Here is a 56,708-nt window from a genome sequence, read left to right on the forward strand (position 1 = left end):
TGAAGGCCGGCGAGGAGCGCGCCGCCAACGAGACGCCGACCAAGAAAGAGAAAGCGGTGGCCGAGATTGGCCCCGCCTATGGCCGCCTGTGCAATGTCACGGATATCGGTGTGACCACCGCCGATAAGATCACCGTGTTCTTCCGAGAGGGCCACAACGTCGACATCATCCGCCAACTGTTGACCGAGGTCGACGTGCAGGCGTTCCGTACCGCGCGCGTGGCTGCCGACTCGGTCTTTTCGGGCAAGGTCATGGTGTTCACTGGCTCGTTGTCGGCGATGAGCCGCGACGAGGCCGAGGCCAAGGCCGAGTCGCTGGGCGCCAAGGTCACCGGCTCGGTGTCGAAGAAAACCGACTACGTCGTGGTGGGCGCCGATGCCGGCTCCAAGGCCAAGAAGGCCGCCGAGCTTGGCGTCAAGACGCTGACCGAGGAAGAATGGGTGCAGATGAGTTCTTAACCTCTCCCGCGGGAGAGGTCGACGCGCGCGCAGCGCGCGGTCAGGCATATCGGCCTTCGGCCGATATGCCGAGGTGAGGGCCTCAGGACTCGGCACCGCGTCCTTAATCCCTCACCCTCCCATCGTGCTACGCACGATGGGCCCCTCCCTCTCCCGCTTGCGGGAGAGGGGCTAAAATCCTAAGCCTCGCCCTCGCGGTACCAGTCGGGCAGCCGCCACATGGCGTTATCCCAGCCGCTCAGTGTCGCCTTGAGCCGGTGCTGCATGGCCGCCACGCCACGGCGGTAGACGACCGGGATCACGGCGTGGTCGGTGACCACCATCTCGTTCATGCGGATATAGAGCGCGGCGCGCTTGATGGGATCGAGTTCACCTTCGGCGGCATGGAAGAGCTGGTCGTAGGTCTCGTTACGCCAGCGCGTGATGTTGCGGCCCTGCCACTTGTTGTCCTTGCAGGAAACCTCCCGGGAGATGAACTGGTTCATGAACTGCCCCGGATCGGGCTGGCCCATGTTGGTGGTGTACATTTGCAGGTCGGCATAGAACTTGGTGTAGGTATCGGGGTTGGCGACGTCGGAGGAGAAGTACACCGATCCGGTCACCGCCTTGATCTCGATCTCGATGCCGGCCTTCTGGCAGGCCTGCTTGACGATCGCCTGGGTCTTCTGGCGCGGCGCGTTGATCGAGCTCTGGAACACGAATTTCAGCTTGCGGCCGTCCTTGGCGCGGATGCCGTCAGACCCGCGTTTCCAGCCGGCGGCCTCGAGGATCTGGCTGGCCTTCTCGATGTTGAATTCGAAGCGCGTCGTGCGCGAGCGGAAGCGTTCGGGGTTGTTCAGGAAGTTGGGCGTGGCGGCGCCGGTGCGGCCATAGACATGGTCCTGCACCGACTGCCGGTCGACCAGCAGCGCCAGGGCCTGGCGCACGGCCGGGTCGCTCAGGATCGGGTGCTTGGTCTTGATGCTGGAGCGCTCGCCGTCGACCTCGGTCCACGGATCGGTCGGGTTGACCTGGATGTGCTCGATACTGCCGCTCTCGACGATCACGATACGACCCTTGCCGCCTTTCTCCAGTCGCAGCAGGATCTCGTCCTCGACCTGCATGTTCCAGGCGTAGTCATACTCGCCGGTCTGCAGCACGGCACGCGCCGCCGACACGGCGTCGCCACCACCCTTCAGTTCGATGAAGTCGAAATGCGGCCGGTTGGGCATGTGGTAGTCGGGATTGAGCTCGCCCTTCAACATGTCGCCCGGCTTGAAGTCGACGAACCGGTACGGGCCGGTGCCGACCGGCTTGAGGTTGGTGGGGGCATCGCGTGACTTGGCGCCCTTGTAGTCGGCGAACAGGTGCTTGGGAATGAGTGGGCCGCGCGTGCTGCAGAAAACTTCGGCCCAGAACGGCGTCGGCTTGGTGAAGTGCACGCGCACGGTGAAATCGTCGAGCTTCTCGACCGTGACGTCCTTGTAGGTGCTGACGGTCACGGCGGCGGTCGCCGGGTCGGTGGCGTATTGCCAGTTGAAGACGCAGTCGTCGGCGGTGAAGGGGTGGCCATCGTGCCAGCGCACATCGCGCTTGAGCTTCCAGGTCACCGACCTGCCGTCGGCCGCCACCCCGCCGTTCTCGCGGCTGGGGATTTCGGCGGCCAGCACCGGCACCAGGTTGCCGTCGGGATCCCACGACGCCAGTGGCTCGTAGAAGACGCGCGAGCCTTCCTGGTCCTTGGTGCCCGTGGCGAAATGCGGATTGAGCAGGGTGGGGCCCTGCCAGAACAGCAGCTTCAGGATGCCGCCGCCGCCGCGCTTGGTGGGCTTGTAAGTGGACGCCGGCTGCGCCTGCGCCACACCGGACCACGCCAGCATCTGGCCCGCCATCGGCGCGGTCAGGCCCAGCGTCACCATCTGCTGCACAAAGGCACGGCGCGATAGCGCACCGGCTTTTACCTTGGCGATCAGACCGCGCAATTCCTGCTCGTTCATTGCCGTCACTCCCTGATGTTCGTTGGTTCGCACGGGAATCGATGCAATGCCCGTGCCTGGGTGGTACGCTGGCCACGGTACAGGCGGCATCACAACCGCGCCGTCCGGTGCCGTCAAATGGATGTGGGACAAGAGTGCTGACGCTTGTTTCGACGGAAAATGGTAATGACTGCTGCGCTGAAATAAGGGTCGGAACGGCAGCTGCATGAGTATCGATATCGCCGCCGAGCTGCGCCGGGCGCGGCAGTCATTGCTCGATCTCAGTACGTCCAATCGGCTGTTGAGCCTGCCCAAGCCGGGTGGTGCCGCCCGCGTTGTTGCCGTGCATGATGAAAAGGCGGCCGAGGTTTTCCGCCTGCTGGTCGTCGAGAAACGCACGCTGAGCTTCCTGCATGACCCGGCGCAGACGGCGGCCGAGTCCGCGCGTCGCCGCCGCGGTACGGGCGGCGACGTGCTGGCGCTGCCCGCGCCGGCGGATGGCGGCGATGTCGATCCCGACGGCAGTGCGCTGGCACAGCCCGACGAAAATGGCGACGGGGAGGAGGGCACGGCGCGCCATCGCGATACGCGCCTGCATACGGCGTTGTCATCGGAACGACTGCAGAAGCGGCTGTTCGATCTTGCCTATGATGCCCGTCTGCTGATCGAGGAGCAGGGTGTCAACATTCTCTATTTCGCCATCGGTACGGTGCGTTGGCGCGAGAGTGATGCACCCGATGTCGAGCGCCGCGCGCCGCTGCTGCTGATCCCGGTGCGATTGGAGCGCAAGGGTGCCGGCAGCCGGTTCGGCATGGCATGGACCGAGGACGAGATCGTCGAGAACATCTCGCTGCGCGCCCGGCTGAAGAATGACTACGGCATCGCTTTGCCCGAACTGCCTGCCGTCGAGGAGCTCGATATCGAGGCCTATGTCGATGCGGTCGCGCGCGCCATCGACGGCCAGACGGGCTGGTCGGTGGTGGCCGACGACATGGTGCTGGGCCTGTTTTCCTTCGCCAAGTACCTGATGTACCGCGACCTCGATGCGGATACCTGGCCGCAGGCGGCACCGCTCGATCGGCATCCCTTCATTGCGGCTCTGCTGGGGGAAGGTTTCCCCGGCGCCGAGCCGAGTTTTGCCGGCGAGGAGCGCATCGATGTCGATCTGCCGCCCGAGCGGCTGGCCCATGTCGTCGACGCCGACGGCTCGCAGACCATCGCCATCGAGCGCGCGCGGCGCGGCGAGAGCCTGGTCGTGCAAGGCCCGCCCGGCACCGGCAAGTCGCAGACCATCGCCAACATGATCGCTGCTGCCGTGCGCGACGGCCGCAGCGTGCTGTTCGTCGCCGAGAAGATGGCGGCGCTCGACGTCGTGAAGCGGCGGCTCGACGCCGTCCATGTCGGCGATGCCTGCCTGGAACTGCACAGCCACAAGGCCAACAAGCGATCGCTGCTGGCCGAGCTGAAGCGCACGCTGGAACTGGGACGCCCCGTCGGGGCGCCGGATCAGGGTTTCTTCGACCGGCTGCAGGCCGACCGCGCGGCACTCAATGCCGTGCCGACGGCGTTGAACGAGCCGATCGCACCGTCGGATCTGACGCCGCATGCGGTGATGGGGCATCTGCTGCGGCTGCGCGAGACGGCATCCGCCTGCCGCGGGCTTGCGCTGCCCGGCGCCGAGACGTGGACGCAGCAGCAGAAAGCCGACGCCGACGGCATCGTCGCCGATCTTGCGGCACGGATCGCGCGCATGGGTGTGCCGCAGCAGCATGCCTGGCGCGGCGTCGAGCGCAGCGATCTCATCGCCAGCGACCGGGCGCACCTTGCCGACGACATCAGCGAGGCCCGGACGACATTGACCGGGTTACAAGACACTGCCGCGGGCCTGGCCCTGGCACTGTCCCAACCCGCGCCCGCCACGCTGTCCGATATCCAGCGGCTGGTGTCGATCGCCGTGGCGATCGGGGCGGCGCCGGATCTGGACTGGGCCGCCATTGCATCGCCGGTCTGGCAAGCCAGCAGGGCCGAACTTGACGCGGTGCTGGATGCCGGTCGCGTGCAGGGCGATGCCGTGCGGTCGGTGGGGGATCGGGTTGTCGACGCGGCGTGGTCGGCGGACCTGTCCAGTGCGCGACAGGCGATCGCGCGCGCGGGCCATCCGCTGATCGCCTTCCTGTTCGATGGCGCATATCGGCGCGGCGTGCGCGAGCTGGCATCTGTCACGAAGGAAAAGCCGCCGCGGGACCGGGCCGAGCGTTTGTCATTGCTGGACGCGCTGATCGCGGCACGGCAGGCACAGGCTGTCATTGCGCGGGGTGAAGCCATCGCCGCCGCTGCATTCGGCACCCGGTGGGCTGCTCTTCGCAGCGACTGGCCGCGACTCGTGGCCATCCGCGACTGGGTCTCGAGCCACGCCACGCTCGGTTTGCCGGAGAACATCCGCGCCCTCTATGCCGGACTGCCCGACCGACAGGCGATTGTGGCGCAGGGTGACGCGGTCCAGGCTGCGCTCACCGCCGTGATGCGCCAGCTCGACGACGTGGTGGCGCGCCTGCAGCTCGATCTTGCCCGCGCTTTCGGGGAGTCGTCAGTGATGGCCGTGCCGTTGACCGGTCTCGCGGAACGGCTGGCCGCCTGGCACGGCGATCCTGAAGGCCTCGACGTATGGCGCGGCTATCGCGTGCAGGAACGCCGTGCGATCGAAACCGGGCTCGGCGATCTCGTCGGCCGCCTGGGTTCCGGGGCAGCAGCGCCGTCGATGGCGCGGGATGTCCTCGACCACCTCTACTACGATCAGCTCATCCGCGATTTCCGTCGTCGCCTGCCGGTGCTGGCGTCATTCGACGGCGACGTGCACGACGCACGCATCGGTACGTTCCGTGAAGCCGACGTCAAGCGCATCGCGTTGGCGCAGCTCGAGGCCGCACTTGCCCATTACCGCGATGTGCCCAGGGAACCGGGTGGCATCGGGCCGCTGGGCATCGTGCGCCGGGAGATCGAAAAGAAGTCGCGTCACCTGCCGATCCGCCGGCTGATGCAGGAGGCGGGTGCCGCGGTCCAGGCGATCAAGCCGGTGTTCATGATGAGCCCGCTGTCGGTGGCGCAGTTCCTGCCGCCGGGCGCGTTGGCGTTCGACGTGCTGGTGGTGGACGAAGCCTCGCAGGTCGAGCCCGTCGATGCCCTGGGCGCGATCGCGCGCTGTCGCCAGATCGTCGTGGTCGGTGATCAGCGACAGCTGCCGCCGACCCGCTTCTTTTCGCGCGCGCTGGACAGCCATGCGGCCGACGAGGATGGCGCCAGCAGCACCGCCGACGTCGAAAGCGTGCTGGGCCTGTGCGCCGCCAAGGGGCTGCCCGCCACCATGCTGCGCTGGCACTATCGCAGCCGGCACCAGTCGCTGATTGCGGTGTCGAACAAGCAGTTCTACGACAGCCGCCTGTTCATCGTGCCCAGCCCGCATACCCAGGCCGTCGGTCGCGGCCTGGTGTTTCACCATCTGCCGCACGGCATCTACGACCGCGGCGGTGCGCGCGACAACAAGGTCGAAGCCAGGGCCGTGGCCGAGGCGGTGATCGCGCATGTCAGGACCACGCCGGACAAGTCGCTGGGAGTCGGTACCTTTTCGATCGCGCAGCGCCGCGCCGTGCTCGATGCGCTGGAGGTGCTGCGGCGACAGAACCCGGCGCTCGAGCCGTTCTTCACCCGCGCCGGTGCCGAGCCGTTCTTCGTCAAGAACCTGGAGAACATCCAGGGTGATGAACGCGATGTGATCATGCTCTCGGTCGGCTACGGCCGCGACAAGGACGGCTATCTCGCCATGGCCTTCGGCCCGCTCAACGCCGAGGGCGGCGAGCGCCGCCTCAACGTGCTGATCACGCGCGCCAAGGAGCGCCTCGATCTGTTCAGCGCCTTGCGCGCCGACGATATCGATCTCGCGCGCGCGCACAGTGCCGGCGTCGTCGCCTTCAAGGTCTTCCTGCAGTATGCCGAGCGCGGCGTGCTGGATGTCGCGCAGCCCACGGCGCGGGACGTCGCCTCGCCGTTCGAGCAGGAGGTGTTGGAAGCGGTACGACGCGAAGGATACGAGGTCCACCCGCAAGTCGGCATCGCCGGTTTCTTCATCGATCTGGCCGTCGTCGATCCGCATCAGCCCAGCCGCTATCTGCTGGGCATCGAGTGCGACGGCGCTGCCTACCATGCGGCCCGTTCGGCGCGCGATCGGGACCGGCTACGCCAACTCGTTCTGGAACGCCATGGCTGGGTTCTGCACCGCATCTGGAGCACGGATTGGTGGCAACGGCCCGACGAGCAGCTGCGCCGGCTTGTCGCGCGCCTGCAGGAACTGAAAGCGGCATCGGCCGCAGCCGTGGCCGAGCAGCGCGCTGCGCGCGTCGTGGACCTGGCCCGTGTGATCGATGTCGTGGCGGAAGGCGTCGACGCTCCTGTACCGCCGCGCTTGCAGCGCATGGACGAGGCGCCGGCGGATGAAGCCTCGGCGGCATATGTCGAAACCGTCTTTGCCGTGCCGGCCGTTGAACTCGTCGATGCGCCGGTGTCCCAGCTGGCGACCTGCGTCGCCCGCGTGATCACGACGGAAGGGCCGATCGCGCGCGACGAGATCGTGACCCGCCTGCGTACGCTCTGGGGCTATCAGCGCGCCGGCGCGGCGATCCGCGGCGCTGTCGAGGCCGCGATCGCTGCCGTGCTGCGCGCCGGCGGCTGCGCCACCGAAGGCGCCTTCATCTGGCGGGCCGACCAGCCGGTGCGCGTGCGCGATCGCAGCGACGTGCAGCAGGAATCGTTGCGCCGCCTCGAGAACCTGCCGCCGCCGGAACTGCGCGCCGCCATCCTGGAGACGATCGACCGCAGCCTGGGCGCGGGCGATGCCGAACTGCCGCGCGCTGTGGCCGGCCTGTTGGGCGTGTCTTCATCGTCCGCGGCCTTCAAGGACGCCGTGGCCGTGGCAACCCAACACCTCGCCGCGGAAGGCCACATCGCGCGACACGGCGAGTTCTGGCGCGTCGCGATGGCGGACGCCGCGAAGTGAACCCTCTCCCCACCGGGGCTGTCGGATTCACATTGTCGCTGCGATTGAACCGCGAGAAACACGATCATTCCTGGGAGCGCGGGCGTCCCGCCCGCTCATGTCGGGCGAAAGCAAAGCTTTCGCCTTGATGCGGGCGGGACGCCCGCGCTCCCAGGGCTCGCTTCGCTCGCAATGACAGCGAAACCGAGACGAGATGTGTGAATACAGCGGCCCGAGCGGAGAGAGGTCTAAGAGGTGCCTACCGCTTGCCCTCAATCGCCATGTAGATCGCCGGACCATCGGGCGTGGTGATCTCGCCGCGGTTCTCGAAGCCGGCTTTCGCGAAGGCACGCAGCGAGGCCTTGTTGTCGGGGCTGGGATCGCCCTGGACACGCGCGACGCCGGGGATGTCGAGCAGATGGGCGGCGGCCAGGGACAGGCTGGCGCTGCCATAGCCTTGGCGCAGGGCATCGGCGGCACCGATGAACAGGTCGAGGCCGAACGTTTCGTGCGGCAGGTCGTGGCCGGTCCAGAAGGCGGTGTTGGTCGCGGCGTAGATCTGCAGGAAGCCGACCGCGCGGCCGCGCGCGATGATGATGAACGGCGACATGTCGGCGTCGTCGATGTCGCGTACCATCGCCGGTAGCGCCACGTGCGGCGGATCCCAGCGCGCCGCGACGTGCGGCGTTGCCAGCCAGCGCGCGATCTGCGGCAGGTCGCCCAGCGCCAGCGCGCGCAGTGCGACATCGGGAAAGGCGGCGCGGGCGATGCGCCGATCTCTGAGTTTGCGGGGGACAACAGGCGCGCTCTTGCGGGCCATGGTTCACACCGGGCGTGTCGCCTCATCGAGCCAGGCGCGGGCCTGAGCATCGACCTGCTGCCCAACCTCTTCACGCACGCGCGCGTGGTAGGTGTTGAGCCAGGCCCGCTCCGGTTCGCTCAGCAACGATGGCTCGATGCAGGTCACGTCGATGGGTGCCAGCGTCACCGTCTCGAACTCGAGGTAGGCGCGGTCGGCACCGTCGATCACCGCCTCGCGCACCACGACCAGGTTCTCGATTCGGATGCCGTACGCGCCGGCCTTGTAGTAGCCGGGCTCGTTGCTGACGATCATGCCCGGCCGCAGCGCCACGCTGTTGGCCATCTTCGAAATCCGGTGCGGGCCTTCGTGCACCGACAGATAGGCGCCGACGCCGTGGCCGGTACCGTGGTCGTAGTCCAGCCCGACCTGCCACAGATGGTAGCGCGCCAGCGCATCGAGCTGGCTGCCCGTGGTGCCGACCGGGAAGCGCGCCATGGCGATCGCGATGTGACCCTTCAGCACCCGCGTGAAGCGGTCGCGTGCCTCGGCGCTGGGGGTGCCGATGGCGACCGTGCGCGTGATGTCGGTGGTGCCGTCGCGGTATTGGGCGCCCGAATCGACAAGATAGAGTTCGCCAGCCGTCAGTTTGCGCGCCGTGCGCGGTGTGGGGTGATAGTGCACGATGGCGCCGTTGGCGCCGGCACCGCTGATGGTATCGAAGCTGAGATCACGCAGCGCGCCGGTATCGGCACGGAATTGCTGCAGCTGCGTGGCGGCGGCGATTTCGTCGACGGTGCCGCCGGCAGCCGTCTGGGCGAGCCAGGCGAGGTAGCGCGTCACGGCGGCACCGTCGCGCTTATGGGCGGCGCGAACACCCTGCAGCTCGACATCGTTCTTGCAGGCCTTGGGCAGGGCGACGGGATCCATGTCGCGCACGACCTTGGCATGGGCTCCCAGCCGATCGAGCGCCCAGCGCGGGGCCGTGGCGGGATCGAGCCACAGCGTCGCGCCTTCGGCACCCAGCGTGGTGAGCGCGCCGCCCAGTGCTTCCGGCGGGCGCACGGCAACGCCGTTGCCCAGATGCGCGCGCGCCATCGGCGTGAGCTTGCGCTGGTCGATGAACAGGTCGACGGCGCCATCCTTGCGCAGCAACGCGAAGCTCAGGGCAAACGGTGTGCGGGGCACGTCGCCGCCGCGGATGTTGAGCAACCACGCAATCGAGTCGGGCTGCGTCAGCAACACGGCATCGGCACCCTTGTCGGCCAGCAGCTTGGCAATGCGGGTCCGCTTGGTCTCGGCAGCCTCACCGGCCAGGTCGAGCGGTTGAGGCAATACCGGCGCCAGCGGTGGCGGCGGGCGATCGGGCCATACGGCATCGATGGGATTGCCGTCGACGGCGACCAGCGTCGCGCCGGCCTTGGTGCAGGCTTGCGCCAGGCGGTCGGCATCGGCCAACCCGTGAAGCCAGGGATCGAAGCCGAAGCGAGCGCCCGGGGTGAGGTTGGAGGCCAGCCAGTCTGCGGGCGTGGTTTCCGGATAGGCCTGCGGCTGGAACAGGGTCGTGTCGACCTGATCGCGCACCTGCAGCGTATAGCGACCATCGACGAAGATCGCGCCCTTGTCGGCCAGTACGATAGCCCAGCCTGCCGAACCCGAGAAACCGGTGAGCCAGGCCAGCCGCAGTGCCGCCCGCGGCACATACTCACCCTGATGCTCGTCAGCGCGCGGCACGATGAAGCCGTCCAGCCCGCGACGCTGCAGTTCGGCCCGCAGCGCATCCAGGCGCGCTCGGGGCGGGATGGCGTCCGCGATGCCGTCGGGCTGTGCCGCCAGACGGGCGCGCAGGGCCAGGAGATCGTCAGCGCCTTGTTCGCCGACATAGGGCGCCACCAACTCCAGCCATTCCGGCCCGGACAGGCTCTCGGGTGCGGCGGCGATGCCTTCCATCAACTGTTCGAAGTCGGCCGGAGAGGTTTTGGCCGCGCCGGGGGCCGCCAGCCGTTCCAGCAGGGCACGTGCGCCGTCATCGGGTGTGGTCATGAGCGGGTTCCGCTTGGAGTGACAATAATCATGTCTCGGCTTTGCTGCAGTGCGTCGTCAACTGGACATGGTTTCGGTCCCAGCATGTCCGAATTTTGCGTTGCGGACCATTGATTCAAGCATAAACGTACATTCTATCGAATATTCTTAGCACTTTAATGCATCGTGAAGAAATTGCGTCCCGAAAATGGTTCTTCCATGCTGTCAGTGCATGGCTGAGCCGGGAATTTCGAACTAATCAGCAACGCCTCCGCTACCATATTGTGCGGTGCGGCATAAGTCGCACATCGGCGAAAGGAAATCGCCGGTGATAATCGCAGAAACAGGAGTACCTCGTCATGCACCCCCAGAAGCACACCGCGAACCAGGCAGCGGGTACCGCGCCGGCCGATGCGGGCTTCGGGTCGACCCGCACCGATCGGGCGATGATCGAACGTCAGGCGCGATTTGACCGCGCCGCGGTCATCGGTGGCTGGATCGGTGGCGGCATTGCCAAACTCGTCGCTTCCATCCGTACGGCCAACCGTCGCCGTCAGGCGATGGCGGAACTGGCCGCGCTCGACAACCGCATGCTGGCCGACATCGGCATCAGCCGCAGCGAAATCCGCGCAGCGGTGTCGGGTGCCAGCGGCTTCCTGCCGCGCGCGCTCAGCACCTCGGCCATGACGCCGTCACTGAACGACGACAGCCTGAACCGCGCTGCCTGAGCAGCGTCAGTCTTTCTCCCTCGACTCGACGGCCGGCGGCACCACCGCCGGCCGTTTTTTATTGTCCCTCTCCCCACTGCGTGGGGAGGATTGTCCGAGCGTGGCTTCAGAGTGGCCGCCGCAACGCCAATGTCGGCCACTGCGCGCCGCCGGTCTCGTGCACGACCCGATCGACGACGGCGAAGCCGTACGGCGCATAGCCGGCAACGACCTCATCCTCCTGCTCGGCCAGCAGGCCGGCCAGCACCAGGGTTGCGCCGGGTGCCGCCGCGGCGGCGAACGACGGCGCCAGGTCGATCAGCGGTTGCGCCAGGATGTTGGCGACGATCAGGTCATAGGGTGCCGCGGCTGCGAGCACCGGCGCGGCGAGTCCCTCGGCAACGTGGAACGTGCACAGATCGGCGGCGCCGTTGAGCGCCGCGTTGTCGCGCGCCACCGCCACGGCCTCGGGGTCGTTGTCGCTGCCCAGCAGCGGACGGCGCCACAGCTTGCCCATGGCGATGGCAAGGATGCCGCTGCCGCAGCCGACATCGATGGCGCGCCGGGTTTTCCGTGGATCCAGCCGCCCGATGACCTCCAGGCAGCCGCGTGTCGTGGCATGCGTGCCGGTACCGAATGCCAATCCGGCATCGATGCACAGCGTCACCGCGTCGGCCGCCGGCTGGCCGCGATCGTGCGAGGGATGCACCCAGAAGGGTCCCACGGCAAACGGCTGGAACGAGCGCTGATTCTCCGCCACCCAGTCGGTGTCGGGCAGCAGTTCGAACGTCGGCGTCAGTGTCGCGATGCCGGCGATCCGCGCCGCCGCGACGAAGGCGGCGGTGATCCGTGCGCGCAGGTCGGCATCGGGACCCTCGCCACCGTCGCTAGAACCGAACACGTCACTGCGCCACGGGCCGTCGCGCGACACTTCGACGGTGGAGACGATCAGCGTGTCGTCGACCAGCGCCTCGGCCAGCGCTGCATCGAAGCGCGCGGCGGCCGCGGCGGGCACGGTGGCGGAAACTTTCCAGGCACTCATGCGCCGGATCCGTCAAATGAAGTGCATGCCACCGTTCACCTGAATTGTCTGTCCGGTCATGTAGGCGTTGCTGATCACCATCAGTGTGGCCTGCGCCACCTCTTCGGGCGTGCCCAGGCGGCCCAGCGGCACGCGCGCGGCACGCTCCTGGCGATTGTCGCCGATCATGTCGGTCTCGATCAAGGATGGCGCCACGGCATTGACGGTGATGCCCTCCTTGGCGACGCGCGTGCTGTAACCACGCGTCAGGCCTTCCATGCCGGCCTTCGAGGCGTTGTAGTGCACGCCAACGATGCCGCTGCCGCGCGCCGCGCCCGATGTGATGTTGACGATGCGGCCCCAGCGCCGGGCGCGCATGCCCGGTAGCACCGCCTGGGTGCACAGGAACGCCGACTTCAGGTTCACCGCGATGGTGCGATCGAAGTCGGCTTCGCTGAGGTCGTCCAGCCCGCGCGCGATGCCGATGCCGGCGTTGTTGACCAGCACATCGATGGGCCCGAACTCGGCCTCGACCTGGCGTACCATCGCGGCGACGGCGCCGCTGTCGGCGACATCGGCCGCGCAGGCGATGGCGCGCCCGCCGCTGCCGCGGATGGCGTCGACGACCGCCTGCGCCTGGGTGGTGCGGCTGTGGTAGTTCACGACCACGGCAGCGCCGGCCTCGGCCAGTACAAGCGCGATGGCCTTGCCAATGCCGCGCGAGGCGCCGGTGACCAGCGCCACGCGGCCGGTGAGGTCAGGATGCAGGCTCATCGTGTCTCCGCTCTTGGGGCAAGGCGATCGCATATGAGATGCGGCGCTGCTTTTCTCCTCTCCCCGCTCTCACGGGGAGAGGGGTGAACAGTGCCATATCCGACCGGATTCTCAGCGTGGTGGCACCGGCAAGCGTCCGATCTCCCGTGGTGCGCCGTCGGCCTGCGGTGCCACGACGACGATCTCGCCGGCGGCCGGATTGTAGCCGATCAGTGCCTGGATATTGGCGCCGTGGGTGACGACCAGCAGTGTGCCTGGTCCTTTCCAGTCCCGTATGATGGCGCGGGCGCCAGGGGCCAGCGCATCGCGGCGGTCGCTCAGCACGACGGCGTTGCTGAAGGTCGGTTCGATCTCGACGCGGCCCACGTCCATCAAGGTCGCGGTATCGATGCAGCGACACCAGGGCGAACTCACGACGCGACCCAGGCGCGCACCCTGTGTCTTGAGCCGGGCACCGACCGCCGCCGCATCGGCGCGGCCCTGGGCGCTGAGGTTGCGCTGCGTCGAGCAGTCGTCGAGCCGCCAGTCCGGCGGGTCGCCAAAACCGGGCGCGTCGGCATGCCGCATCAGCGCGACGTGACCATCCCCGCGCAGCGCCACCCAGGCTGCCTCCTCGCTGGCGGCAGCCGGCAGGATGTACAGCAGCAACGACAGCAGGACGGCGAACGTGCGCGTCACGGGCCGAGACCTCACGGGATGGGCAGCGGGTTGCGTTCAGCGTAGGTGCTCTGCTGGTGCCAGTAGGGATAGACCATCGGTCGTGCACTGGCGTCATCGAGCCGCTTCACCTGTTCGGGCGACAGCGCGAAATCGACGGCGCCGAGATTATCGCGCAACTGTTCCTCGTTGCGGGCGCCGACCACGACCGTGGCGACCGTGGGCCGCCGCAGCACCCAGTTCAGCGCCACCTGCGAGACGGTGCGGCCGACCTCGCCCGCAATCGCCTCCAGGGTCTCGACGATGGTGTAGAGCTGGTCCTGCGGATAGGCAGGCCCCATGCCGCCCAGCGCGGCGGTGCGGCTGCCGGCCGGTGCCGGGCGATTGCGCCCGATCTTGCCGGTGAGGCGGCCGCCGGCGAGCGGGCTCCACACCACGGCGCCGACCTTCTGGTCGAGCGCCAGCGGCATCAGCTCCCACTCGTACTCGCGGCTGAGCAGAGAATAGTAGAGCTGGTGCGCCACGTAGCGCGGCCAGCCGTAGCGGTCGGCTACCGCCAATGACTTCATCAGGTGCCAGCCGGAGAAATTGGAACAGCCGACATAGCGCACCTTGCCGGCGCGCATCAGGTCATCGAACGCGCGCAACGGCTCCTCGACCGGCGTCAGCGCATCAAAGCCGTGCATCTGCCAGAGGTCGATATGATCGGTGCCCAGGCGGCGCAGGCTTGCCTCGCAGGCGGCAATCAGGTGATGGCGCGACGAGCCGATGTCGTTGGGTCCCGGCGCCGTGCGGAAGCTCGCCTTGGTCGAGATCAGCACCTTGTCGCGCCGGCCCTTGATCGCCTGGCCCAGGATCTCCTCGGCGAGACCGGTCGAATAGGAGTCGGCGCTGTCGAACAGGGTGAGCCCGGCATCGAGCGCAACGTCAATCAGCCGCGTCGCCTCGGCAACGTCCGTCGCGCCCCAGGCGCGGAAGAATTCGTTGCCGCCGCCAAATGTCGCCGTCCCCAATGCCAGCGCCGGCACCTTGAAGCCCGAGCCGCCCAGCAATCTGTACTCCATGAGCCAACGCCTCCGGATGAAGGTCTTTGTGGTGGTTTGGTCAAACTGTCATCCCGAGCGTAGCGAGGGATCTCCCGCGAGGGTAGACTCCATTTCAAGGAGATCCCTCGCTACGCTCGGGATGACGTGCCTGAGCCACCGCAAGGTCGTTCGCGGTGTTGCTACCGCGGCGCCGGTCGCGCTTTCGTGAGCACGTCGGGGTTCACCACGTTGGTCGGGGTTCCGGCGGCGTAGGCGACGATCTGGTCGAAGATGTCGGCGAATTGCAGTTCGTACTCCTCGCGCGAGACGTAGCCGATGTGCGGCGTGGCGATGACATTGTCGAGCGCCAGCAGGGGATGCGCCGGATCGCGCACCGGCTCCTGCTCAAAGACATCGACCGCGGCCATGCCCGGGCGTCCGGCGCGCAGGGCTGCGGCCAAAGCGCCGGGTGCGATCAGCGGCGCCCGGCTGGTGTTCACCAGCAGCGCCGTCGGCTTCATGCGCGCCAGGTCATCGGCGCCGACGATGCCGCGCGTCGCGTCGACCAGGCGCATGTGCAGCGAAATCACGTCGCAGCGCTCGAAGAAGTCCGCCTTGCCGGCGGCCACGGGCCATCCGTCGGCCTGGGCTCGGGCCAGCGACTCTGGTCGCGCCCACACCAGCACGTCCATGCCGAACGCCCTGCCGTATTCGGCGACCACCTTGCCGATGCGGCCGTAACCATAGATGCCGAGCGTCTTGCCGCGCACCGTGCTGCCGACACCGATCTGCCAGTTACCGGCCTTCAGCGCCGCCATCTGCTGCGGGATCTGCCGCATGGCCGCCAGCACCAGTCCCCAGGTCAACTCGGCGGTGGCGTAGGACGGCGTGCCGGCATGCAGGTTCGACGACACGATGATGCCCAGCCGCGTGCAGGCGTCGATGTCGATGTGCGGATAGACGCTGCGTTGGCTGATCAGCCGCAGATTCGGCAGGCGTTCCAGCAGCGGCGCGCGGATCTGCGTGCGTTCGCGGATCAGCACCAGCGCTTCCGTCTCGCGCAGTCGTTCCGCCAAGGGTTCGACGTCCTGCAGGTGGTCGTTCCAGATCGTGACGTCATGGCCGTCAAGCGCGGCGAAGCAGGCCAGCGTGCGCAGCGTGTCGTGGTAGTCGTCCAGGATCGTGACCTTCATGGCGTCCCATCCTTACCTTCCCCCGCTTGCGGGGGAAGGTGGCGCGTAGCGCCGGATGGGGGTGTTGCAACGGCAACGGCGCCACATTCATACAGTGAGTCCATGCGGGCATCCCCCATCCGCCCCTTCGGGGCACCTTCCCCCGCAGGCGGGGGAAGGTAAACTCACCCCGCGGCGAAGCTGTCGGCGCGGGCGGCGCGCCAAGCGTCGGCGAAGCGCGGATCGTCGGTGCCGGCCAGCAGCTCGCCCGGCTTCAGGAAGCGGTAGATCTGGTCGAAGCGCTGGACCAGGTTGGGTGCCACGCGCTGGGAAAAGTGGCGCGGCTGCAGGTCCTGCGGATGCTCCAGGCCGGCAGCGGCCACCACTTCGGCCAGCGCCTTCAAGGTCGAGCGATGGAAGCGGTAGACGCGCTCGGCCTTGTCGGGCACGACCAGGGCGCGCATGCGCAGCGGATCCTGCGTGGCGACGCCGACCGGGCAGCGGTCGGTGTGGCAGCTGGTCGACTGGATGCAGCCCAGCGCGAACATGAAGCCGCGGGCCGCGTTGCCCCAGTCGGCGCCCAGCGCCAGGACGCGCGCGATGTCGAAGGCCGAGGTGATCTTGCCGCTGGCGCCGATGCGGATGCGGTCGCGGATGTTGAGGCCGACCAGCGCGTTGTGCACGAACATCAGCCCGTCACGCAATGGCATGCCGATATGGTCGATGAATTCCAGCGGCGCGGCGCCGGTGCCGCCCTCGGTGCCGTCGACCACGATGAAGTCCGGATAGATGTTGCTCTCCAGCATCGCCTTGCAGATGCCGAGGAATTCCCAGGGATGGCCGACGCAGAGCTTGAAGCCGACCGGCCGGCCGCCGCTGAGATCGCGCAGGCGGGCGATGAACTGCATCAGCTCCATCGGCGTGGAGAACGCCGAATGGCTCGGCGGCGAGATGCAGTCGACGCCCTGCACGACGCCGCGCGTGGCGGCGATCTCGGCCGACACCTTGGCGCCGGGCAGCACGCCGCCGTGGCCCGGCTTGGCGCCCTGCGACAGCTTGATCTCGACCATCTTGATCTGCGGGCTGGCCACGGTCTCGGCGAAGCGCTCGGCGCTGAACGTGCCGTCGGGATTGCGGCAGCCGAAATAGCCGCTGCCGATCTCCCAGATGATGTCGCCGCCGTATTCACGATGATAGGGGCTGAAGCCGCCCTCGCCGGTGTCGTGCGCGAAGCCGCCCTTCTTGGCACCCTTGTTCAGCGCCCGTACGGCATTGGGCGACAGCGCACCGAAGCTCATCGCCGATATGTTGAATACCGACGCCGAGTAGGGCTGTTTGCAGTCCGGCCCGCCGATCATGACCCGGAACGGATCCTTCGAGGGGCTGCGCGCGGCGATCGAGTGGTTCAGCCATTCGAATGGCGTGCCGTAGACGTCGAGCTGGGTGCCGAACGGCTTCTTGTCGAGCTGGCCCTTGGCGCGCTGGTAGACGATCGAGCGTTTGTCGCGGCTGAACGGCGCGCCGTCGGTGTCGCTCTCCAGGAAGTACTGGCGGATCTCGGGCCGGATCTCTTCGAGCAGGAAGCGGATGTGGGCAGCGATCGGATAGTTGCGCAGGATGCTGTGCTTTTTCTGCAGCACGTCGTGCACGCCCAGGCCCGCCAGCGCCGCCGCGATCAGGAAGGGGATCAGGAATCCGGCATAGACGAACGACAGGAGCAGGCAGGCGATCGCCACCAGCACCGACAGCGTGAAGACGACATAGCGCGGCGTGAAGGCAAGGCTGATCGTGTCCATGATGCTTCCCCATGAATCACCACGGAGGCAGGAAGGACCCCGAGGTCACAGAGGACGATATGGCGTGCCAGCGGCGTGCAGCGCCTCTCTGTGCTCTCGGTGTCCTCGGTGCCTCCGTGGTTCCATCTTTTGTCTCTCGGTCACCTGACAGCGCGATTGACGCACTGCCCAGTGACAGCCCGGTGACGCGTCTATTCCCGGCGATCAACCTTTGCTCGGGTCGATCAGGAACTTCTCGCCGGTGGCGCGCTTGGCGTAGGCAGCGATGGCATCCAGCTGCAGCGCCTCGGGCAGCGACACGACCCTGGTATAGTGGCTGGCGAACGTGGTCTTCAGATTGCTGACGACACGCTGACGCAGCCGCTGCTGGTCGGCGCGGCCGATCTTCTGCAGGAACGGTGTCAGCAGCCAGCCGCCGACCGACCATGCCATGCCGTAGCTGCGCACCAGCTCGGTCGGCCCGGTGTTCAGCGCACCGTAGATGTAGACCTGCTTGTGCACGGTCGAGCCGTAGCGGCTGTAGCCCGCCGCGGTCTTGTTGGCGGCCATCTCCATGGCCGCCAGGATCTGGCTGGCCAGCTTGCCGCCACCGATGGCATCGAAGGCGATCGTGGCGCCGGTGTCGACCAGGGCCTGTGTCAGATCATCGGTGAACGACGATGCCGTCGAATCAACGACATGCCTGGCGCCGATGTCGCGCAAGGTCTTGGCCTGCGCCGCGCTGCGCACGATGTTGACCAGGCCGATACCGTCCTCCAGGCAGATCTTGTTCAGCATCTGGCCCAGGTTCGACGCCGCCGCGGTGTGCACCAGCGCCTTGTGCCCTTCGCGCTTCATCGTCTCGGTCATGCCCAGCGCCGTCAGCGGGTTGACGAACCATGACGCGCCTTCCGTCGCCGTGGTGCCGGCCGGCAGTTCCTGGCAATCGCTCGCCTTGATCAGGCGGTACTGTGCGTACATCGCGCCGCCGATCATCGACACCGTCTTGCCCTTCAGTGCTTGCGCCGCTTCCGACGTGCCGGCGGCGATCACGGTGCCGGCACCCTCGTTGCCCACCGGCATCGACTGGTCCAGCCGCGCCGCCAGGAAGGGCAGCGACGCCGCCGGCACCTTGGCCGTGACGACGATTTCCGCGCCGCGGCCGGCGGCTTTCGCCGTCGACATGTCGGCCGGGCCCAGCAGCAGGCCGAGGTCGGAGGGATTGATCGGCGTCGCCGCCACCTTCACCACGACCTGGTCGGGGCCCGGCTCGGGCACGCTGACCGTGGCCAGCGACAGTTCGAGCTCACCGCTCTTGCGGATGAGGGAGCGCAGCTCCAGGCCTGTCGCGTTCTTTCCATCGCTCATGATCAATCTCCAAGGACGGGCAGGGCTGCCCGGTTCGTTCGCGCCATCTTTGCGTGAATGACTGGCGCTCACAAGCGCGGGTCATCATCATGGGCCGCCATCCATCGCGATCGTTGAGGGGAAACCATGAGGCAGGCTTTCTGGCACGCCATCCAGGCGCTCGCTGTTGCACTGGCGCTGTCGCCTGCCGGCGGTGGCGCGTTCGCCCAGAGCCATCTGCGCATCGGGCTGGGCGATGATCCCGACGTGCTCGACCCGACCCTGTCGCGCACCTACACCGCGCGCATCGTCTTCGCCGCCGTTTGCGACAAGCTGTTCGACATCGACGCCCGGCTCAACATCGTCCCGCAGCTCGCGCTTGGTCACGAAACGTCAGCCGATGGCAAGACCGTGACCATCAAGCTGCGCCCCGATGTGACGTTCCATGACGGCACGCCCTTCGATGCCGCCGCCGCCAAATACAGTCTCGAGCGCCACATCAACTTCAGGGGCTCGTTTCGCAAGCCGGAGCTGGCCTCGATCGACAGCGTCGAGGCGGCCGATCCGCTCACCATCAAGCTGCATCTGAAGGCGCCGTTCTCGCCGCTGCTGGCACAGCTGGCCGATCGCGCCGGCATGATGGTGTCGCCGGCAGCGGCCGAGGCCGCCGGCGACCGGTTCGGCCTCAAGCCGGTGTGCGCCGGACCCTACCGGTTCGTCGAGCGCGTGCAGCAGGACCGTATCGTGGTCGAGAAGTTCGCCGGCTACTGGAACAAGGACAAGGTCTTCATCGACAGGATCACCTACCTGCCGATCGTGAACGCGACGGTGCGGCTGCAGACGTTGCGGGCCGGCGGGCTGGATCTGATCGAACGCGTGCTGGCGACCGATATCAAGACGGTGCGCGACGATCCGCGGCTCAAGCTCAGCAAGACGGTGTCGCTGGGCTGGTTCGGCCTGCTGGTCAACGTCGCCAACGGACCCAAGGCCGACAACCCGCTGGGCAAGGACCCGCGTGTGCGCCAGGCCTTTGCGGCGAGCCTCGATCGCGAGGCCATCAACCAGGTCGTCTTCAACGGCGAGTTCGTGCCCGGCAACCAGTGGGTCAACCCGCAGAATCCCTACTACCAGGCCGCGTTCCCGGTGCCCAAGCGCGACATCGCCAAGGCCAAGGCGCTGTTGAAGGAAGCCGGCGTGACCGGACGCCTGGCGATCGACTTCATGGTCAGCAACACGCCCGAGGAGCGGGCGGTGGCCGAACTGGTGCAGACCATGGCGGAGGAGGCGGGCTTCGATCTGAAGATCCGCGTGACCGAAGTCGCCACCGCCTTGAAGCTGGCCGAGTCGGGCGACTTCCAGCTCTACATGAACAACTGGAGCGGTCGCGCCGATCCCGACGGCAATTCGGTGATCTACCAGACCTGCGGTGCGCCGCAGAACATGGGGCATTACTGCGACAAGCAGATCGACGCCTGGCACCAGGAAGCGCGCGCTTCGAGCGATCCCGCGGTGCGCAAGGCAGCCTACGGCAAGATCGCCGCCAAGTTCCTGGCCGAAGGGTGGATCGTGTACGTCTACCACCCGCAAATCCTGATCGCGCACAGCGACAAGCTCGAGGGCTTCACCCCGATCCCCGACGGCCTGCTGCGCGTCATCGGCCTGCGGCTGAAATGAACCTCATGTGACGTGAGGGCCGATGTTTTGTCGTCCTGAGCGAAGCGAAGGACCCTGCGGTGGTGGTCAACAAAGAATGACGGCGCTGGTGATCCCCAGCGCCGTCGGTGTGTGACGCCACGACCGCAGGATCCTTCGCTTCGCTCAGGATGACGGAAACCCCGCTGCCGATGGCATGGTCCCACCCCTACAGCTTGTTGGCCGCCGACTGGCGCGCCATGAAGCTGTCGAAGGTGAACTCGCAGACGCGGAACCACAGGATCGCCTCGTTGCGGAACGGCCGCCACGAGTCGTAGATTTTCTTGAACTTGGGGTTCTTGGCCGAGATCTCGGCGTAGAGCTCGTTGGCGGCGTTGAAGCAGGCCTCCATCACCGGCACCGGGAATGCCGTCAGCTTGGTACCGGCGGCCACCAGCTCGCGCAGCGCCTTGGGGTTCTGGGTGTCGTACTTGGAGACCATCAGGGTGTGCGCCTTGGCCGCCGCCGCTTCCACCACCGCCTTGTAGTGCTTGGGCAGTTCGTTCCACTTGTCGAGATTGACGTAGGTCGAGGTCTGCGGTCCGCCCTCCCACCAGCCCGGGTAATAGTAGTACGGCGCGATCTTGTAGAAGCCGAGCTTCTGATCGTCATACGGCCCGACCCATTCGGCGGCATCGATCGTGCCTTTTTCCAGCGCCGGGTAGATCTCGCCGCCGGCGATCTGCTGCGACACCGCGCCGACCCGGTTGCACACCTCGCCGGCCAGCCCGGCGATGCGGAACTTCAGCCCCTTCATGTCCTCGACGGTCTTGATCTCCTTGCGGAACCAGCCGCCCATCTGCGCCCCGGTGTTGCCGCAGGCCATGCCGTGGATGTTGTAGCCCTTGTAGAACTCGGTCATCAGCTCGCGGCCGCCGCCCCAGTTGTACCAGGCATCCTGCTGGCGCGCGTTCATGCCGAACGGCAGGGCGGTATCGAACGCCCAGGCCGGATCCTTGCCGACGTAGTAGACGCCGGCGGTATGGCCGCATTCGACGGTGCCGTTCTGCACTGCGTCGGCGACCTGCAGTCCGGGCACGATTTCGCCCGAGGCAAAGACGCGGATCTGAAAGCGGTTGTCCGTCGCTTCGGCGACGTATTTGGCGAACACCTCGCCGGCGCCATAGAGCGTATCGAGCGCTTTGGGGAAGCTCGAGGCCAGGCGCCATTTCAGCTCCGGCATCGACTGGGCGATCGCCGGCGCGGCGAGCGTGCCGGCGGCAACCATGGCGCCCCCGCCCAGGCCGGCGGAGCGCACGAATTTGCGACGCTGCATGAAATTCCTCCCATATTTTTTGTTCGCCCAGTGATTCCGCTGAGCGGAATCAGATTGGCACGGTCCGGCAGGCTTGGCAAAGGCGCGAGCGCCGCGCGGGATCTTCCGCGAAATGGAGCTTCATTTTCAGGAGATGTCTCGCTGCGCTCGACATGACGGGCTGGCCAAACCACCGCAAGGTCCTGCGCGGTGTTTGGATGACAGAGCGCTTATGCGCCGTGAGCGTGGTCCCATCGCGTGCGCCCTGCTAGCGTCGGCTCTCATCAGAACGCATCAACACCACAAGGCATGCCCATGACTGCTTCCCTCGACGACGCCATGACCACCCTGCGCCCCTGGATCGGGCGCGTGCGCGTGATCGAGGACGATATCGGCCTGCCCATGGTCAAGCGCATCGCCGCGATGCTCGACCGCGATCCCGACTCGTTCAAGGCCGGCACGGAACTGCCGTCGCACTGGTTCTCGATGTTCTTCGTCGACATCGCGCGCCAGTCCGACCTGCGCGAGGACGGCCATGCCAAGGGCGGTGTGGTGCTGCCGCCGATCCCCATGCCGCGCCGCATGGGCGCCGGGAGGCGGCTGAAGCTGATGGGCGGCTTGCGCGTGGGCCAGCCGGCAGTGCGAAAGTGCGAGGTCGTCGACATCGTGCCCAAGAGCGGCCGTTCGGGGAACATCTTCGTGCTCACCCTGCGCAACACCATCGAGCAGGCCGGCCAGGTGCTGGCGGTCGACGAATTCGACGCCATCTACCGCGAGGCGACGCCGCCGGGCCAGAAGACCACCGCCACCGTGCCGGCCGCGGCGCCGTCGGATCACGCCTGGCAGGACACCGTGCTGCTGTCGGAGACCTTGGTGTTCCGCTACTCGGCCGTCACCTGGAACGCGCACCGCATCCATTACGATGCCGACTACGCGCGCACCGTCGAGGGTTACGAGCATACCGTGCACAACGGCGGGCTCACCATGCAGCTGATGATCGACGCGGCGCTCAAGCGCGCGCCGTCAGCGCTGCGCGGGCTCAGCGCGCGCCTGATGTATCCGCTGTGGGTCGGCGAGCCGCTCACCGTGCGCGGTTCCGAGGCGAAGGATGGCCGCATGAAGGTCTGGTCCGCCGACAAGACCGGCCACCTGTGCGGCGAGATGACGTTGGAGTTCGCGTGATGGGGGACAGTGCGCTTTCTCCCCCTCCCCCCTTGTGGGGGAGGGTCGGGGAGGGGGGTCAACAGACGCGGCGCCTCGTAGGGTGGACCCCCCTCCCCAGCCCTCCCCCACAAGGGGGGAGGGGGCATGAAGGAGGCCTCCCGTGAGCGGCGGTCCGCTGGAGGGTGTGCGGGTGGTCGACCTCACCACGGTGGTGGTCGGTCCGATCTGCACGCGGACGCTCGCCGACCAGGGTGCCGACGTGATCAAGGTCGAAGCGCCCGGCGGTGATCTGCTGCGCACCATGGCGCAGGGCAGCCGGCATGCCGGCATGTCCGGCAAGTTCATCAACTTCAACCGCAACAAGCGCTCGGTCTGTCTCGACCTCAAGCAGGAAGGCGGCATGGAGGCGATGCATCGCCTGATCGCGGGCGCCGACGTTTTCGTCAGCAACATCCGCCCCGAGGCGCTGGCGCGCGCCGGCCTTGACTACAAGAGCCTGGCACCCGCTCACCCGCGCCTGATCCATTGTTCGATCCTCGCCTTCGGCCGCGGCGGGCGCTACTTCAACCGCCCGGCCTACGATCCCATCGTGCAGAGCCTGTCCGGCGTTGCCGGCACCTTCGCGCGCGCCACCGGCGAGCCGCGTTTCGTGCCCATGGTGATGACCGACCACACCACCGGCCTGATCGCCGCCCAATGCATCGGCTTCGCGCTCTATCGCCGCGAGAAGACGGGCCGCGGCGAGGCCATCGACGTGCCGATGTTCGAGAACATGGCCTCGTTCGTGATGAGCGAGCATCTGGGCGCCGCCACCTTCGATCCGCCCGTGGGTCCCACCGGCGACAACCGCCTGCTGAGCCCCGACTACCGGCCGCTGCCGACGCAGGATGGCTACATCACCGTCGGCCCCAACACCAACGCGCAGGCCTTCGCCTTCTTCGACGCCATCGGCCGGCCCGAGCTGAAGACCGATCCGCGCTTCGCCAGCGCCGCCGCGCGCACCGCCAACGCCGCCGACTATTTCGAGGTGCGCCGCACCGGCCTGGCACAGAAGACCACCGCCCAGTGGCTGGCGATCTTCGAGCAGCTTGACGTGCCCGCCGCGCGCTACAATTCGATCGACGATCTGCTGGAGGACCCGCACCTCGCCGATATCGGCTTCTTCCGCCCCGAGGATCATCCCAGCCAGGGCCGCATCCGCCGCACCAAGGTGCCCAACACCTTCTCGGGCGGCGCCCGCGAGGCGGAGACACATGCGCCCATGCTGGGCGAACACACCCGCGCCGTGCTCGCCGAGCTCGGCTACGGCGAGGCCGACATCGACAGCCTGCTGGCGTCAGGCGCCGCGCACGCCGGTTGACGGATCGCCCCGGAGGAACGCCAGCAGCGCGTCGGCCGTCTCGCGCGGGCGCTCCTCGGGCAGCCAGTGGTTGCAATCCACGATGCTGCCGCCGCGCACGTCCTCGGCGAACTCCTGCAGGATTGCCACGATCTGCGGACCCCAGCGGCCGTCGCCGCCCAGGCCCAGCACCGGCATCGTGAGCCGCTCGCGCTTCCACGCCAGGGCATCGGCGTGGTCCTTGCGGAAGGCGCGGTACCATTCCAGGCCGCCGCGCGTGCGGCCCGGCTGCGCGAATGCGCGGGCGAAGACCTCAATGTCCTCGAGCGCATGCGCGCCATGGTCGAAGGCGCGGTCGAAGATGAAGGTCGAGACGTAGTCGTACTCGCGGCCGTACAGCAGGCGCTCCGGCAGGTTCTCCTTCATGTGGAACGAGAAGTGCCAGACGCGCGGATCGCCGAACAGGGTTTCCCACCGGCTCCAGCCCGGCAGCGGCACGTCGAGGATCGCCAGGTGCGTCACCGCCTGGCGCCGCGTCATCGCCAGCGCCATGCCCACCATGCCGCCGATGTCGTGGCCGCAGACGGCATAGCGCGGATGGCCCAGCGCGTGCATCAGGCCGGCGATGTCGGCGGCCAGGCTCGCCTTGTCGTAGCCGCCCTGCGGACAGTCCGACTGGCCGGCGCCGCGCAGGTCGGGCATGACGATCGTGTGGTGCGGCGCCAGCAGCGGGATCATCTTGCGCCATTCCCACCATGTCTGCGGAAAGCCGTGCAGCAGCACCAGCGGCGCGCCCTGTCCGGCGATGACGGTGTGCAGGTTCACCTCGCCGACCCGCACCATGGCGTGCCTGAGATCGGGTGACGTCATGGCGATACCTCCTTGGCTTGTCTGCACCCGTCATCGAATATTTTTGACCGATCTGTCAAAATACATTTATTGACTCATCTGTCAAAAAATGGAGGCCATTTCCTGGGAGTGCGGGCGTCCCGCCCGCTCATGTCTTTGGCGCGACGCGAAGATGCGAGCGAGACGCCCGCGCGCCCAGGATGCGGGGCGGCAGCAGGGCGTCGACCAGGCTCGATACCGACCGGTTCACCTGGTCCTTCGTCTGGCCGCCTTTGCCCAGCACGCGCAGGCCTTCGAGGCCGGCCAACAGGGCGCGGGCGCAGCCGACCGGGTCGGCGACGGCGATGTCGGGTGCGCCGCACAAGGCCCGTTCGAGCCGGTCGAGCATGCCGTCGAAGATGCGCCGGGCGCGGCGCGCGATCTCGGCGTCGTGCGGTCCCATCTCGACCACGGTCTCGACCAGCAGGCAGCCGCGCGCGCCGGCGCGGCCGTGGGCGCGGCTGGCATGATCCAGCAGCCAGGCCACGATATCCGCGCGTCGCGCCTCAGGCGGCATCAGCTGGTCCATCGCCGCCCAGCTGTCATCGCCGTAGAGCGCCAGCGCCTCCAGGAACAGCGTGCGCTTGTCGGTGAACAGCGCATAGAGGCTGCCGCGCTGCAGGCCGGTGGCCGCTTCGAGCGTCGGCAGCGATGCGCGTTGGTAGCCCAGCGACCAGAACAGCTCCTTGGCGCGCGCCAGCGCCTCGGCGCGTTCGACGAGGCGCGGCCGTCCCTGGGTGCGCGCGGCAGCAGGTCTGCTCATGAGCCGTTTATTGACCGACTCGTCAAAAACAGCAAGGCGCTGCTTCAGCCCGTCTTGCTGCGGATGAAGGCGCCGATCTCGATGCAGCCTTCGCGGCCTTCGGACAGGATCGGCGCGAACAGCGGGAACACGTGCAGCATGTTGGGCCACACCGCCAGGCGCACGTCACCGCCGGCGGCGTGCAGTTTCTCGGCGACGCGCGTGGCATCGTCCAGCAGGGTCTCCGCCGTGCCGACCTGGACCAGGACCGGCGGCAGGCCCTTGAGGTCGGCGTGCAGGGGCGCTGCCAGCGGCGTCTTGGCATCCTTGCCGTTGAGATACATGCCCGCCATCCACAGCAGGCCGGCCTTCTGCACCATGGGATCCTGCGCCGATCGCGTGATGATGCTGGTGCCGGCGCCCTCGAGATCGACCCACGGCGAGATCGCCACGGCGCAGGCCGGCAGGCCGAGCTTGCGGTCGCGCAGGTTGACCAGGGTGGCGATCGTCAGCCCGCCGCCCGCCGAGTCGCCGGCGATCGCCAGCCGGTTGGCGGCCAGGCCCTGCTGCAGCAGCCAGCGCCACGCCGTCGTGGCGTCGTCCACCGCCGCCGGGAAGGGATGCTCCGGCGCCAGGCGATAGTCGATCACCAGCACGCGGGCGCCCGACGCGGCCGAGATGTCGTAGGCCAGACGCCGGTGCGTGTTGATCGAGCCGATGGCATAGCCGCCGCCGTGCAGGTAGAGCACCGCGCGCTGCGTGTCGTGGCCGGGCGCTGCCACCCATTCCGCCGGCACGCCGCCGGCGTCGACCTTTTCGCATTGCGCATCGGGCGCGCCGCCCAGGACCTGCGCCATCTTCTCGAACCCGGCGCGCGCCTCGCCGACGTCAGGCTTTTCCGGCGCCGGGCGCGAGCGCAGCAGGGTGACGAGGCTGTCGAGCTGGGCAGTGGTCATGGGTTTCCTCCAAGGATTGGTTGCTGCCGCAACTGTGCGAACAACCCGCCCGCCCGTTCAAGCGCAGAAAGCCGCCCGTCCCGGTGCCGATCCGCGCTGTGGAATTGACCCGACCGTCGCCTGCACGTAGCGAAGGCGGTGCGCCGACCGTAGGGGATGGTACAGTTGAGGCAAGTAGACTTCACCACAGAGGCACAGAGGCACAGAGGAACACAGAGAGAAGAAGAAGATCGATGGCGCGCTTCAGGCGCGCGACGGGTCCTTCTCTGTGCGCCTCTGTGTCCTCTGTGCCTCTGTGGTGAAGTCTTCTTGCGATGGTTCAACCACGACGCTGCTGCGCTCAGGGAGACTGACACCATGCCCCCACGTTCCGATCTGCCGACCTGGCGTTCGCTGATGTTCGTGCCGGCGACCAAGGACAACTTCATCGCCAAGGCGCACACCCGCGGTGCCGATGCCATCATCCTCGACCTCGAGGACTCCGTGGCGCCGGCCGAGAAGGACGCCGCGCGCCGCGCGCTGGGGTCGGCGGCGAAGACCGTGGCGCAGGCCGGCGCCGACGTGGTGGTGCGCATCAACCGGCCGCTGGAGCTGTCGGTGCCCGACATCGCCGCCGCCGTGATCCCCGGCGTGTCGGCGCTGATGCTGCCCAAGGTGATGGGGCCCGAGCACGTCAAGCTGTTGTCCGAAGTCGTGGCCGCGCGCGAGGCGGCGGCGGGCGTAGCGGCCGGTACCGTGCGCTTCATCGCCATCGTCGAGACGCCCGAGGCGCTGCCGGCGCTCACCGCCATCGCCGCCGCCGACCCGCGCGTGGTGGCGCTGGGCATCGGCGCCGAGGACCTGTCGACCGAGCTGGGCAGCGCGCCCACCGGCGATGCGCTCTATGTCTATGCGATGCTGGTGGTGGCGGCGGCGCGCGGCGCCGGCATCCTGCCGCTGGGCTCGGTCGGCCGCTTCGCCGACTTCTCCGACCTCGCGGGCTACCGCGAGAGCCTGAAGCGCTCGCGCGGCCTGGGCTTCGCCTGCACCGCCTGCATCCACCCCGCGCACGTGCCGATCATCAACGAGGAGTACGGCGTCAGCGCCGCCGACGCCGACCGCGCCCGCCGCCTGATCGCGGCCTTCGAGCAGGCCGTGGCGGCCGGGCAGGGCGCCGTCGCCTTCGAGGGCGCCATGATCGACCTGCCCGTCGTCGAGCGCGCCCGCCGGCTGCTGGCGCGGGTGCGCTGAGCGCGCGACGCTACGACAGGATCGCGCGGTCGGCCCAGTCGGGCAGGTCGACCGCGTAGTAACCGTAGTTGTCGGCGTTGCGGGTGGCGCGCATGCGCCAGCGCGTCAGCGTATGGGCCCCCGAGCGGCCATAGAAGTTGGCCTCGGCGAGGCCCGAGGTGCGGCCGCAGATGTGCGCCGCTTCGTGCACGAACGTCTGGACCCGTTCGCCGTCAGGATCGACGCCGGTCTCGGGCGTGCGCCAGCTGCGGCCCAGCGTGATGCGCTGGATACCCGGCAGGGCCCGGGCGTAGGAGCTGAGCCCGTCGTCGCACACGATCTTCAGGCTGGGATTCGACAGGTGCCGCGCGATGCCCTGGAACGTGCGCCGCACCTTGTCGGCCTTCAGCCGGCCGAACGCACCGAACCAGTAGCGCTCGGGCGACATCGGATCGTTCCACCGCCCCTCGAGGTCGCGGGCGAAGAGATCGTCGAACCGCCGGTTGACGTGATCCGTCACGACATACAGCGCCGTGGCGGCATACCGGCGCACCCGGCCCTCGGAAAACTCCGGCCAGGTGGTGCAGCACGTGATGCTGGCGGGGACTTTGCTCTCTGGATGGGGCCGGCCCATCACCTGCAGAATATCGAACATGTCCCAGTCCTCCGGATGACCATGTTCTACGCAAACGCACTGCAAATAAGTGAGTGATTGCTAATATACAGACTGTTGAGACAGCCGGCCAGTCATCCGGAAGTATGGCGACTCATACCTTTGTCCTGGGAGGCTGGATTTAGGAGAGCGCCGCTGTCATCCCGAGCGCAGCGAGGGATCTTTCCCGCCATGGACGGTCCAGAAATCGCCGAAAATTCCTCGCTGCGCTCGGAATGACAGCGAGCGGCGATAGGATCTCAGCCTCTGAGATGATGATGATCCTGCCGCGGCGCGGGGATCAGCGGCCGCCGTTGGCCCAGAAGCGCTGCAGCGCCGCGACGTCGCCGGCGAACAGGTTGCGGTCGACGTGGCTCACGCCCTGCACCGTGGTCGCCTCGCTGCCGTAGGCGACGTCGGACACGGTCTGGTCGCCGACATACTGCCACAGCCGCCAGCCGCGATCGGCCCAGCCCATGGGCAGCTCGGGCTCCTCGCGATAGTCGGCCAGCCACAATTCACAGCGTGCCAGGATCGAGCCCGGCATGATCGGATCGATGCGCTGGCTGCGGCCGGGCGGCGAGATGCCGTTGGCCCAGTTGGGATGGACATAGACCATCGGCAGCCGGCCGGTGGCCTGGCGGATCGCCACCACGAACGCCTCGGCCTGCGCCAGCTCCATGGTGTTGCGCGGATTGGCGTCGTTGAACTCGACATCCAGCGCCATCACGGTCGACGGCCCGGGCTGGGCCGCGGCGAGGAAGGCCGCCGCCTGGTCGGCGCCGGAATATTGGCGCGTGCCGAAATGGTAGGCGCCCCACAGCAGGCCCGCCGCCTGGGCCTGCGTGCGCCGCGTCGCGTACGCCGGATCGACCCAGTCGCCGCCTTCGCTCGACTTGTGAATGATGGCCAGGATGTTGCTGCTGCGGATCAGCCCGAAGTCGGTCACCTCGACCCCGTGGCTGATGTCGATCACGGCATCGAGCCCGGTGCGGACGGCCGGATGCGGCGGCGTCGGCCCCGGCGCATAGGCGAGGCGCTGGTAGGTATTCTGCCGCGCGCCGCAACCCGTGACGGCCGGCACCGCCAGGCCGACTCCCAAACCACCCAACACGGAACGACGCGAGATCATAGCCCGGCAGTGTCGATGAAGCGCGAGCAAAAGGCAATAAATCCCTCATCCACAAGCGGAACGATCCAGTCATTGCCCTGCGCAAAGGTGCGTCGACCGGGTGACGGGGTATGCGGTGGAACGGCCTCACCACAGAGGCACAGAGGGCACAGAGAACACAGAGGGAAGACGGGATGGCGCGCCGACGGCACGCAGCAGGGTTTTCTCTGTGTCCTCTGTGTCTCTGTGGTGAAGCCGTTCCTGCCGAAAACCGCCGCGGCCTTCGATCGGCGCACCGATCCCGCCCGGTGCGATCAGTACGCCGCCTTCAGGATCCCCAGCACCTCGTCGGCGCGCGTGATCGGGCGGGGGTTGCTGTACGTCCAGTCGTCCAGCATGCAGTTTTCCGCCAGCCCCGGCAGGTCGGCCGCCGCGATGCCGACCTCGCGCAGGGAGCGCGGCATGCCGAGCCCGCGGACGAACGCATCCAGCACCTCGGCCGCCGGCACCGCCGCCGGCCGGCCCAGCGCCGCCGACACGTCGCGCTGGCGGTCGCGGTTCACCGGCACGTTGTAGTCCAGCACGTAGGGCATCATCACGCACGACGTGTGCCCGTGCGCCACGCCGGCCGAGCCGCCCAGGATGTGGCCGATGGCGTGGCTGGCGCCCATGCGCATGCCGGCGACGATGCCCACCATCGACAGCCAGGCGCCCATCATGCAGCGCAGCCGCGCGTCGAGATCGCCGGCATCAGCCTTCACCGCCGGCAGCCCGACACCGAGCGTGCGCAGCGCCTGCAGCGCCGTGCCGTCGGTGTAGTCGTTGGCGTCGAGCGACAGGTAGGTCTCGACCGCGTGGTCGAGCGCGCGCACGCCGCTCGACAGCCACAGCCATGCCGGCGTGTGCACGGTGACGGCGGGATCGAGGATCACCGTCTCCGGCACGATGCCGCGGTTGATGAAGCTCTGCTTCAGTTTCACGCGCGTGTCGGTGACGCCGGCGCGCGCGTTGTGCTCGCCGGCCGACAAGGTGGTCGGCACCGCGATCTGGCGCACAACAGGCGGCCGGAAGTCGGGCACGCGCCGCTGCCCGTTCTCGACTACGCTGCGCAGCGGCTCCAGCCCGTCGACGGTGCTGATGCCGTGCTCCAGGCAGATCGCCACCGCCTTGCCGCCGTCGATCACCGAGCCGCCACCGAAATTCACCAGCAGGTCGGTGCCCGCCTCGCGCGCCGCGTTGGCGCACGCCACCACGGCCTCGCGCGGCGTGTGCGCCGGCATGTCGTCATGCACGCCGGCGAAGCGCGCGCCCAGCGCCTGGCGGATCTTCGCGATTTCTTCGGTCTGCGTGTTGAGCGTGCGTCCCGTCAGCACGAACACGCGCCCGGCCCGCAGCCGGTCGGCTTCCGCCACGATCTGTTCGGCCGCCGGCTTGCCGAAGATCACGCGGTTCATCGCCGTAAAGGCCATCGTGCCTGATTGCATCGTCGTCGTCCCGCACGCAGCAAAGGTCGGAAGGCGGCGACAGCCTATCACAAAAGGCGCCGCCGTCGTCCGACCGGGCCGCCTGCTGGTACGACTGTCATCCCGAAGCACAGCGAGGGATCTTCTGAAAGTGACGCATGGGTGCGCCTGCATCGAAAGATCCCTCGCTGCGCTCGGGATGACGATCCTGGTCACACTCTAGCGATAGTCCGTACTCATCAGTGCAGCTGTTCGGCATCGACCTTGTCGGCCATGTGGCGCAGCAAGGTCGCCGTGCCGTCGGGGCCGATCCAGTCGACGAACAGGTTCGTCACGATCACCAGGATCGACTGCATCGCGACCGGCTCGGGCGCGCCGCGCGCGATCATCGCCGCCAGCGCCTGCTCCGTGATCTCGTTGGTGACGTCGTGCAGGTCGCTCGGCACACCCGATGTCGGGTAGAGCGCCGCGAGCGCATCGGCGACTCGTTCCTCCAGAACGTCGATCAGCTTCAGGTGCACCTGTTTCGGCTTTTTGGCCCAGCCGGCGCAGCACGCGTCGGCCGCCACGCAGGCCGCCTTGTCCCACAGCGCGGCCATCGTGAACTCGCGCTCGCTGAACGGGGACGACACGTTGCGCAGGGCGCTCTGGATCTTCCACGCCGCGTGCGCGGCGTCCCACGGCGCGACGCCGGCGCTTTCGAAAAACGCCAGTGCCGCATCGGAGCCCCGTTGGAGTTCCTCGGCGGTTGCGCCCTCCTGGACGACCAGCAGCTTTCTCTCGCGCATCGGCAGGCTCCTCTGCACATCCCTGCGGACGTTGGGCTCTCACCGCAGCGTCGTTGCGGCACGCCGACCCGGGCCATCGCGGGCCGCTGAACGTCGTCGATAGGCTCCGGAGCAATGCTTGCGCGACCAAGGTCGACATCGCCAAGCGGCAGCAGCCTCCATAGGCGCTGATCCCGATCCGGTCGTCAAGGGACGATACGCCGCGTGAAACGTGGCGCAATCGCCGTCCGATCCCTATATGGTATCCATTCGAAGGGCTTCGAGCGGCCCTGTCCGCCGTCCCGCGTATGCGTGACACCCGTGCTCCCGAATTGAATCCCGTCTGGCCGTTCTGCGGCCGGTGACGTTCCGACGGCTCTCACGACCGGAGACGCACATGCGCGCGCACAAGTTCAAGCCAGGCCAGTTCGTACGGATCCAGCCCGCACGGTCCCCGGCCGCGCCGCCGGCCGGCCGCTACGAGATCGTGCGCACCTTGCCGCCCGACAACAACGAGAACCAGTACCGGGTGCGCAACACTGAGGACAACCACGAGCGCGTGGTGCGCGAAAGCGAGCTGCAGTAGCCGCTCGGCGCTGTCACCGCGTCGCGTCGGCGGCTGCTGCCGGTCGCGGACAGTCGCCGAAGCGCACCATGCGTTGCTGCGCCTCGTCCCACAGGCAGTAGGTGCTCGCCTTCAGCGCATCGCGCAGCGACAGTGTCGGCACGTGCTGCAGGTCGACGTTCTGCGCGTGGCAGGCGGCGAGGCGATAGTTGGGAATGCGCGGGTTCAGATGGTGCACGTGGTGGAAGCCGATGTTGCCGGTGAACCACTGCAGGATCGCGGGCAGGCGCAGGTAGGACGTGCCGCGCAGCGCTGCCGCGGTCGCCGACCAGTCGCCCTGCGTGAACCAGTGCGCGTCCTCGAAGCGGTGCTGCACCGAGAACAGCCACACGCCGGCGATGGCGGCCAGCACCATGATCGGCAGCTGCACCAGGGCGACGGCGCCGAAGCCGGCGACGAGGCCGAGGCCCACCACCAACGTCGCCAGCACCAGGTTGGTGGCGTGGACCGAGCGGCGCTCGCGCCGCCAGTGCGCCGGCGTGTCGAACGGCACGCGGTACAGCAGCAGGAACACCAGCGGCGGCAGCACGACCAGCGCGATCGCCGGATGGCGCAGCAGGCGATGCAGCAGGCGCGGGACGGGCCGCAGGCGGCGATAGTCGGCCGTGGTCAGGCACGCCGAGTAGATGTCGCTGCCGCTGGCCTGGTGGTCGAGGTTGTTCCAGTTGGCGTGATGGCCGGCGTGCTGGCGCCGCCAGTTGGCGTAGGGCGTCAGGGTCGCGATGCTGCACAGCCGCCCGACCCAGGTGTTGGCGGCGCGCGAGCGGAAGAACGCGCCATGCCCGCAATCGTGCTGGATGATGAAGATGCGCACCAGGAAGCCGGCCGCCGGCACGGCCAGCACCAGGGTCAGCCCGTACGACACCGCCAGGGTGCCGTACATCGTGGCGCACAGGGCCAAAAAGGGCAGGAAGGACGAGGCCAGCTGGCCCAGGCTGCGCGCCGTGCTGGCGCTCTGGTGCGCCGCCAGCTGGCGGTGCAGCGCCGCGGCGTCGAACGCGGCAGCCTCGCGCACGATGGGTCGTGCCGCGTCGGGTGCCGTCATGCTGGGATCGCTCAAGCCGTCTCCTTCCACGGCGCCCGGCGTGTCGCCGGTCGTCGGCGCCGCTGGTGGATCGCGCCGGTCAGGTCTCGACCCGCGATGGTGAACGCATGCCCAGCCGGCCGGCGTGCGAGGTGCACCGGCTCTTCACGCTCTCCAATGTCGGGCCGCTGCCGATGAAGCGGCCCTCGGCGTAGGCGCCGTAGGGCGCGTCCATCGGCGATCCGGCGGGATATTTGGTGACCCGGTAGTCGCGGCCGTCGATGGTGGCGCTGTAGCCCGTGCCGCTGCGCACCCAGCTCACCGCCGCCCGGGTTCGCCGCTCGCGCCGGTCCTCGGTGGTGTCGTCGGCCGGACGGTCGGCGGTGTCCGCGGTGGGGCTGGTGGTGGTTTCCTGGTCTGGTCTCGACATGCATCACCTTGGCTGCGTTCCGAAGGGCCGCCGTCACGGGACGGCAATGCATCTGTCGGCCCGAACGCGAGCCAGGCGGTACGCCGGCCGTTGCGATCGATGACGCGGGAGCAACTCGGAACACGCAGGGATTTGCGTTGTCGATCAGCAGATGCCCACAGGATATAGGCATTCACCGCCGTCCGTGCATCGGCTGGCCGAAAATAAACATGGCGGTGAGGCCGCCCCGACCCCATATGGGACATGGACAATCGCCATTTTGGCCGGCCCTGCCAGTTTCGCCCGTCCGCGGGCCTACTTTCTGAGCTTCCACGATACGGATTGTTCCCGTACCGTACGATCGCCGTACGGTGCGACCACTGACGCAAAGGAAGCATGATGGCCACCACCGGCACCGTGAAATTCTTCAACGCCCAGAAGGGCTTCGGCTTCATCCAGCCGGAAGACGGCAGCAAGGACGTGTTCGTCCACATCAGCGCCGTCGAGCGCGCCGGCATCCGTACGCTCAACGAGGGCCAGAGGGTCCGCTTCGATCTGCAGTCGGAGCGCGGCAAGGTCGCCGCCACCAACCTCGAGCTCGTCTAGAACGGGTCTCGTTCCGGGGCTGCGGCCGATGAATCGATCGCTGTCGAGCATTGCCGCACCGGAACTGCGTTTCCCGTCGCCGGCGCGCCTGCGCGTCGGCGACCGGTTCGTTTTCCTGCCGACGGTCGACGCCGCCATCGACTGGCTGCGCTCGCCGGCCAACGCCGCCCTGTGCCAGCGCCTGACGCAGGCGCTGGAGCTGCTGCTGGCCGCCCAGGGCAGCCGCTCGTCGAGCGACCTGCACGCCGGCTACAGTGCCCTGTTGGAAGGCGCCGAGCGCGAGGGCCTGGTGTTTCGCTGACGACGCGCCGTCTCTCGTCGCGGCGCGCGGACGACGGCCACGCTTCATTATAAACGGCATCCCCAAGGAGACAGACCATGCGGCTTCCCCTTGGTGTCAGCCCGTTGCGCCCCGCCTGTGACCAGTGCGGCGGCGAGACCATGTTCGCCGGCCGCCGGCCGCATCCGACGCGCGGCCTGCCGTGGGATGTCCAGACCTTCGTCTGCACGAACTGCTCGGCCGTGACGCAGCGGCCGCTCGATGCGGCGCCCGTCCTGGCGCCGGCGATCGACACGGCATCCTGGACCGATCAGTACGGCACCCACACGGCCACGCTGCGCGGCCGCCTCTTTCGCATCGTCGCCTATCCCCGCGGTTCGCCGCTGGCCGGCAAGTACGGCTGCTACTGCGACGGGACGTACGCCGGCGTGACCGACGGCCTGCTCGCCGCCAAGACCCGGTGCAGCGCGCTGGCGCGCCAGCAGGAGACAGCGCCGTCCTGAGCGCAGCGAAGGACCTTGCGGTGGATCGTTCAAGGAATGTCGGCGCTGGTGATCATCGGCGCTGGCAGCTGTTGTGCCAACACCGCGGGGTCCTTCGCTGCGCTCAGGACGACGGCGACGGCTCTTTGCGCACCACGCAGAACCGGTTGCCGTCGGGGTCCGCCAGCACGACGCAGTCGGCCTGCGCGGGATAGCGCCACGCCACCCGCGATGCGTCCAGCGCCAGCAGGCGCGCCACCTCGGCCGCCTGGTCCGCGGCATAGAGATCGAGATGATGCCGCTGGTGGCTGGCGGCATCCGACGACACCTGCGTGATGGCCAGCTGCACGCCCGCGCCGTCGCGCGGCACCAGGATCGCCCAGTCGTCGGACGGCTCGCGCAAACGGCCGGTAGTCGAGCGCCGCGCACCAGAATGCGATCGCGCGCGGCACGTTGCGCACACCCCACACGATCGATCCCACGCGCACCATGGCTCTCTCCCGATCCTCTCCTCTGCTGTACGGCGCAAGCGACGCCCGGGTTCCCGCCCGACCCTGCTGCCGCAAGCGCAAGAGGGAGGGGCGGATGGCATGGTGGCGCCGTGCGGGGACACGGGATCACGCACGCGTCTCTCTCTCATCCGTTCGGTTGATGTGCCCCCGCGGGGGTCGGCTTATCCTGGGGCCACGCGATACCGGGAGACACGCGAATGGCGACCGGGGATTTCGTTCCGCGCCACCGTGCGTCCGGCAAACAGGCCGATCGTCGGGGGATACGACAATGGTCACGAAACACTACGTGGTGACGTACGCCTTTCTGTCCTTCCTGGCGCTCCTGGGCGGCATCGTTCCGATGGCGATCAGCGGGCGGATCTACCTTTCGGTCGTGATCGTTGTGCTGCTCGTTGCCGCTCTGATGCCGGCTCTGTTGATCTGGCTGCTGAGGAAGATGGGATACCCCATCGGACGGCCCGTCACCTGTCCACGCTGCGCCGTTGAAATGCCTCTGTTCCGCAAGCCCAGGACCATGAACCAGGCGCTGTGGGGCGGCTACCGTTGCGCGAATTGCGGGACGGACATGGACGCGCGCGGACGTCAGCTGGAGGCCGGTACGCCGCGCTGAGTCCGGCCGCCCCTGCGGCAGCAGCTTTGGCCGCTCTCGCTGCTGCCCCGGGACGATGCGGCAGAATCTCAAAGTACTTCCTTTGTCTCGAAAGTAATAAAACGACCGGCTTTGTAATGATGAAGAATTGGCCGGCGAATATGGGATTCGGTTGCGGGTACGGTACAACTAAGGCAAGATGGAGTGGAGACAGGCACAAGGAAGGCCTGCTCATCGTCTTGGGGGGAATTCCATGAAACCCGCGATTTTTATCGCTCTGGGGTTATGCCTTCCCGGCTGCGCGGTTGTCTCGAGTGAACGCAGCGCACCCGCCGGGTTATCGTCCGAGAACATCGGTTACTATTCTTTACCGCGTGCCCTGGTCACGCTGGAGATCACGCAGAACGGCGATGCCATCAACGCGGCGATCACGGAGCCGTTCTATGCCGCCGATCCGGCGCACAAGTACGTCCTGAACTACAAAAGCAGTCCCTTGTCGGCCGATACCATCGAGGTCGAATTCGAGTCCAATTCGACCTTGCTGAAGAAAATCAGCACGACCACGGAAGACAAGACCGACGAAATTATTCTGGCGGCCGTGAAATCGTTCGTCGGGATTCTGGAGTCCGGCGACGTGACGAAGCAGGCGACATCGACGGTCATCGCCCGCCTCACGTTCGATCCCGTGGACCCGGCGGAGCGTACCGCGGCGCTCGCGGAGGCCAACAAATTCCTCAGGAATTTCCTGCGCTTCCGGAAGTTCGGCGCGGCCAAGATGTCCGACATGGTGGGTGATTGGTGCGGCATCAGGGGCGCCTCGACCGAAAGCACCTGCGACAGCGACAGCTGGCCGATCAAACTGGCGGTCTCCGTTCCCGGCGATGTCGATCCAGCCCCCAGGAGCGCCGCCGTGTCCGTGCCACCCGACTGCACGAAGGGCATCTGCTACAGGCCGCCGCTGCCGGTCAAGTTCAGGCTGTCGTTTGGCGAGGTCGCGCTGGATGAACGCACGATCGAGATACCCAATGCGGCGCCGGTCTACGCCATGGAGCTGCGCAAGGCCTTCATGGTGACGAAGATCAAGAACATCGAGTTCACCAAGGGCGTATTGACCAAGGTTCGCGTCGAAAAGCCGAGCGAAGCTCTCGCCCTGGTCACGCTGCCGCTCGACATTGCCAAGGCCATCCTGTCGGTTCCGGCTGACATCCTCAAACTGAAGGTTGATCTGTCGAGCCAGGAGGAAGCGCTGGCCAAGAAGCAGGCGGCGCTCATCGACGCCAAAAAGGAGCTTGCCGGCAAGAGATCGGTGGAGGCGGGTGATCCGCCGAACTCGCGCCGGGTCGTCGTGTCGGTCATGAACGGCCGCCCCTTGCCGCAGTCGTCTCCGCTGGGGCGCCGGGGATCGGGCAGTGGTGCGCCGGGCGAGCGGTCGGACGACGGCAACCCGCACACCCGGCCAGGCCCCGGCAGCGAACAACCGTGATCGCGGGGGAGAGACGCCGATGTCGTTCTTCGATCGCGACCCCGGGAAGTACAAAGGGCCCGCGGAATCGCTGGTGCCGCGGATGTCGCCGTTTGAACTCTGCGACGGTCCGAACCTCAGGCATCCCGATGATCCGCTGGCGGCGCCGTTCTCGGGAGTCTTCCAGCTGGTGATCGAGCTCACCGACGGTGCCTGGACGTCGGGATCGTGCTTTCACATCGGCGGCGGTCGGTTCGTCACCGCGGGCCATTGCCTGTTCTTCCATGACCTGCAGCTGATGGCCACCCAGGTCGGGATTGTGAACGCCACAGGCGACGGGACGGTCACGGATGTGTTCCAGGTGCCGCAGGAATTCGTCGACAACGACTATGCCGAGTCGCACGATTTTGGTTGCATCGACGTCACGGACGGCGCCTGGCCGTTGCCGGATTTCGCATTCGACCTCTGGAGCGCGACGAACGCCGAACTGGAGGACAAGGAGAACGTCCATCTCTGCGGTTTTCCGGCCCCATATCCGGGCGACGTCATGGTGACGACCGGGAGTGTGCGGAAAGGGCACGTACTGCTGGGCGCCCAGCGGCTCCGCTATACCATGGATACGCTGAAGGGCATGAGCGGCGGCCCGTGCTTCACCAACGTCGACGGCGCGCGGTTGGCGGTGGGTATCCACGTCAACGGCGATTGTCCGAACGGAGCTGTTCGGATCACGGCCGACATCCGGGCCTGGCTCAACGGCTAGCGCGATTCATCGTTTGATGGAAACGGCTGCTCCCTGTCGTCCTGAGCGTAGCGAAGGACCTTGCGGTGGGTAGTACAAAGAATGTCGACGCCGGCGATCATCAGCGCCGACGATGTCGATACCATCACCGCAAGATCCTTCGCTGCGCTCAGGACGACAACGACGGCCGACCAGGTCTCCGCTTCTATCAAGACGTGAACCGCCGGCGCCGCTCGCCGCACCGCGCTTCTCTCGTCCGCCATGTGGGACCAGCGGGAGAGGGAACAAACTCACCCCGCCAGCGGCATCACCTCCGCCGCGAACCGCTGCAGCCGCTCGATGCTGCCCGCGACGCTCTCGCCGCGGAAGTCGAAGATCAGCTCGTGCACGCCTGACGCGGCGAACGTCCGGATGTCGTCGGCGATCTCCGCCGCGCTGCCCGAGAAGCTGCGCCGCCCGCCGTCGCGGTCCGCCACCGCTGCGTCATAGAGCGGCGCTTTGTACGAGATGGTGAGCGCGGCGAAGTCGCGTCCCGCCGCCTGGGTCATCTCGCGCAACGTCGCCAGGCACGCGCGCATCTCGTCCGGCGGCAGCGGCGAGGCGGCGATGGCGCCCACCGGATGCCAGCCGTCGCCCAGCCGCGCCGCCCGCCGCAGGGCGGCGCGCGAGTGGCCGCCGACCCAGATCGGCGGATGCGGCTTCTGCAGCGGGAAGGGCTCGCAGCGGATGTCGGCATAGCGGTAGAAGCGGCCCTCGAAGCGGGCCGGCGACGTCGTCCACAGCTGCTTGAAGATCGCGATCCATTCGTCGCTGACGGCGCCGCGCTGCGCGAAGTCGGGACTATCCAGCGCGGCGAACTCCTCCTGCAGCCAGCCGACGCCGACGCCCAGGGTGACGCGGCCGCCCGACAGCACGTCCAGCGACGCCACCATCTTGGCCGTCAGCACCGGGTTGCGGTAGGGCAGCACCAGCACCGAGGTGACCAGCCGCAGCCGCTCGGTGGCGCCCGCCACCACGCCCAGGATGGAGAACGTCTCCAGCGCATCGCCGCCGGAGGGATGCTTGCGGTCCAGCGTATAGGGATAGGGCGAGGCGCTCTGCACCGGAAACACGATGTGGTCGGCGATCATCGCCGAGTGCAGCCCCAGCCGCTCGCCCTCGCGCGCCAAGGCCAGGATGCCCTCGCGCGTGGCGGTGGGACCGCGGGTGGGGAGATAGAAGCCGTAGCGCATGGGATGTGTGTCCGGCAGGGCAGTTCACCCGATGAAGAACCGCTTCGCGCGCGAACGCAAGCCGTGGACCTCGCGGTGTCTGGGATCCGTCCGGAGCGATGGCTGGTGAAGGCCGGGACCGCGCCGCTCCAGTGGCGCTCATGAACGGCCGCTGTTCGCGCGCGACGACTGCAACAGCGCACGGTAGAGCGGACACACGCTGGGGGCGCGCCATGGAGCCTGCCCTGAGCCGCGTCGAAGGGTGGCGCGTCATGTGCTGCTTGAAACGAAGACGCGCAGCGGAGTCGCACGCCCCAGCGTCTGCACAAACCACCGTGCGTTCGTTCGTTCCTTGCAGATGCCGTCACCGGCCCCCACGAAGCGGGTTGATGAACGCGATATCCGCGAAGTCGCGTTCGTTGTCGGTCACGACGACACAGTCATTGGCCTGGGCGATGGCCGCGATGATCATGTCGAGTCCGCTGCGCGGGCGTCCCTTGGCTGTTCCGTCGGCCATCAGCGCGCCCCACACCAGCGCCGCCTTCTCGTCGAAGGGAAGAACGCGGCCGGCGAACAGCGTCTGCGGGCCCTGGGGGCCTGAGAACCAGGCGTCGAGTTGGTCGCGCCGCTTGCCCTTCGGCTTCTCGAGGATACCGCGGCGGATCTCGGCGACGGTCAGGGAGGCGATGCAGAGATCGTCGTCGACCTGTTCCGCCATCCAGGTGATCAGCGATGGCGACGGGGCTGGCCTGGTGAAGTTGCTGATGATGTTGGTGTCGAGGAGATAGCGCATCAGATATCGACCTTGCGTCCTTCCTCCCGGGGACGCGACAGATCGAGTTCGGCACCGACAAGCGGCGACGCGAGCAGCGCCTTGACGATGCCCCCCTTCTTCGGCGGCTCGCCGGCGATCGTCTGTCTGACGGCGGCACGCAGGCGGTCGGCGTCGCGGCCACCTTCGGCCAGGCGCCGGGCAACCGCGCGGATCAGCTCGCGATCGGTATCCCGGCCGACCACCTCGAAGCGCGCCATGCCCCGCGCCACCAGGCGACTCCTGTACTTGTCGATGGCGCGGTGCTGAGAGGACTTGCGCATGATCGGCTCCGGTTATAACCGGTAATATAGCCAGAATGCCCATTTTTGCAAGGACCCGGCGGTGTTGATTCAGAACCTCGCTGCGGCTGTTGACGGCTGGGACTGCGCCCACATCCTGAGCCTGTCAAAGGATCCAGTGGCGCTCATGATTTTGGATCCCTTCCGAAAAGCCCAGCTCTTTGATAGTGTTTAATCCTATTGAATAGGATTTCTTCGGTGGCCAAGCGAAGCACCCAACAGTTCAGCGTCACCCTGCCCAACGACATGGCGCGGATGGTGAAGTCCAAGGTCGCGTCGGGCGAGTATGCCAGCGAGAGCGAGGTCATTCGCGACGGCCTCAGGACCTTGCAGGCGCGCGACCGCGCCCTTGAGAAGTGGCTGCGCATCGACGTCGCCGCTGCCTATGACGAGGCCAAGGCCGATCCGTCGAGTCTCCTCGGTGCGGCGCGCGTTCGCGACCACCTCGCAAAGCTCCACAAGCGGACGGCGAAAGGCCGGTGAGCTACCGCGAGGACTGAAACGGCGCACGGTAGAGCAGCCACACGCTGGGGGCGCGCGACTCCGTCGCGCGTCTTCGTTTTAAGCAGCACATGACGCGCCACAGAGTGGCGCGCCCCCAGCGTCTGCACAGGTCACTGTGCGACATCAAGGCGTTCCGGCGCCGCCTATTCCGGCTTCAGGTTGTTGTCGCGGATCACCTTGCCCCAGAGCTCCTGCTCCTGGCGCACCAGCGCGGCGAACGCATCGGGTGCGCTCAGCACCACCTCCATGTCGAACTGCTCGACGAACTTCTGCGTCACATCGGCCGTGCGCACCGCCTTGGTGATCGCCTCATGCATGCGCGCGACGATCGGCGCGGGCGTGCCGGCCGGCGCGTAGACGCCCCACCACGCGTAGGAGGGCGGCGCCTTGACGCCCTGCTCGGCGAGCGTCGGTGTGTCCGGCGCCAGCGCGCTGCGTTTCTCGCCCGTGACGCCGATCAGCTTGAGCTTCCCCGCCCGCACATGCGGCATCATGTTGGCGAGGCTGGAGATCGAGACGTCGACGACGCCGCCCAGCGCATCCTGGAACAGCGGCCCGCCGCCCTTGTAGGGGATGGTGTTGACCTGGAAGCCGTTCTCCTTCTGCAGGAAGGCGAGGTAGATCTGCGCCAGGCTGGCCGCCAGCGCGCCGACGCTGATCGTGCCGGGCGACGCCTTGGCGGCGGTGATCACCTCGGCGAAGCTCTTGTAGGGCCGCGTCGGGTAGGCCGCGATGCCCTGGGCGCTGCGGCCGATCTGCATCACCGGCATCAGCTCGGCGTCGCGATAGGGCAGGTTGGGCGTCCACAGCGGATTGAGCACGTGGCTGTCGAACACGAACAGCCAGGTCTGCCCGTCGGGCGGCGCCTTGGCCGCGATCGCGGCCCCCACCACGCCGGTGCCGCCCGGCTTGTTGTCGACCACGACGTTCCAGCCGTTCAGCTCGATCAGCTTGGCCTGGATGATGCGCGTGATCGGATCGGTCGACCCGCCGGGCGGGAAGGGCACGACGAACCGGATCGCGCCATGGGGCCAGGCGGTGCCCTGCGCCGCGACGATCGCGGGCGCACCCAGAGTCGCAGCAACACTCCCCGCCAGCACGGCGCGGCGACGCACTCCCATGTCAGCCTCCCTGAAGGCTTCTTTTATTGCCCGCGAGGCTACCACCATTTCCCTCTCCCGCAAGCGGGAGAGGGAGGGGCCCATGGCGCGCAGCAGCCTGCCCTGAGCCTGCCGAAGGGCCATGGGAGGGTGAGGGCCCAAGGACAAGGTGCTCAAGTCCTCCCCCACCGCAGGTGGGGGAGGTGGCCGTTTCGGTGCTTCGACGCTTCGCGTCGAAGCACCTGAGCCGGAGGGGGACCCGACGTGGTCTCTGCTACCAAGGCGATGAGACGCGAATACCTGACGCTAGATGACAGGCAAGCCAGATAGGCTCGATCACGTCCAACCATGAGAGACCGCCGTGACCACCACCCCACCAGCAGCCGACCTGATCGTCGGCACATGGCGCCTCGTATCCTTCACCGAAGAGGATCTCCAGACCGGCGCGGTGACGTACCCGTTCGGCCACAAGCCCAACGCCGTCGTCATCTATACCGCCGACGGTTACGTCGCGACGATCTTCACCGCAACCGACCGCAAGCCGCCCGCCGACGCCACACCGACGGATGCCGAAGCCATCAGGCTCTTCCGCAGCATGATCGCCTTCGCCGGCCGCTATGAAATCGATGGCGACACGCTCATCTACCATCCCGAAGCCTCATGGAACGAGGCCTGGAACGGCACGACGCAGACACGGTTGCTGGAGATCACGCCGGACCGTCTCCATGTCAGATCAGTGCCGGTCCCGAGCACACTGACCGGCACGAACCTCGTGTTCTCCCTCACATGGGCGCGAGCCGGATAGGACAGCGATAGTCCGCCGGCCAATTGCCCGCCCTCCAGATCGGTTCCATAGTCCGCGCCTGCTCGAGGGGCGTCGCATGGCTCGCGTCTGGATGGGTGTCGTCAGTGCGCTGATCATCATGGTGCCCGGTTCGGTCGGCGCACAGCCCACCCCATGGCCGTGGTCTCAGCCGGCGGTCGGGCCAGCCCTGTCCCAGAGCAAGGTGATGGCCGAGCTTCCGCCCGACATCGCGCCGCCGGTCGCCGCGCCGGATGCGCCGCCGGCGCTGGTTGCGCTGCTGGGCACCTGGACGGGCTGGATGTGCCCTGGCGCCACCTGTTCCACGCGGCTCGCGATCGAGTCGGTCACGGCGACTGGCGCCAAGCTCGTTTTTGCCGTCGCGCGAGACGGTGCGCCCGGCACGTGGTCCCGGCTCGATGCGGCGTGGCAGGATGGCGAGCTGGCCGGAATCCTGCGTGACGGTGGCCGCATCAACCTGCGTCCGCGGGCTGACGGGTATCTCGACGTCCTGTGGCGCGGGGAGTCCGGAACGCTGCCGGATTCCGGCCTGGTCTACCGCGACGACGGCCCGGTGGGCCGTGCCCTCGCGCGGCGCGAGAATGCCTTGGTGCCGCTGCGCATTGCCGGTGAGCCGTATCGCCTGGAGCTCACGACCTATCGTCCCTCGCGACCGGGCCGCCTGCCGCTCGTCGTCTTCAACCATGGCTCGACCGGCGGCGTCCCGGCGATGACCAAGGTGACCTTCGACAGTCTCAGCATTGCGGCCTTCCTGGTGGAGCGGGGATGGGCGGTCGCCTTTCCCATGCGGCGCGGCCGCGGCCGGTCCGACGGCGCCTATGAGGAGCACTATAGTTGTGACCCAGGCGCGCTGTCGTCAGGTCTCGAACGCGCGCTCACCGATCTTGATGCGATCGTCGATCACGTCAGGGGACTCGATTGGGTCGATCCGGAGCGTATCGTGATTGGGGGCACGTCGCGTGGCGGCATTCTCTCGCTCGCCTACGCGGCGCGGCGACCCGAACGCACGAAGGCGGTGCTGAACTTCGTCGGCGGTTGGACATCAGAGTTCAGTGGCTGCCACGACTTCAACCGATCCGTGATGGCGGAAGCCGGGGCCCGCTACAAGGGGCCGACGCTGTGGATCTACGGCGAGGACGATCGCTTCTACTCGATTGCCCACAGCCGGGCGAATTTCGACGCGTTTCGCGGCGCCGGGGGCAATGGCCGTTTCCTTGTCCTGCAATCGCTGGCGCCGTCGCGGGGACATTACCTCTTCCCCCATCTGGGATGGCGGGCGGCAGCCGATGCGTTGCTGGGAGAGATCACAGCGCCACGATGAGCTAGTACCCAGACCACGTCCCGAGTGCAGCGATGGTTCTAAGCCGCTCTGGTCATGTAGATTGCTCGTGGGTCCCACCTTTGGATACGTTCATGGACAACGTTAGCCGCGCTCAACGCAGCGCCGTAATGGCGAAGGTCAAGGCTAAGCACACAACTCCAGAACTTATTGTAAGACGCACTGCGCACGCATTGGGCTACCGATTTCGGCTACACCGAAGTGATCTGCCGGGTAGTCCGGACCTAGTATTTGTGAGCCGGCGAAAAGTGATATTCGTGAATGGCTGCTTTTGGCATGGCCACAATTGCCCCCGTGGTTCCAGAAAGCCGGCGACAAATGTTCAGTACTGGTCTGCAAAGATCGCCCGGAACGTAAGAAGGGACAGAGAGGTGCGCGCAAAGCTCAGATCTTTGAAGTGGCGCGCGCTCTTGATATGGGAATGTGAACTACGGGACGATCGACGGTTGCGTATGCGCCTTGCTGCGTTTCTCGATGACTAAAGGACGCCAGATTTCTGGCGAGCTCGAGGGCGGCGAGTCCCCAGCAGTGGATACAACAGATTTTTTGACAAAAAGCGCACGACATCGACCACTAATCCGTCTCCGAGAAGAAAGTAGGCATCGTAGTTGTTTTTGGGAAGAATATAGTTGTCGTCGAGCCCCATTAAACGAGCTGCTTCACGCGGTGATAGTAAGCGTGATCTCAGTGATTGTTTGCCCTTTACCACTAGGATGGTCTGTAGACTGGATCCCCCTACGGGCGTGCGAAGACATCCAGCCACGTCGTCAAAACGCACTTCGGCGCGCTGATGTTTCTTCCCATTCTCATCAGGTCGTCGACGACGATAAATACTTCCAACCTTACGCTCGCGAGATTCCTTTGCTTGTATGACCTTGGCGCGATTCACTGATGTCATCATTGCCATCAAGCGTCGTGTCTCTGCTGCACTATGCCAAATCGTTCTAGTGGGTCTGCTCTGAATAAGATCCGAAAAGGTTTCCTTCCGTGCCGGCGGTGTCGGCAGTCGCCACCAGACCCAAGATGCGCGCGTTGTGCGGCCTAGCTTGGCGACGGCCCCTTGGAGTTGGGTTGTGTGCCACTGTGGATCCGGCTCATTTGCAGTGAGCCGTCGTGGTATCTGCGATTTGTTAGTGGCAATGAAAAAGAGTCTCGGTCGCGATTGAGGGACAAATTTCTTTGCGTCAATCACGACTGCGCCGAAACGATATCCGGCGCGAGCAAATGCCTTTGCGATAGCCCCAAAATCCTTCCCGCCATGGGAGCTGATTGTGCCGCAGACATTTTCCAGAGCGATGATTTGAGGCGCTCTGCCCGCATTCTTAAGATCTTGCATGAGTCGCCAGAACGACCAAAACGCCCCTGATCGCTCTCCGTTAAGGCCCAATCCATTGCCCGCCTGCGACAAGTCCTGGCAAGGAAATGAGGCCCAGGCGAGGTCAGCTTGGCCGGGCAAATCCTCGATCGATAGGTTGGCTACGTTTTCGTGTTTGGGCTCCGGACCATATGGCCAGTTCTCCTGGTAGCTCTCTATCTTTTTCTCGTCGGCGTCATTAGCGAACAAGCAGCGCCACTTCGATCCGAGACCAGCACGGGCCATACCGCCGCCAGCAAAAAATTCATAAAACTTTTTCATCCACCAGACCCCAGCGAGGGCTGCCCTCTATCCAAAGGGGCTTACCGACGATCGAAATTCTTCCCTGAGTCACGCTGAGGCCTGCCCGGCCGATCGCCATCACAACGTCGAACATCAGTCATTTCAAGGCCCCCAAGGATCAGTCTATAAAGCTACAGTTTGTGTGTATAATCAAGACCCACGTATGGAAAACCCCACATTTGGTGCATGCTAGATTTCTGAGAAGAACCCGAGGTCAGGTTGGCTGATGGTGCCTACCACCATTCCGCGGTCCAAGAAGCGGTTGAACTCCTCACACGCTGTTTCCGGGATCAGCGCACAGTTGTGACAGGCAGCGATATTGCACGAGTCTGGTCCTTGCCCTCCAACCTCCCCGGCCTCCACGCACACCGGATCAGCGCCGCACCATCGAGCCTCTTCGAGTGCTTTGCGCAATATAGGTTCAAATGCGCCGGGCTTTCCCAGCCGCACCAGCCCACCCATGGTGCCGTCGGAGTCTCCTGCGGCGGTGTAAATCAGGATTCCCGCCATAGGGCGGGAAGCATGTTGCGACACAAAAAGGCGCTCCCGCAGGGCAGCGGCGCTATAGCCACTTTCAAATGTCAAACGATTGATCAGAAGGTGCGCCAGCGTATGGACCAGAATGAATCTTGGGCTGATCGGCCGATTTCTAAGCCTTCGATTCTGTTGAATATCAAGATATCGATCTATCAAGGGCTTCGCTCGGCGTCTCACGCCTGCACGTGTTTCCCAGACTTGGAGTGCCTGCTCGCTCAGCTGCAGGAAGATCCCTTCGCCGTGGACGATGTAAGCGGGCAGCCATCGATCACCGTAACCAGCGGCCTCAGCTCGCATTAAAATTTGAAACGCGCCATTATCCATATCATTCTCGGGAAACACGCGGGCGAATCCTCGAAGTACTCTCGTCTCGCGCAGTTTTTCCACCAAGCTTATCGTTGAAAAAAACTTGGAGTAATCATCTTCATATCGTTCGATAGCGACAGGTGACACATTCAACTCATCATCACGGCGCCTTGAGAGAAATGCTTCAAATTCCCGCCTCCGAAATGCAACATGCTCGTCGTCCTCGGGAACTGCCTGGTGTCCGTCGCCCGCGTCAATACCGCCGACGATAGCCAGCGCCTCGTCTATTTGGGCGTCCGAATAGTCTGCAACAAGTTTTCCACCTTTTGCAGAAGTGCGGATTTGCTTGGTCGTTAGTCCTGGACCAACGATCTGCCGCAGCGTGAGAATTGGAGGACGCGACAACAGATCAACTAACCCAGGCTCTGCGGTTTTTCCCCGTCGTGGCAAGTAGATGGCGCTGGCCAGCTGCGCATAGTAGATGTTGGTTGAGCTCCGAAGTGCACCACGAATTGGCCTGCCGCATTCGTGCGTTACGGAATTTCCGAGCCATGGGGCCATCCCCTGACAGCGGTATTCGCGTGCCTTGTCGAGATTTGAAGTGAGATGTGTACGCTCGCCGTCTGGCTCGGCCGAAAGGATATTATCGAGGTTTCGGCGCGCCTTGCAGAGCTTACAAGTGATTTGTAGTCCTCTAAGGCCACCAACGCCTGTGCTTCCGAATTCAAGCTGACCTACGCACCCCGGCTCAGTCGATTGGTGGACCCACTGATTCCATGGAAAGTCCTGGATGTGACCTCTGTCACAAATAGCCACGACCGGCATTTGCACCATGAGTCCACGGCGCTCGCACGAACAAATCTTCTTGCCTCTCTCAGTCAGCGGATACTCGACCATCTTCCCACAACGCTGACAGAAGTGCCATTGCGGGAAGCGCAAGAACGGTACAGTCAAACTCGTGTTTTTCTCCGAAAAGCCTCTGTTCGGTCGCCGGTAATCTGGCGGTACACAAAAGTAGTCGACCTCTAGCTGCTTCTGTAGGCGCCACTCTTCAATCTGAAATTCAGTCGCGTCAAAGTTGTCTCCGATCGCCCCACTATTTGAGAACCAATGATCAAGCCCCGCCCCAATCAACGAGATACCTTCTTTGGTCACAAACAGAGCACCTACGCCAAAAGGGGCAATAAGTTGTGACCGGCGGATCGGACTACTCGACATCCGGTTCTTCCTTCTCAATATCGTCTGACGTCAAGTATTCTCTGGTGATCTCGGTCGCGCATTCCGCATCGACATTGCGCATCGACAGTGGAGTGGGCCACGTGAATTCCCAGTCCTCTGCTGGAAGATAGGAACCAGCCGGAGTTAGTAATCCTACATCGCCATCTACTCGGCTCGTTCTCCACTCAGTCCGCTGCCATTTTCGCCACTCCCTCAAGCGGTCGCCGAACTTTTCGTCAAGGGTGTCGATCTCCTGCGAATCGACAATGTTAACCCGCTTTCTTAGCAGTGACCGCAGCTCAGCCAACTCTTTCTCAGGAACTGGACGGGGTGAGTTGGCTAGGTCCTGGTTGCACGTTTGGCGAATATATGAGGCCATGACCGCATGTAGCGCCCGGTCTAGTACGGGAAGCGAGTATGGCGTCACGCTTGTGGGTTCCACCTGCGCATACAGACGTTCGTGATAGGAACGGAATTTTTCATAGTGCGAACGATCGCGCGCGTTGTTGGGGCCAAAGATGGTCACAACAAAACCAGGTCGTTCAAAAGGCCGCCTTCCGACACGGCCAGCGACTTGGATATACTGAGAGGTGGACTTCGGTTGTCCAACGATGACCAACAGCGAGAGCCGGTCGATATCAACCCCAACTTCGATGATGTTCGAGGCCAGGCAGGCGTCGACGGGATACTTGCCGGCCTTTGGCCTGCCTTCGGCAACGATTTCTAAAGCTTCAATCGCCTTTGGCACGTCGTCACTTCTCAGGCGGCTTGTAAGTTCCATTATCTCATACAGCCGTCTGATTTCTTTGAAGTCGATGCCCAGTCGCTTCCGAAGGACCTTCAATCGATCCGGAATGTCAGATTGGAACAAAGTCGCTGCCGTGCCGATCTCGCGCAGGCTGTTGAGAAAGATCAAAACAGTCCACCACGGATCGCGCGCTTTGTCTGGTAGAGCACACGGTGCCTGGAGTAGTGCCGTCAGTGTCCGCACTTCTGCGGTCTGTATGGACCCTAGGGCTGGCGCATATACACCGACAAAAATGCGCCCTCGCGATAGCGATCCATCCTCATTCTTGGCATAGCTTGAGAAGAAGGAGTCGGCCACAGTTAAGCCTGGAGGTGGAAACAGCGCCGTATCCTCACGACCAAAAAGTGCTCTCGCCTGTTGCCGAAATCGCCGAATGGTCGCCGTTGAGCAAACGATTTTTGGTTTAACGACTTCGCCGCTTCGTCCATCTGTGCAAAGCTCCTCGATGACGCTTTCATACAGACCGGTCATCGAGCCGAGTGGCCCTGAAATCAGGTGTAGCTCATCTTGAATGATGAGGCCTGGCGGTGACGCTACGCGGGTACCCTCGTCATCCAAGCCAAATAGTGCCCTCGCCCCAGGTCTCCATGCCAACATCGCAAACTTATCAACTGTGCCGATTATAAGAGTCGGTTTTCTTTCATATATGTCCTCGTCAATCACAAATATGGGAAGCCCGCCATGAAATACGCAACGGTCGTCTGAACATCTCAGAGAAATCGTTACGCCGTTGTCATGATACCCTACTGCTTTCGGTGCATTCCTTGACTTGCTTTTTATTGGACCTAATTGTGCCGAGCACCAGGGGCACTTAGTGACGAGCAACTTGTTGATAACATAGTCGTCACCTCGCTGGAGCTGACGTGCAATCGAACGCGCCTCACTACGGCTGTTGGGAGTCGTCTCGCCACCGAGCCAGATACCGATGGAAAAGGGCTCTGATTTCAATCGATCTTCTTCACGTCGTCGAATTGCTTCCATTGCGCAAATTAAGCCAGATGCACGCTGAAACTGCTGGGCCGTTAACAATCGCAGCGTATATCGCATTAAGACATGGACGCCGATGTCATTGGGATCCGAAAGGCGTCTGTAGAATGCCGAGAATGCCGCCAGGCCGAAATACGCCTCGGTCTTGCCGCCGCCGGTCGGAAACCAAATGAGGTCAATCGTTTCTCGCTTGTCATCGTCGCTTATCACCGCCGACCGCAAGGACATAAGAAGGAAAGCGATCTGGAATGGTCGCCACTTGCCGCGACCAGAAGACGGTATACTGAGATCCACGTCGCGATAGGGACTGTCGAAAACGATGCGTCCATTCTGAATGTCAACTGATCGAGCGATTCTGCTGGAGCGGAGCTGCTGCGCCAAGATCGCTTCATTAGCCCAGCGAAACGCCAAAGCGGCAGTCTCATCTTCGCGCAAGAAGGCGAGTCCTTTGTGCATCCGTTTAAGGCAATTTTTACATTGCTCGATGTGTCGCTGCGCCGCTACTGAATGCTCAGCGCCTAATCGCGGTACATCAGCCTCGCGTTCAGAAATCCAGTTTGCATATGAGTCGACAATCTCTTGCAGAGAAGCAGCGCCGTCGTTATCGGGTACGAGGCCGGCGAGGGGCGCCATCTGCACCTCAAGCTCGGTGCCGTCCATTCGTGTAACCGCTGGGGTAATCGAAGGGGTCTCAATCGCGGGAAGCGAGACCGCCCTTACCTTTGTCGCCGTTTGAGTTGCGCTCAGTTTTTCCCAGTCTGCGCCGCCTCCGTGACCGATAGCGAAAGTCTCAAAGTCGCGATAAAGCATCTCAAGCGACTGTTCCTCGTCGTCGAGCCGCTTCCGAACTGGCTTGGGGTAAGGAAGAAAGTGCGCCCCAGTGACACTTTCAAAAGTGACTTCAAATGCCGACTGAAAAATGGAGCGTCCGTGGATTCCCCGACCCGCGGTTGTGCGGTTAATTAGACACACAGTTATTAGCCGCTGGCCATCGTCTCTTGTGGGGCGACAGAAGGCTTCTACGTGAAGATCTATTGGGCCAAGTCCAGACGCTTCCACCGTTTCGGCAGTGATGCGAGCTGCCTTGACGTTGTTCAGTAGCCTAGTGCCAGAAAAGCGCACTTCAATAGAAATGGCATACCGTCTCCACCAAGTTGTCTGCCGGTTCTTGTCGACTGGGATTTTGACCTGTTCGTAACGTCCTCCTGTCGCGCGTACGATCATCACGTCATTAGCTGATAGCTTTGCTAGAAAGGACAGTGCCATCGAGTTCGGCCGGCGCATGTTAGCGCTTGAAAGATCGTAGTCATCGTCCTGAGGTTCGCCCGAGCCGCTTAGGTTTCGTCCTTCTATTTTTCTGATACTATCTTGAGCGTGACTGGTAAGCGCTGATTGTTGCTCCGCACCAGTAGTGAGAGGATTGAGGGTAGCAAGCGTTGTCTCCAAGGTTGGCTCCGCTGGAGAGTCATCTTTTCCATCACTTTCCTGCGTAGTTCCCCAAGGGAATAAGACTCCGATGCCGTATCTCAACGCCGGGGGTTCGACACATAAGATTTCTTCGCCTGAACCCTTTTGCAGATAAGGCCCATCGCGCCGAAAGTTCTCCGGAAACTGCCCGGTTATGACGGCGTCTAAGTCAATCTCGGGCCCTTTTACCGCGGGACCGACGAGTTCCTCGGAAAGGGCCCGAAGCATATGGGCGCGGCCGGTAACGTGATCCGGGTTTCCGTCCGAACACACCAGTCCTGGCGATTCGTTTGAAGAAGAGGTGGAGTTCATTTCTGTTTGCTCTTCAAAAGCTTATACTCGCGACACGCTTGGCTGTTCATAAGCAGAATAAGTCTGCCGAGAGTACGTGTAACGGCGACGTACATCAGCTTCTGCACCTCGTTGGAGGAGATGTCGTTAATGTCTGTTACGACCACGACAGAAGCTTCTAAGCCTTTAAATCGGCGAACAGACGAACTGAAGACACCTCCGCTCCTGGGAGATTCACCGCTGTTGGTAACAAAAGCGCCTGCGGCTCTCGCCCTTATCATGCACATATTCTCAGGAGTCATAGACAGGACCGCAATATCGGCGAGTGCGAAGCCTTCGGCTCGCAATTCAACGAGGACATCCAGAAGCTTCCTCTGTTGATCGGTATCGCTTGTGAACTCGATCATTGTGGGATCGACTTCATCGTCCTGTCGCAAGATCTTCCGGTAGTCCGGGGCCAGGCCTCCTAGGTCTCTGGCGAGACACGCCACCCTCGGTAGGTTTCGGCAGTTCTCACGCAACCGAACAACTGCCAAATCCGGAATCCAACCGTCTTTCAGTTCTGAAAGATCCAATTCGGCGGCTCGATAGACCGACTGGCGTTCGTAGTCACCGAACAGTTTGATACGTCCACGTGACAGACCGCCTTTCACACAGCAGTTCAGAAAGTCAATGTAATCGCCTCTTAGAAAGTCCTGCGCTTCATCGATGATTAGCTCATCAAATGAGTTGAATGATGCACCATCATCATCGCGGATCGCGCTGAGGGCTGCACGCGGCAGTTCAGAATCCCAGAATCTTCGGTCATCTCTGGCATTAAGGCCTGATACCTTCAGCATGCGACTTGCGATCCGGTCGACTTCAACGGCCGGACCGAGGGAGCGTGCTTCATTCTCCAGCCATTTACCGAGTAACTCATTGTAGCAAAGAAACAAAGTGCGGTGTCCACTTTCGGCCGCGCGGCGCGCTGATTCGAGCGCAAGCAGTGTCTTTCCGGTTCCAGCCGGGCCCGAGAAAGTCACTCGTGCATTGTCCTCGGCAAAATCGAGCGCGCGATACTGCTCTTCGGTGTATTTCTTGGCGTCTGCAGCTGCACGAGCGACCCGATCTCGTGGACTTTCATAGGATTCGAAATTTGGCCGCAGGACGGCGACAAGCGCACCCACTTCCTTTGGACTCGGCGATTGCCGATTCGGGTCGAACCATCTCGCGGAGGGCGTTTCGGTCAGACGCCTGCGCGCATTTCGGAGGACGGCATGCACTGCGGCAGCCAGGCCGCGCGATTTAAGAAATTCTTGATCGAGAACCTGCCATCGATGCCATTCAGCACTCTCCATCCTGAACGACATATGAGTAAAAGCGACGGCCGACCAGAAGACAATATTCCGAAGTTCTGGCCGTGCCTGGACAATCTGATCGCGCAAGCTATGCATGGCTTCAGATGCTTGCCTGAACGGCCCTCTCATATCCCAAGTGCCGCTTTGGCCGTACTTCCAGCCGCCACTTTCGACCTTAAGTGTTCTGCAAGCCTTAACCTCGAGACACACCACACCTTGGCTGGGTATAAGCACGACGAAATCTATTTCGCCGCTTACTTGGGATCGATGCTTTGCTATATCTAAAGAATGCAGAACGACCCAGTCTCGCGTATCGGGATCGTCGCGGAATTTGGCGAACAGGTCACGTTCCCCATCGCTCGGAGTGCTTCCCCCCATCACTGGTGGAATCATTCGGGCCACTTGATTAGTCCCCAATGTCGATAAGGCGATGCACCGCTGACCACGGTGCGCGGGCTACGTCCGGCGAGATGCTCGATATGCGCACGGCGGTGATCCCGCCGCCGCCAAGGCTCCCCGGCAGAGTAAAATCCATACGTCCTTCACGCTGCAATTTGGAAAGATCAGAGTTTCTTACGTGCTCTAAGAGCCTCCTTCGGATCAGCGCGCCTGCGCGCTGATGAGCTCCCTGTATGACGCCCATTAGTCGCCAGTTTCGTTCGGCGTCCGACGAGGCACCGATGAGCTTGAAGATTGCGTCGAAGTCCTCTCGATTGAGAGTTCTGATGGATCGAGCACTTGTCCAGTTGCGGACATTCTGATCGTTTGCGATTCGAGAGCCTGTTGCCATGAGCATTTCAGTGACACGAGGCAGTCCTAGTCTCAGAACAAGGTCTCGCAGCTTTTCTTTCCAGGCTCTTTGTGCGCACCGTAGCGTGAGCTTCTGGTCTCCCAGTATTCGGTCAGCAGCAGGCGCGATGTAGTCGCCGCCACCCTCGGTTCGAACTAGAACTGCCATGCCTGGCTCCAGTTCAATAGTTCGTACGCGGTGAACCAGCTCAATGGATTCGGCTCCCAGATCAATCACAAGTTCACTGGAGTTCTCAGTCACTGGCGCAAATACGGCTAGCCCCTGATACAGAAAGAGAAGCTTCACTTGAACATCGTCACCTTCGTCCGCATCGCGAGCGAGTGATGCTGTCACTCGATTAATCAAAGATTTGGCATCGATAACAGACAACGCTTCTTCCGCCTCTAGCGACGGGGCTTTGAAATCGGGCGTCGGACTGGCAGTCGGGCTAAAAATAGGCCTGGCGGCAGGGCCAATAGGCTTCAGGAATTCAATCTCTTTTGGAGGTCCGTCCCGCAAAATTGAGTATCGGATCATCACGATATTTGGCGCCCGTGGGGCGGAGAATACAAAGCCGTCATACCATCGCATTGCGCCGAAGACATAGAGCTCCTGAAACGTCTCCCAGTGCCGCAGTTGAGTCTCTGTGAGCACCTTCAGGCCGTTTATGAGGCTGTCGCATAAGTCCTGTACAGGTTGCACGAGTTGAGCAGGCCGCAGGACAAAAGCCGCATCATGCCACTGTCTATCCAGTAGTGGTTCTAACGCGTCCCAAAGCGGATTGGTGCCCTTGCTGCGGATGGCGAAAAATGCCTCCACTAGGGCTTCACTCGCACGGAGCAGTTCTTGATAATGACGCCCGATTTGCTGTGCGCTTCGCCGCAAGCGTAGAGCACTCTCCGCACTAATTAGAGCAGGGTGATTTAGGGGCAAGGGTGCACTGAGAAGCCGATATCGAAAACGAGAGGCTAAGCCGTTTAGCTCAATGAGCAGATCGTCTTGCGAATTTGCGACCAGCGCTTTCTGGATTTCGCGAAGGGCGGCGCAATATTGGGCGATATCCGTCGACTCAGCCGCTACGAACTTCAAGTTGTTCGCGGCGACGAAGTCATACAGCTGATTCAGGCGGCGACCAGAATCGATCATGGGACAGACTGCGTCGGACGAATGAACATCATAGCCCGCACGCCCGATGGGATAGCGATCTGCGGTCTGTCGCCTTCAGGGGTGTTCAGAGAGGCTTCGTTTAGCGCCGTCACGGTGACTTCGAAATCGGGTTCAACCGGACTAACAAGGACAACATGATGCGAACAGGGAAAATGGGCCGCGTTGTGCAAGTATGATGAGGATCCGCGAAATATAACCAATCTAGGAGCGCCTCGCCCAGGATCGGCAGGGCTTCTTACAGCTAGCAGTTCCGACCGACTTGGTTCCTGGACACCTAGGAAATTCGCGGCTCGGACGACGTCTTGGAGCGTGCCGTAGGTAGATGGTGCCTCGGGCAGACCTTTTGCCTCGAATTGCGCCGAGTGAAGTTCTTGCGTTAGTTCCCGGATGACGCCCACGATCACACAGTCTCTGCTCTGATGAAGCATGAGTTGAGAAAGTGCGGAACGATCTGTTACGAAGCTCGCAGCCAGACCAGGCTCGATCGACATTGAGCGACCGAGACGGCGATCATCTACTTTCGCCTGATTCTCTACGCTGAAGAAGACGCGCCCTATATCTTCCTTTCGTATGACCGCGCGCTGCGCTCCGCCTCTTGTCTTTGTCCCGGTCTGATACTCGATTACGGCGCAACGCTCTCCAAAGATGTAGTCCACTCGATCGAGGCGCCCCAATAGGGTCGAATCATCGCCTCTCTGCCTCATTCTAACGGATACCGGTGCTCCTTTCGCGAGGGAGCACAATTGCTCAAAAAGCTGGTCTTGGGGATTTGCCCTGGAGAGGCGTTTAGCTTGGGCCTCGGCGGAGGCCGCCACAAACCCTGCGCCCACCAAGGTTGAGGCGAAATCGAGCGTCGGGACACTCAATGCAAGTGTTCGATGCGATGTTTGATCCGCGCACGCGAACTCCCTGCCGATTTTCACCAGGTCGAGAGCCCACTGACCAAGCCTTGTCCCGGCTTCTACTCCATGCAGCGCCAAAGCGCACGGTACAGTTGCATTGCTATTGGCAGTTGGTTCCCGGCGCAGGTTTTCGCCCGGCTGATCTAGCACCGAATCCCCCTACTGCATGGCCTTGAAGCGTAGCCACCCCATTCGAATTTGGCTGCATATTAACGCAAAATGCAGCTGTCACTCAACCGGGAAACGCGGCCGACTTGCTTTGTCGCTAAGCCAGCCGCCGGGCGCTGACGCCGGGCTCTGCTAGTTTAGTCCATACGCACCGCCGCGGGGCTTCCGATGGTTCGCAGGCGCGATCGGTGAGAGGACTCAGAGCAGGTCGCAATTGGTCGATTGTGGATCAATTTTCGACGGCCGCAGAAGTTGCAAGGCTTCGTATCAGATGGTCTC

General features: G+C 64.8%; 48 protein-coding genes and 1 pseudogene (1 of these 49 only partly in view). 18 read left to right on the forward strand and 31 right to left on the reverse strand.

Features of this window, described 5'->3' with window-relative positions; translation table 11 throughout:
* Window positions 1-458, forward strand: partial view of an NAD-dependent DNA ligase LigA gene (gene ligA, locus FQU96_RS23910; RefSeq protein WP_146543863.1) — the 3' end only. Its footprint begins 1,699 nt before the window's first position; the window shows 458 of its 2,157 coding nt (coding positions 1,700-2,157); the start codon falls outside the window, past its left edge; it ends in the stop codon at window positions 456-458.
* A 179-nt stretch (window positions 459-637) separates the two neighbouring features.
* On the opposite strand, the gene FQU96_RS23915 is transcribed toward ligA, so the two are convergent.
* On the reverse strand, window positions 638-2,434 hold the full coding sequence (locus tag FQU96_RS23915) for a peptide ABC transporter substrate-binding protein (RefSeq protein WP_146543864.1): 1,797 nt from the start codon (window positions 2,432-2,434) through the stop codon (window positions 638-640).
* A 205-nt stretch (window positions 2,435-2,639) separates the two neighbouring features.
* Between FQU96_RS23915 and FQU96_RS23920 the strand changes: the two genes are divergently transcribed.
* Window positions 2,640-7,460, forward strand: coding sequence for a DUF3320 domain-containing protein (locus FQU96_RS23920; protein ID WP_146543865.1), 4,821 nt, complete (start codon window positions 2,640-2,642; stop codon window positions 7,458-7,460).
* 238 nt (window positions 7,461-7,698) lie between these two features.
* Here FQU96_RS23920 and FQU96_RS23925 read toward each other — a convergent pair whose 3' ends face one another.
* Both FQU96_RS23925 and FQU96_RS23930 read right to left on the reverse strand, forming a co-directional pair.
* Window positions 7,699-8,259: a GNAT family N-acetyltransferase gene (locus tag FQU96_RS23925; RefSeq protein WP_146543866.1), complete on the reverse strand. Its 561-nt coding sequence runs from the start codon at window positions 8,257-8,259 to the stop codon at window positions 7,699-7,701.
* A gap of 3 nt (window positions 8,260-8,262) precedes the next feature.
* Window positions 8,263-10,281 (reverse strand): aminopeptidase P family protein, encoded by a 2,019-nt coding sequence (locus FQU96_RS23930; protein ID WP_255468469.1) that lies wholly within the window; start codon window positions 10,279-10,281, stop codon window positions 8,263-8,265.
* 425 nt (window positions 10,282-10,706) lie between these two features.
* Here FQU96_RS23930 and FQU96_RS43170 point away from each other — a divergent pair.
* Window positions 10,707-10,904: pseudogene (locus FQU96_RS43170) on the forward strand (DUF1127 domain-containing protein); the annotation flags it as partial.
* 190 nt (window positions 10,905-11,094) lie between these two features.
* Here the strand turns inward: FQU96_RS43170 and FQU96_RS23940 are convergent.
* From FQU96_RS23940 to FQU96_RS23970, 7 genes are all read right to left on the reverse strand, one after another.
* Window positions 11,095-12,009 carry a 50S ribosomal protein L11 methyltransferase gene (locus FQU96_RS23940; RefSeq protein WP_146543867.1) on the reverse strand — a complete coding sequence of 305 codons (915 nt, stop codon included), beginning with the start codon at window positions 12,007-12,009 and terminating at the stop codon, window positions 11,095-11,097.
* A 12-nt stretch (window positions 12,010-12,021) separates the two neighbouring features.
* The gene (locus FQU96_RS23945) at window positions 12,022-12,762 is read right to left on the reverse strand and encodes an SDR family NAD(P)-dependent oxidoreductase (protein WP_146543868.1); all 741 of its coding nucleotides are present in this window, start codon (window positions 12,760-12,762) and stop codon (window positions 12,022-12,024) included.
* 111 nt (window positions 12,763-12,873) lie between these two features.
* Entirely contained in the window at window positions 12,874-13,440 is a 567-nt protein-coding gene (locus FQU96_RS23950; protein WP_255468470.1) for a histidine phosphatase family protein, read from the reverse strand.
* An 11-nt stretch (window positions 13,441-13,451) separates the two neighbouring features.
* Window positions 13,452-14,483: an aldo/keto reductase gene (locus FQU96_RS23955; protein ID WP_146543869.1), complete on the reverse strand. Its 1,032-nt coding sequence runs from the start codon at window positions 14,481-14,483 to the stop codon at window positions 13,452-13,454.
* A gap of 161 nt (window positions 14,484-14,644) precedes the next feature.
* Complete coding sequence (locus FQU96_RS23960) at window positions 14,645-15,637, reverse strand: D-2-hydroxyacid dehydrogenase family protein (protein WP_146543870.1); 993 nt, start codon at window positions 15,635-15,637, stop codon at window positions 14,645-14,647.
* Window positions 15,638-15,801: 164 nt separating this feature from the next.
* The gene (locus FQU96_RS23965; protein ID WP_146543871.1) at window positions 15,802-17,412 is read right to left on the reverse strand and encodes an FMN-binding glutamate synthase family protein; all 1,611 of its coding nucleotides are present in this window, start codon (window positions 17,410-17,412) and stop codon (window positions 15,802-15,804) included.
* Window positions 17,413-17,616: 204 nt separating this feature from the next.
* Window positions 17,617-18,759 carry a zinc-binding dehydrogenase gene (locus FQU96_RS23970; protein ID WP_146543872.1) on the reverse strand — a complete coding sequence of 381 codons (1,143 nt, stop codon included), beginning with the start codon at window positions 18,757-18,759 and terminating at the stop codon, window positions 17,617-17,619.
* A gap of 126 nt (window positions 18,760-18,885) precedes the next feature.
* Between FQU96_RS23970 and FQU96_RS23975 the strand changes: the two genes are divergently transcribed.
* On the forward strand, window positions 18,886-20,412 hold the full coding sequence (locus FQU96_RS23975) for an ABC transporter substrate-binding protein (protein WP_146543873.1): 1,527 nt from the start codon (window positions 18,886-18,888) through the stop codon (window positions 20,410-20,412).
* A 187-nt stretch (window positions 20,413-20,599) separates the two neighbouring features.
* Here the strand turns inward: FQU96_RS23975 and FQU96_RS23980 are convergent, their stop codons facing one another.
* A complete protein-coding gene (locus FQU96_RS23980; RefSeq protein ID WP_146543874.1) occupies window positions 20,600-21,706 on the reverse strand; it encodes a TRAP transporter substrate-binding protein in 1,107 nt (368 codons plus the stop codon).
* A gap of 294 nt (window positions 21,707-22,000) precedes the next feature.
* Between FQU96_RS23980 and FQU96_RS23985 the strand changes: the two genes are divergently transcribed.
* Together FQU96_RS23985 and FQU96_RS23990 are read left to right on the forward strand one after the other, a co-directional pair.
* Window positions 22,001-22,867, forward strand: a complete 867-nt coding sequence (locus tag FQU96_RS23985) for a hypothetical protein (protein ID WP_146543875.1) — start codon at window positions 22,001-22,003, stop codon at window positions 22,865-22,867.
* 142 nt (window positions 22,868-23,009) lie between these two features.
* Window positions 23,010-24,209, forward strand: coding sequence for a CaiB/BaiF CoA-transferase family protein (locus FQU96_RS23990; protein ID WP_146543876.1), 1,200 nt, complete (start codon window positions 23,010-23,012; stop codon window positions 24,207-24,209).
* Here FQU96_RS23990 and FQU96_RS23995 read toward each other — a convergent pair.
* The 3 genes from FQU96_RS23995 to FQU96_RS24005 form a co-directional block, all read right to left on the reverse strand.
* Complete coding sequence (locus tag FQU96_RS23995; protein ID WP_146543877.1) at window positions 24,186-25,058, reverse strand: alpha/beta fold hydrolase; 873 nt, start codon at window positions 25,056-25,058, stop codon at window positions 24,186-24,188. The genes FQU96_RS23990 and FQU96_RS23995 overlap by 24 nt on opposite strands.
* Before the next feature lie 127 nt (window positions 25,059-25,185).
* Window positions 25,186-25,839: a TetR/AcrR family transcriptional regulator gene (locus FQU96_RS24000; RefSeq protein WP_146543878.1), complete on the reverse strand. Its 654-nt coding sequence runs from the start codon at window positions 25,837-25,839 to the stop codon at window positions 25,186-25,188.
* A gap of 44 nt (window positions 25,840-25,883) precedes the next feature.
* Window positions 25,884-26,774 carry an alpha/beta hydrolase gene (locus FQU96_RS24005; RefSeq protein ID WP_146543879.1) on the reverse strand — a complete coding sequence of 297 codons (891 nt, stop codon included), beginning with the start codon at window positions 26,772-26,774 and terminating at the stop codon, window positions 25,884-25,886.
* Between the two features lie 357 nt (window positions 26,775-27,131).
* Here FQU96_RS24005 and FQU96_RS24010 point away from each other — a divergent pair, with 357 nt between their 5' ends.
* Window positions 27,132-28,004, forward strand: a complete 873-nt coding sequence (locus FQU96_RS24010) for a CoA ester lyase (protein WP_146543880.1) — start codon at window positions 27,132-27,134, stop codon at window positions 28,002-28,004.
* Window positions 28,005-28,014: 10 nt separating this feature from the next.
* Here the strand turns inward: FQU96_RS24010 and FQU96_RS24015 are convergent, their stop codons facing one another.
* The 4 genes from FQU96_RS24015 to FQU96_RS24030 form a co-directional block, all read right to left on the reverse strand.
* Window positions 28,015-28,638: a M35 family metallo-endopeptidase gene (locus FQU96_RS24015; protein WP_146543881.1), complete on the reverse strand. Its 624-nt coding sequence runs from the start codon at window positions 28,636-28,638 to the stop codon at window positions 28,015-28,017.
* Between the two features lie 298 nt (window positions 28,639-28,936).
* Window positions 28,937-29,767 (reverse strand): glycoside hydrolase family 25 protein, encoded by an 831-nt coding sequence (locus tag FQU96_RS24020; protein ID WP_146543882.1) that lies wholly within the window; start codon window positions 29,765-29,767, stop codon window positions 28,937-28,939.
* 293 nt (window positions 29,768-30,060) lie between these two features.
* Window positions 30,061-31,230, reverse strand: coding sequence for an iron-containing alcohol dehydrogenase (locus FQU96_RS24025; protein ID WP_146543883.1), 1,170 nt, complete (start codon window positions 31,228-31,230; stop codon window positions 30,061-30,063).
* A 218-nt stretch (window positions 31,231-31,448) separates the two neighbouring features.
* Window positions 31,449-31,997: a hypothetical protein gene (locus FQU96_RS24030; RefSeq protein WP_146543884.1), complete on the reverse strand. Its 549-nt coding sequence runs from the start codon at window positions 31,995-31,997 to the stop codon at window positions 31,449-31,451.
* A gap of 376 nt (window positions 31,998-32,373) precedes the next feature.
* Between FQU96_RS24030 and FQU96_RS24035 the strand changes: the two genes are divergently transcribed.
* The gene (locus tag FQU96_RS24035; protein WP_146543885.1) at window positions 32,374-32,562 is read left to right on the forward strand and encodes a hypothetical protein; all 189 of its coding nucleotides are present in this window, start codon (window positions 32,374-32,376) and stop codon (window positions 32,560-32,562) included.
* Window positions 32,563-32,575: 13 nt separating this feature from the next.
* Here the strand turns inward: FQU96_RS24035 and FQU96_RS24040 are convergent, their stop codons facing one another.
* Complete coding sequence (locus FQU96_RS24040; protein ID WP_218574839.1) at window positions 32,576-33,661, reverse strand: fatty acid desaturase; 1,086 nt, start codon at window positions 33,659-33,661, stop codon at window positions 32,576-32,578.
* A gap of 64 nt (window positions 33,662-33,725) precedes the next feature.
* Complete coding sequence (locus FQU96_RS24045) at window positions 33,726-34,055, reverse strand: hypothetical protein (RefSeq protein ID WP_146543886.1); 330 nt, start codon at window positions 34,053-34,055, stop codon at window positions 33,726-33,728.
* A 378-nt stretch (window positions 34,056-34,433) separates the two neighbouring features.
* Here FQU96_RS24045 and FQU96_RS24050 point away from each other — a divergent pair, with 378 nt between their 5' ends.
* The 3 genes from FQU96_RS24050 (at window position 34,434) to FQU96_RS24060 (ending at window position 35,423) form a co-directional block, all read left to right on the forward strand.
* Window positions 34,434-34,640, forward strand: a complete 207-nt coding sequence (locus FQU96_RS24050; protein ID WP_146543922.1) for a cold-shock protein — start codon at window positions 34,434-34,436, stop codon at window positions 34,638-34,640.
* Between the two features lie 28 nt (window positions 34,641-34,668).
* On the forward strand, window positions 34,669-34,941 hold the full coding sequence (locus FQU96_RS24055; protein WP_146543887.1) for a hypothetical protein: 273 nt from the start codon (window positions 34,669-34,671) through the stop codon (window positions 34,939-34,941).
* Between the two features lie 77 nt (window positions 34,942-35,018).
* Window positions 35,019-35,423, forward strand: coding sequence for a hypothetical protein (locus FQU96_RS24060; RefSeq protein ID WP_146543888.1), 405 nt, complete (start codon window positions 35,019-35,021; stop codon window positions 35,421-35,423).
* A gap of 103 nt (window positions 35,424-35,526) precedes the next feature.
* Here FQU96_RS24060 and FQU96_RS24065 read toward each other — a convergent pair whose 3' ends face one another.
* Window positions 35,527-35,805, reverse strand: coding sequence for a VOC family protein (locus FQU96_RS24065; protein ID WP_255468475.1), 279 nt, complete (start codon window positions 35,803-35,805; stop codon window positions 35,527-35,529).
* 377 nt (window positions 35,806-36,182) lie between these two features.
* Between FQU96_RS24065 and FQU96_RS24070 the strand changes: the two genes are divergently transcribed.
* The 3 genes from FQU96_RS24070 (at window position 36,183) to FQU96_RS24080 (ending at window position 38,725) form a co-directional block, all read left to right on the forward strand.
* Entirely contained in the window at window positions 36,183-36,524 is a 342-nt protein-coding gene (locus FQU96_RS24070) for a hypothetical protein (RefSeq protein ID WP_146543889.1), read from the forward strand.
* A gap of 232 nt (window positions 36,525-36,756) precedes the next feature.
* Window positions 36,757-37,986 (forward strand): hypothetical protein, encoded by a 1,230-nt coding sequence (locus FQU96_RS24075; RefSeq protein ID WP_146543890.1) that lies wholly within the window; start codon window positions 36,757-36,759, stop codon window positions 37,984-37,986.
* Between the two features lie 19 nt (window positions 37,987-38,005).
* Window positions 38,006-38,725, forward strand: coding sequence for a serine protease (locus FQU96_RS24080; RefSeq protein WP_146543891.1), 720 nt, complete (start codon window positions 38,006-38,008; stop codon window positions 38,723-38,725).
* Here the strand turns inward: FQU96_RS24080 and FQU96_RS24085 are convergent.
* The 4 genes from FQU96_RS24085 to FQU96_RS24100 all read right to left on the reverse strand — a co-directional run bounded on the left by FQU96_RS24085 (window position 38,722) and on the right by FQU96_RS24100 (window position 41,010).
* The gene (locus FQU96_RS24085; RefSeq protein WP_146543892.1) at window positions 38,722-38,967 is read right to left on the reverse strand and encodes a hypothetical protein; all 246 of its coding nucleotides are present in this window, start codon (window positions 38,965-38,967) and stop codon (window positions 38,722-38,724) included. The genes FQU96_RS24080 and FQU96_RS24085 overlap by 4 nt on opposite strands.
* Window positions 38,968-38,994: 27 nt before the next feature.
* The gene (locus FQU96_RS24090) at window positions 38,995-39,936 is read right to left on the reverse strand and encodes an LLM class F420-dependent oxidoreductase (RefSeq protein ID WP_146543893.1); all 942 of its coding nucleotides are present in this window, start codon (window positions 39,934-39,936) and stop codon (window positions 38,995-38,997) included.
* 343 nt (window positions 39,937-40,279) lie between these two features.
* The gene (locus FQU96_RS24095; RefSeq protein WP_178130675.1) at window positions 40,280-40,708 is read right to left on the reverse strand and encodes a PIN domain-containing protein; all 429 of its coding nucleotides are present in this window, start codon (window positions 40,706-40,708) and stop codon (window positions 40,280-40,282) included.
* Window positions 40,708-41,010: a hypothetical protein gene (locus FQU96_RS24100; protein WP_146543894.1), complete on the reverse strand. Its 303-nt coding sequence runs from the start codon at window positions 41,008-41,010 to the stop codon at window positions 40,708-40,710. The genes FQU96_RS24095 and FQU96_RS24100 overlap by 1 nt, the downstream gene beginning before the upstream one ends.
* A 216-nt stretch (window positions 41,011-41,226) precedes the next feature.
* Here FQU96_RS24100 and FQU96_RS24105 point away from each other — a divergent pair, with 216 nt between their 5' ends.
* Window positions 41,227-41,511, forward strand: coding sequence for a type II toxin-antitoxin system ParD family antitoxin (locus FQU96_RS24105; RefSeq protein ID WP_255468477.1), 285 nt, complete (start codon window positions 41,227-41,229; stop codon window positions 41,509-41,511).
* Between the two features lie 164 nt (window positions 41,512-41,675).
* Here FQU96_RS24105 and FQU96_RS24110 read toward each other — a convergent pair whose 3' ends face one another.
* Entirely contained in the window at window positions 41,676-42,653 is a 978-nt protein-coding gene (locus FQU96_RS24110) for a tripartite tricarboxylate transporter substrate binding protein (RefSeq protein ID WP_178130676.1), read from the reverse strand.
* A gap of 340 nt (window positions 42,654-42,993) precedes the next feature.
* On the opposite strand from FQU96_RS24110, the gene FQU96_RS24115 reads away from it, so the two are divergent.
* The 3 genes from FQU96_RS24115 to FQU96_RS24125 all read left to right on the forward strand — a co-directional run bounded on the left by FQU96_RS24115 (window position 42,994) and on the right by FQU96_RS24125 (window position 45,276).
* Complete coding sequence (locus tag FQU96_RS24115) at window positions 42,994-43,437, forward strand: lipocalin-like domain-containing protein (protein WP_146543896.1); 444 nt, start codon at window positions 42,994-42,996, stop codon at window positions 43,435-43,437.
* A gap of 76 nt (window positions 43,438-43,513) precedes the next feature.
* Window positions 43,514-44,776 (forward strand): S9 family peptidase, encoded by a 1,263-nt coding sequence (locus FQU96_RS24120; RefSeq protein ID WP_146543897.1) that lies wholly within the window; start codon window positions 43,514-43,516, stop codon window positions 44,774-44,776.
* 92 nt (window positions 44,777-44,868) lie between these two features.
* On the forward strand, window positions 44,869-45,276 hold the full coding sequence (locus tag FQU96_RS24125) for a very short patch repair endonuclease (RefSeq protein ID WP_146543898.1): 408 nt from the start codon (window positions 44,869-44,871) through the stop codon (window positions 45,274-45,276).
* Here FQU96_RS24125 and FQU96_RS24130 read toward each other — a convergent pair.
* The 5 genes from FQU96_RS24130 to FQU96_RS24150 form a co-directional block, all read right to left on the reverse strand.
* Window positions 45,273-46,430 carry a DNA cytosine methyltransferase gene (locus FQU96_RS24130; RefSeq protein WP_146543899.1) on the reverse strand — a complete coding sequence of 386 codons (1,158 nt, stop codon included), beginning with the start codon at window positions 46,428-46,430 and terminating at the stop codon, window positions 45,273-45,275. The two genes, FQU96_RS24125 and FQU96_RS24130, sit on opposite strands and share 4 nt — an antisense overlap.
* A 210-nt stretch (window positions 46,431-46,640) precedes the next feature.
* Entirely contained in the window at window positions 46,641-48,512 is a 1,872-nt protein-coding gene (gene drmB, locus FQU96_RS24135; RefSeq protein WP_146543900.1) for a DUF1998 domain-containing protein, read from the reverse strand.
* A complete protein-coding gene (locus FQU96_RS24140; RefSeq protein ID WP_146543901.1) occupies window positions 48,502-52,086 on the reverse strand; it encodes a helicase-related protein in 3,585 nt (1,194 codons plus the stop codon). The genes drmB and FQU96_RS24140 overlap by 11 nt, the downstream gene beginning before the upstream one ends.
* Window positions 52,083-53,795, reverse strand: a complete 1,713-nt coding sequence (locus tag FQU96_RS43055) for a nuclease-related domain-containing DEAD/DEAH box helicase (protein WP_146543902.1) — start codon at window positions 53,793-53,795, stop codon at window positions 52,083-52,085. The genes FQU96_RS24140 and FQU96_RS43055 overlap by 4 nt, the downstream gene beginning before the upstream one ends.
* Window positions 53,796-53,808: 13 nt before the next feature.
* Entirely contained in the window at window positions 53,809-55,338 is a 1,530-nt protein-coding gene (locus FQU96_RS24150) for a hypothetical protein (RefSeq protein ID WP_146543903.1), read from the reverse strand.
* Window positions 55,339-56,708 lie beyond the last annotated feature (1,370 nt).

This window comes from Reyranella sp. CPCC 100927, assembly GCF_007859315.1.
Lineage (GTDB): Bacteria > Pseudomonadota > Alphaproteobacteria > Reyranellales > Reyranellaceae > Vineibacter.

What these genes read in the sequence shown, in the direction of transcription:
- FQU96_RS23915 (WP_146543864.1), bottom strand. Translation starts at nt 2,434, where the DNA reads ATGAACGAGCAGGAATTGCGCGGTCTGATCGCCAAGGTAAAAGCCGGT.
- FQU96_RS23920 (WP_146543865.1), top strand. Translation starts at nt 2,640, where the DNA reads ATGAGTATCGATATCGCCGCCGAGCTGCGCCGGGCGCGGCAGTCATTG.
- FQU96_RS23925 (WP_146543866.1), bottom strand. Translation starts at nt 8,259, where the DNA reads ATGGCCCGCAAGAGCGCGCCTGTTGTCCCCCGCAAACTCAGAGATCGG.
- FQU96_RS23930 (WP_255468469.1), bottom strand. Translation starts at nt 10,281, where the DNA reads ATGACCACACCCGATGACGGCGCACGTGCCCTGCTGGAACGGCTGGCG.
- FQU96_RS23940 (WP_146543867.1), bottom strand. Translation starts at nt 12,009, where the DNA reads ATGAGTGCCTGGAAAGTTTCCGCCACCGTGCCCGCCGCGGCCGCCGCG.
- FQU96_RS23945 (WP_146543868.1), bottom strand. Translation starts at nt 12,762, where the DNA reads ATGAGCCTGCATCCTGACCTCACCGGCCGCGTGGCGCTGGTCACCGGC.
- FQU96_RS23955 (WP_146543869.1), bottom strand. Translation starts at nt 14,483, where the DNA reads ATGGAGTACAGATTGCTGGGCGGCTCGGGCTTCAAGGTGCCGGCGCTG.
- FQU96_RS23960 (WP_146543870.1), bottom strand. Translation starts at nt 15,637, where the DNA reads ATGAAGGTCACGATCCTGGACGACTACCACGACACGCTGCGCACGCTG.
- FQU96_RS23965 (WP_146543871.1), bottom strand. Translation starts at nt 17,412, where the DNA reads ATGGACACGATCAGCCTTGCCTTCACGCCGCGCTATGTCGTCTTCACG.
- FQU96_RS23970 (WP_146543872.1), bottom strand. Translation starts at nt 18,759, where the DNA reads ATGAGCGATGGAAAGAACGCGACAGGCCTGGAGCTGCGCTCCCTCATC.
- FQU96_RS23975 (WP_146543873.1), top strand. Translation starts at nt 18,886, where the DNA reads ATGAGGCAGGCTTTCTGGCACGCCATCCAGGCGCTCGCTGTTGCACTG.
- FQU96_RS23980 (WP_146543874.1), bottom strand. Translation starts at nt 21,706, where the DNA reads ATGCAGCGTCGCAAATTCGTGCGCTCCGCCGGCCTGGGCGGGGGCGCC.
- FQU96_RS23985 (WP_146543875.1), top strand. Translation starts at nt 22,001, where the DNA reads ATGACTGCTTCCCTCGACGACGCCATGACCACCCTGCGCCCCTGGATC.
- FQU96_RS23995 (WP_146543877.1), bottom strand. Translation starts at nt 25,058, where the DNA reads ATGACGTCACCCGATCTCAGGCACGCCATGGTGCGGGTCGGCGAGGTG.
- FQU96_RS24000 (WP_146543878.1), bottom strand. Translation starts at nt 25,839, where the DNA reads ATGAGCAGACCTGCTGCCGCGCGCACCCAGGGACGGCCGCGCCTCGTC.
- FQU96_RS24005 (WP_146543879.1), bottom strand. Translation starts at nt 26,774, where the DNA reads ATGACCACTGCCCAGCTCGACAGCCTCGTCACCCTGCTGCGCTCGCGC.
- FQU96_RS24010 (WP_146543880.1), top strand. Translation starts at nt 27,132, where the DNA reads ATGCCCCCACGTTCCGATCTGCCGACCTGGCGTTCGCTGATGTTCGTG.
- FQU96_RS24015 (WP_146543881.1), bottom strand. Translation starts at nt 28,638, where the DNA reads ATGTTCGATATTCTGCAGGTGATGGGCCGGCCCCATCCAGAGAGCAAA.
- FQU96_RS24020 (WP_146543882.1), bottom strand. Translation starts at nt 29,767, where the DNA reads ATGATCTCGCGTCGTTCCGTGTTGGGTGGTTTGGGAGTCGGCCTGGCG.
- FQU96_RS24025 (WP_146543883.1), bottom strand. Translation starts at nt 31,230, where the DNA reads ATGCAATCAGGCACGATGGCCTTTACGGCGATGAACCGCGTGATCTTC.
- FQU96_RS24030 (WP_146543884.1), bottom strand. Translation starts at nt 31,997, where the DNA reads ATGCGCGAGAGAAAGCTGCTGGTCGTCCAGGAGGGCGCAACCGCCGAG.
- FQU96_RS24035 (WP_146543885.1), top strand. Translation starts at nt 32,374, where the DNA reads ATGCGCGCGCACAAGTTCAAGCCAGGCCAGTTCGTACGGATCCAGCCC.
- FQU96_RS24045 (WP_146543886.1), bottom strand. Translation starts at nt 34,055, where the DNA reads ATGTCGAGACCAGACCAGGAAACCACCACCAGCCCCACCGCGGACACC.
- FQU96_RS24050 (WP_146543922.1), top strand. Translation starts at nt 34,434, where the DNA reads ATGGCCACCACCGGCACCGTGAAATTCTTCAACGCCCAGAAGGGCTTC.
- FQU96_RS24055 (WP_146543887.1), top strand. Translation starts at nt 34,669, where the DNA reads ATGAATCGATCGCTGTCGAGCATTGCCGCACCGGAACTGCGTTTCCCG.
- FQU96_RS24060 (WP_146543888.1), top strand. Translation starts at nt 35,019, where the DNA reads ATGCGGCTTCCCCTTGGTGTCAGCCCGTTGCGCCCCGCCTGTGACCAG.
- FQU96_RS24070 (WP_146543889.1), top strand. Translation starts at nt 36,183, where the DNA reads ATGGTCACGAAACACTACGTGGTGACGTACGCCTTTCTGTCCTTCCTG.
- FQU96_RS24075 (WP_146543890.1), top strand. Translation starts at nt 36,757, where the DNA reads ATGAAACCCGCGATTTTTATCGCTCTGGGGTTATGCCTTCCCGGCTGC.
- FQU96_RS24080 (WP_146543891.1), top strand. Translation starts at nt 38,006, where the DNA reads ATGTCGTTCTTCGATCGCGACCCCGGGAAGTACAAAGGGCCCGCGGAA.
- FQU96_RS24085 (WP_146543892.1), bottom strand. Translation starts at nt 38,967, where the DNA reads ATGGCGGACGAGAGAAGCGCGGTGCGGCGAGCGGCGCCGGCGGTTCAC.
- FQU96_RS24090 (WP_146543893.1), bottom strand. Translation starts at nt 39,936, where the DNA reads ATGCGCTACGGCTTCTATCTCCCCACCCGCGGTCCCACCGCCACGCGC.
- FQU96_RS24095 (WP_178130675.1), bottom strand. Translation starts at nt 40,708, where the DNA reads ATGCGCTATCTCCTCGACACCAACATCATCAGCAACTTCACCAGGCCA.
- FQU96_RS24100 (WP_146543894.1), bottom strand. Translation starts at nt 41,010, where the DNA reads ATGCGCAAGTCCTCTCAGCACCGCGCCATCGACAAGTACAGGAGTCGC.
- FQU96_RS24110 (WP_178130676.1), bottom strand. Translation starts at nt 42,653, where the DNA reads ATGGGAGTGCGTCGCCGCGCCGTGCTGGCGGGGAGTGTTGCTGCGACT.
- FQU96_RS24120 (WP_146543897.1), top strand. Translation starts at nt 43,514, where the DNA reads ATGGCTCGCGTCTGGATGGGTGTCGTCAGTGCGCTGATCATCATGGTG.
- FQU96_RS24125 (WP_146543898.1), top strand. Translation starts at nt 44,869, where the DNA reads ATGGACAACGTTAGCCGCGCTCAACGCAGCGCCGTAATGGCGAAGGTC.
- FQU96_RS24130 (WP_146543899.1), bottom strand. Translation starts at nt 46,430, where the DNA reads ATGAAAAAGTTTTATGAATTTTTTGCTGGCGGCGGTATGGCCCGTGCT.
- drmB (WP_146543900.1), bottom strand. Translation starts at nt 48,512, where the DNA reads ATGTCGAGTAGTCCGATCCGCCGGTCACAACTTATTGCCCCTTTTGGC.
- FQU96_RS24140 (WP_146543901.1), bottom strand. Translation starts at nt 52,086, where the DNA reads ATGAACTCCACCTCTTCTTCAAACGAATCGCCAGGACTGGTGTGTTCG.
- FQU96_RS43055 (WP_146543902.1), bottom strand. Translation starts at nt 53,795, where the DNA reads ATGATTCCACCAGTGATGGGGGGAAGCACTCCGAGCGATGGGGAACGT.
- FQU96_RS24150 (WP_146543903.1), bottom strand. Translation starts at nt 55,338, where the DNA reads ATGATCGATTCTGGTCGCCGCCTGAATCAGCTGTATGACTTCGTCGCC.